The sequence below is a fragment of the Saccharospirillum sp. MSK14-1 genome (assembly GCF_003054965.1).
Classification (GTDB): domain Bacteria; phylum Pseudomonadota; class Gammaproteobacteria; order Pseudomonadales; family Natronospirillaceae; genus Saccharospirillum.
The window spans coordinates 1-57546 of the sequence record NZ_MIES01000033.1 but is presented as its reverse complement, the minus strand read 5'-3'; the positions used below and the strand labels follow the sequence as shown (position 1 = coordinate 57546).

Below are 57546 nucleotides of genomic sequence, written 5' to 3'. Positions count from 1 at the left end.
ACCATCATTGGCAGGCGCCGACTCCGCTTGCGCGAGGCCCAGGCTTGCCACCGAGAAAATCACCGTGGCGACGAACCAACGCAGTGCGGTGCTCAGACTGTGTTTTGTGCGCAACATGATGCTCTCCTCTGCCAACCGTGACCCGGTGCCGTTACTCGATGAAGTACAAGCCAGACTGGTTCGACTCAACGCCCTGGCGCGTCAGCTGACTGCGCGTAATGGCATCGATGTCGTGAACCATGTCAGCGGCACAACTGGTGTTTTGACGACCGTTGGCGCGGTTGGCCAGACAGTTGCGGAAGCCTTCGTCGATCACCATCTCGACCATGGTTTCGTAACTGCCGTCAGACATCATTTCCTGATAAATCACCCGGGCACCCATGATTTGGGTATCGACAAAGGCGCGGTAGCGATCGCTCTGCACCACCATGTCTTCCACGGTTGATGTACCGATGATCTGCGTGCCGTACACGCGTTCAGCCATGGTCCGGTAGGCATCGAGCTTGGACGCACGACGCGCAATCAGACGCTGCTGAACTTCGGTCAAACCGGCCGAGTTGGGATTGATGGCTCCGTAACCCGAAGCCCGCAAAACCATCGGCTCCATCGGAGGCAGTTTCTCGTTAATCTGGCGCACTTCGGAGACAATGGCGGCCACCTGTTCTTCCTGACTTGGCTCATCGCCACCGAACATTCCGCAGCCAGTGAGCAGCAGGGACAGGGCCGCCAGGCTGATCACCTGGCGCAGGGTATTCGCTTGCATAGGGCGCTCCATTTTAATATCGGCACGTGGCCAAACGCTGTTGTTCCCAGCTATCGGCCAGCGCGGAAATTACATTAGGAGCATTTGGGATGCGGCGATTGGAGTTCGGGGGAGGAAGCCTCGCTGTGGCTTAACTGGCGTGGCTGTCAGCGACTTGACGAATTTACCGTCTGATTATTTTGGCAGCCAATATGGCGTCATTTTATCGACACTAAACGCCGGCAAAATCGTCAGAAACCTTCTAAAACAGCGGTTTATTCAGCATTCTCGGCGCGCCCGCTTTGCAAAGTGGTTCACATCCACTATTTTTACAGTAACCCGCCAGCGGTTTTGGCCGCCACTATCAGAAATCATAGGAAGATCACTATGCAACGAAGTCTGCTTGCACTGGCCATACTGACGGCCGGCACCGCCTCTGCGACCCCTTTTACCGGCAACGACACCCGCTCCAACGCCATGGGCAACACCGGCGTCGCCTCTGCCGAATCCTTCGCCGCCAGCCAATTCAACCCGGCATTGTTGTCCGCTTATGACGATGATGTGGATTTTGGTTTGCAATTGCCGAGTTTGAGATTGGCGATTGATGATGGGTATGGGTTTATTAAAGCGGCGAATGTTACTGAGGCGTTTGAAGGTACAGATTCTGATGCCATCGTGGTTCAAATTAACGGCGATGTTGGTGCAGGTATTCCCTCACTCGATGATGCCGTTACTCAAATGACCAGTGATGCAAGTGACATTACCGACGGCACCTTCACCCAAACTGAAATTGACGCTTTCAATAGCTCGAATGCAACACTGAACAATAAAATCAATATTATCCAAACAGAAATGGATAAGTTGGACGTCGCTGTTACGGACACTAACGAGAGCCTTACTACGTTAGAAGATCGCCCAATTGCCATTCTTGGTTCAATAGGTACCGCTATTGCAATTCCCCGTTCTGGTTTAGGTTTGGCACTACACCTAAATACCGGCGCTAATATTGGTATTCGCGCTAACATCGCTGAGACAGACTTAACTCAAATATCGAATATATTCTCTGCTACTACAGGCTACACAACTGAAGCACAGGAGCTGTCTCAACTTTCGACCAATCTTTCCAACGCCGCCTCCGCGCTCAATCAAGCGCAAAGCGGAGCTGCTGATCCAAACAACCCCTGTGCAGCAGTTAACGACGGTTCCACTTTTCAAACAGCCTTCAATAATTTCTCCATTGCACAGGCAAAACTCCAAGCAGAAAACGACGGCGGCAGTGTTAATGCCACAATCTGTAATGGAGGTGGCACAACAACGACGTCAAGCCAATCCCAAACAGGCTCCACAAACTTGGCAAACTATACTGACGCCAACAACGTTTATGTTAACGGCGAACTCCAAGCCTCAGCCACAGAAGGCCTGGGTGAAGACTCCACCCTTACCGTACTTGGTGCAAACGTAATCGAATTGGGCATATCAGCCGCTCGCGAAGTCACCTACTTAGGTCAAACCTTCTCCGTCGGCGTAACACCCAAATTACAGTCCATACAAATTTTCGAAGATACCGTCGCTTTCGATGAGTTCGATACAATCGACTCCAGCACTCTGAGCCGCAATACCACCTCGGTCTTCACCGGCAACCTCGACATCGGCGTCGCTAAAAACTGGTACAACGTCATGAAAGGCGATGTCCGCGCAGGCCTGGTGGTGAAAGACATCATCCCGCAAACCTTCGAAAGCTCGGCCGGTCGTGAATTGCACATCAGCCCGAAAGCGCGCTTCGGTGTCGCCCACGACACCCGCTTCAGCACGCTGGCACTCGATTTCGACCTCACTGAAAACGAGCCGCTGGGTTACGGTGTGACCACCCGCTACATCGGTTTGGGCGGTGAACTCGATGCCTTTAACTGGATGAAAATTCGCGCCGGTTACCGCAACAACCTGAGCGTCGAAAGCAGCCACGTGATCACCACCGGCCTGGGCTTTACGCCGTTCGGTGTTGGCCTCGACATCACTGGCTGGTTCAGTCCATCGAGTGAATGGGAAGAAATTATTCAGGACGCCGGTATCGCCACTCAGTTCTCCATGAACTGGTAAGCCATCGCGCGCAAGACTCAGGGAGCCAAACGGCTCCCTTTTTTATGCCCTGTCCGCTCTGCGTTATCAGCAGTACAATCGAGCCAAACCTCAACGTGCTAAGAACCATGCAAACCTATCTGGTCGGCGGTGCCGTTCGCGATGAATTGTTGGGCCTGGCGGTGAAAGACCGCGACTGGGTCGTCGTGGGCGCGCGTCCGGAAGACCTCGAAGCCGAAGGCTATCAACGCGTCGGCGCCGACTTCCCGGTGTTTTTGCACCCCCAGTCCAAAGAGGAATACGCCCTGGCGCGCACCGAGCGCAAATCGGGCCACGGCTACACCGGCTTCGACGTTCAGTTCGATCCCAGCGTCACCCTCGAAGACGATCTGTTACGCCGCGACCTCACCATCAACGCCATCGCCAAAAGCGACACCGGTGAATTGGTCGACCCCTACGGCGGCCTCGCCGATATCGAAAACAAACAACTGCGCCACGTCTCGCCGGCCTTTCGTGAAGACCCACTGCGCGTGTTGCGCGTCGCCCGTTTTGCCGCCCGCTTTGCCAACCTGGGTTTTGAAGTGGCCACCGAAACCCGCGATCTGATGCGCACCATGGTTAACGACGGCGAACTGCAATACCTGGTGCACGAACGCGTCTGGCAGGAAATGAGCCGCGCTTTGCTCGAACCCAGCCCCGAGTGTTTTTTCCGCGAGCTGCGTGCCTGCGGTGCTTTAAAAGTAATTCTGCCGGAACTCGATGCGCTGTTCGGCGTGCCTCAAACCATGCGCTGGCATCCGGAAATCGACACCGGCATTCACACCTTAAAAGCGCTGCAAATAGCGGTGCAAATAAGCGACAGCCTCGACGTGCGTTTGGCGACCGTCTGCCACGATTTCGGCAAAGGCCTCACCGACCCAAAATACTGGCCGTCGCATCGCGGGCATGAAGAAGCCGGCGCTCAGGATATTGCCAGGGTCGCCACCGAACGCAAATGGCCAAAAAAGCCGGCACGCCTGGCCGAGCTGACCGCGCGCTACCACACCCACTGCCACAAAATCGACGAACTCAAAGCCGCCACCATCGTAAAAACACTCGAAGCCTTCGCCGCCTTTCGCCAGCCGGAAACGTTCGAGCATTTCCTGCTCGCGTGCGAAGCCGACGCCCGCGGACGATCCGGTTTGGAACAACAACCCTACCCACAGGCCGACCAATTCCGCGCCTGCCTGGCCGCCTGCCAATCGGTAAAACCCGCCGACCTGATGGCCCAGGGTTACGAAGGAGCCAAACTCGGCGAAGCCATTCACCGCGCGCGCGTCAACGCCGTTAAGGACGTACAGAAAACATGGAATTAACACTCAACTTAACACCCACCGACCCGGCACCGGTCGTCGTCATCACCGGCGCGGCCCGCCGCGTGGGCGCACAAATGGCGCGCACCTTTCATAACGCCGGTTTCCGGGTGGTGATTCACTACCGCAGTAGCCAGAGCGACGCCGAAACCCTGGCGGCCGAGCTGAATCAACAGCGCTCGAACAGCGCGCAATCATTGCATTCAACGCTCGATGACGCCGACACCATCGCCCAGTTCGCCGAAAAAGCCAGTGGCGCCTTTGGTCGAATCGACGTCCTCATCAACAGCGCCTCCGCCTTCTTCCCCACCGCCTTCGGCGACATCAAAGAAGACGACCTCGACCTGTTACTGCACACCAACCTGCGCCTACCCCTGCTGCTTACCCAGGCACTCGCGCCGGCACTGCGCCACACCAACGGCGCAGTCATCAACATGGTCGACATCCACGCCCTGCGCCCGCTCGCCAACCACCCCGCCTACACCGCCGCCAAAGCCGGATTAATCAGCGCCACAAAATCCATGGCCCTCGACTTAGCGCCCAACGTCCGCGCCAACGCCGTCGCCCCGGGCGCCATTCTGTTACCGGAAAGCCAAGGCTCGGATTATGAGAAAGAACTGACCGATCAAATTCCACTAGCGCGAATGGGCCACCCCACCGACCTCGCCCAAGCCGCACTGTTTTTAGCCACCGCGCCCTATATTACCGGGCAGGTGTTGGCGGTGGATGGTGGGCGAACGCTGAAGCAGTAAAAATTAACCTTTGTTCATCCAGCCAAAGCGGACACAAACGACCCGTCATACTTGAACCTCATCATCAGAGTCAGCAGCAACCTGATTTTAAACACTGCCCGTACAGCAGTGCGTATAATAGAATTTTAGCCGTACCACATGGTGTTCGATATTATCTCTGCACCTGACTGGACCATTTTTTCTTTCTTGCATGGTATCTTTTCCAGCGATTAGTTTTACTTCGTTTCAGCCCTAATTGACTTCCACAGGGCCTACATTAGGCCGTGTTTCAAGGCGGCGACTAAGTAATATGCACTACTAAACGGGGCATCGATATGGCCAAATTTTTTAATAGAACAGACAAAAGAGATATTGAGGAGCTCATTTTCGATATCGCTGAGCATAATAAAGAAGAGGACCACCACCGATTATATGATTTGCTGTCAGGGAGAGAACTATTTCTACCCGTTGTTCCAGAGTCCCTCCCCGCTAATTATGTACCGGGATCAAAAGTCATTGTTAATTCATCAATGCGAATACGAGTCCGGAATGTCCAGGGTCCAAATGGCGAAGTTTTTATTCCAGGTTCGACGCAAGAGGACTGTCCGATGATTCAGGACGGGTATATTGGTATGGGTTGGTTTGAGTACCTTAAAATGGCTTTAAGAACTCCTTCTGTTTCTGGGGTTTTAATTCAAGGCGAAAAATCTTGGGTGGGCCTCGACAAACTACGCATCCAGTACATTTTGCAGCACTACGATGTTTGATCAGGACTAGTATCATGGTCCATAGTGCCGACTACTTTTTCAAACCAAGTCCCCAGCCATCGCTTTCGGCACTACTGGTCATGAGTAAGAAGAGATTAGTCGGCCACCTCAGAAAGGCTAAAAATGGGTTTCTAAGCTATGAAATGAATAATTCAAAAGTTTCATTCTTTTCTATAATACCTCGCAAAACTTGTGAGGCTGTTAGGCCGTGCACTTTGGTCAATCATGTATCGATAGCGCAAGCGAAGGTACAATCACCCGCCGTTGCCGAGCGGGGCGAGTTTGCGTTGCGACCGTTGAGTGAAAAACCATGATCGAACCCCTCTTTCATCTCTTCTCATGGATAACCGGTTACGGGGTATTGCTGTTATTTTGTTGGTATATTGTTCAATTTTTCCGATTCTTTATTCGCTTTAGAAAACAGACCACACTCGACACAGCAAAACGGTCAATACCGCCTTTGGCCATGGCATTTATAGCCGTTCTCGTCGCGTCTGTCGGTTCCAATTTAATGCTGTTGCATTTACTGAAAAAAGAGATCGCTCATCAGCCCATATCCGTAATCAGCATTAACGGTCTGTACTACTCCAAATACGAACTCAAGCAAGGCGTTGAAGCGGCGTACTTATTCAAACACGAGTCGGGGCATTCTCCGGTTAGTTCCGAATATATGGTGTTTTCGTTCGATGCTTACCCCAGCATTCACTTTCGCATCAATCCGGACAATCCCGATGCGCAGATGTACTGGCTGTCCGTCGACAATATCATGGGTTACGGCCACATTGGTTTTATCCGACTATAACGGCGTTGCAACACCCCCTTTTCAGCAGGCACTCTTTATGCCCAACATCGTTCTCAAAGGATTTATCGTCGTCCCGGATACCGACCTCGACGTCGTTAAAAACGCCTTGCCAGAACACATCGAACTGACCCGGCAAGAGCCGGGGTGTTTGGTGTTTGAGGTAACGCCTCACCCCACCGACCCTAACCGGTTCGATGTGTACGAAGTTTTCAATAGCACAGCGGCATTCAACGCTCACCAGCAGCGGGTTCAGCAATCGCATTGGGGGCAGGTTACGGGTCGGGTTGAGCGGCAGTATGAAGTGACAGAACAGTCTTAGAGCGTGTTTTCAAATGGCAAAAAAAAGAGCGCTGTATCAGCGCTCTTTTCTGCAAACCCTCATTCGTCCGGGCCGAACCAAAGTGGCGCGTTTAAGCCCAAGCGCCAGTCCGTGCCATCGTCGCTGCGCCAGACTTCGTTAACCACTTTTTTGTCCTCGAAATTATAGCCCCCGACTAACCATAACTGCTCTTTTTCATCAGCAGTAAAGCTCACCAGCTCATAGCTACCAATGCCATTAAAACTGGCCACCTCCGTAATTCGGTCCCAGTTTTTGCCATTGGTTGAGGACCAGACCTCAGAGCTCTCATCACCGCCCACCAACCACAGTGTCGGTTGCCCATCGCTTTGGGTTACCAGTATTCGATTATTTACGTTCGCACTAAAACGGTCACTCGGGGTGACATCTTGCCAGGTCTTACCATCGGTGGAGAGCCAGATATCGTTAAGCCTATCGCCATCATACCCGCCAAACAGCCAGAGCTGCGGTTGCTCACTGTCACTAAAGCTCACTACCTGATGCTCGTAGCGCGGGCTGAACTCGGCTGCGTCGCTCACTTCTTCCCAATGGGTGCCGTCGGTCGACCGCCACACGTCGTTTTGGTAATTACTATCTCTCCCGCCAATCACCCAGATGGCCTCGTCAAACACAACAACCTGATGCTCACGGCGCGCGCTGAATCGCTCCTCGCCAGCCGGTTGCGGGTGTGCTTGCCAGTCAATGCCATCGCGCGATGACCAGACGTCGTTTGCATAGTCACTCGATGTGTGCCCGCCAATCACCCATAACCGGTCACCGCTGCCATCATCGAATACCACCACTTGATGATTTTGGCGTGGGCTGAAATCGGCGCTGACGGTTTTTAACGTCCAATTCAGTCCATCCGAAGAGGACCAAACATCGTTTCTGCGATCGCCATCATATCCACCGATGACCCACAATTGTTCACCTTGGCCATCATCGTAGGCGACTACTTGATAACCGCCGCGCCCCGAAAAACCAGCCTTGAGGGTATTGTGTTGCCAATCAATGCCGTTACTCGACGACCAGACATAATCGTCTTGTAGCTCGCCGGTGGTGCCACCACCCACCAACCACAGCTCATCACCGCGCCCTGCATCAAATACCAGCATCTGGTGATGAAAAAGAGAACTGAAGGCAGCTTGTGGTGTTTTTTGTGTCCAGACGGCTCCATCGGAAGACGACCAGACCCCTGCGTTGCCGTAGCCCTCTGACGTTGCCCAAAGCTGTTCGCCGTGGCCATCGTTGTATACTGCCACTTGATACCCGCCCAAAAAAGGAATCGGTAAGGCGTTGTTTTCCGGCGTTTTGTCTTCCCACGTCACGCCATCGCTGGATGTCCAGATGTCGTTTTCACCGTTGCCACCCACCAGCCACAGTGCGTTTTTAAACACCACCACTTGGTGATCCTCACGCGCTGAAATCAGATCGCCCTTGGGTGTTTGCTGTTGCCAGGTGCGGCCATCGGTCGACCTCCAAATATCGTTTGCGTTGCCACTGTCTGTGTTCCCCCCAATCACCCACAGCGCGTTATCAAACACCACCGCCTGATGGCCATCGCGTGGGCTAAACAACTCACCATCCGGCGCCACGGGCTCCCATTTAATGCCATCATCCGATGTCCAGAGGTCGTTTTGCAGCGTCTCATCATCATCCTTGCCCCCTATCAGCCACAGCGCGTTCTTAAACACCACCACCTGGTGGCCATCTCGCCCACTAAAACGCGGAGTGTTGCCCAGCTGTTGCTGCCAGCTAAGTCCATCAGACGACGCCCAGACGTCGTGAAGCCTGCCAGCATCACTGTCCCCACCAATCACCCAAAGCCGCTTCTTAAACACCACCGCCTGATGGTTCCAACGGGCCGGAAAGGCGTTAGCCGCCAAATGCGCTTTGGCAATTTGCTCACCCTGACGCACGGCGTAAAAGCCATCGGTAGTGAGTGTGGTGTGGATGTCGTTGCTGAGGGTGGTGCCATCGCGTACGCCGCCTTTGTGCATTTCGGCGCAGAGTTCGCCGGCATCAATGTCGCAGTCCGGTTCGTTCATGCGATACAGATCAGCCGGTTCGTTGCTGGCCAGCCGGATGGTCAGGTTAGCGTCGTTGACGCCAACCCAGGCTTCCAGATGATTGGCCGGTATCGGTTTGCCCGGTGTGCGGGTCAGGTTGCCGTTGCGGTCGCACCCGGCCAGCGCGGCGCAAATCAGCCCCAGCCATAACCCGGTGCGGAGCCTCAGAGGGAGTATGCTTGCCTGCATAAAACGTCATCCTTGCCGTTGTTGGTTGTTGGGAAGCGGCATGATGGCAAGCAGTGGTTTGAAAGAGCGTTTGTAAAAGCGTGGTTATTGGTGGGAAAACGAGCCTATCGTTTGAAAAACAGGCATTCGTGGTTGGATTGCACCGGTACAGAACTTGCTTCGAGCCATATCGATGAGCCACCGTTTGGAGCGAGCACAACCATGGACGTTTTCGACCCATTCACTGCCTATCTCCCCAGTTGGGTGCTCACTCTGGGTATTGTCTTGGTTAGTATCGGTGCGTTGTTATTGGTTAAGCGCCTCATCTTGGGCCACTTAATTCGCATCACCGATAAAACCCGTTACTACTTCGACAGTTTGCTACTGCGCTCCATTAAAATGCCCTTAACCCTTATTATCATCTGGGTCGGGTTGCTGCCTTTCGATCAATCGTTTTCGTCTGACTTACCCGTCCTCTTGGCCATTCAGGGCCTGGTTCAATACGTATTGCCGATCTTACTGATTTTCGCGGTGGTGATTTTTGTCGATCGTTTAGTCTCCGGGTTGATCACTCACTACAGCAAACGGTCGCGGTTATTGCTGAGCAGTCAGTCGATTGTGAAAGGAGTCAGCCGGTCTTTTATTATTGGCCTGGGTGTGCTGATTTTATTAGGCACCATGGGCATTTCCATCACGCCGATTATCGCCTCACTCGGCATTGGTTCGTTAGCCTTGGCGCTGGCGTTGCAACCGACGTTGGAAAACTTTTTTTCCGGCATGCAATTGGTGATGGATAAGCCCATACAGGTGGGTGATTACATTGAGCTGGAATCGGGTGAGCAAGGGTTTGTAGAACGCATTGGCTGGCGTTCAACCTGGATAAAAATGCTACCGAATAACTCCGTTATAATGCCCAACAGCATGTTGTCTGAATCTAAGATCATTAATTATTTTCAGCCAACCAAAGAGCTGTCGGTGCCCGTTGAAGTCAGCGTGCATTACGATTCGGATTTAGAGCAGGTTGAGCGTGTGGTGTTAGAAGTTGCAAGAGACATTCTGGTGAGCCATGAATACGGCGTTGAAAGTTACAACACCTTTGTGCTTTTCCATACCTTCTCAGATTCCAGTATTAACTTAACGGTGATGTTACGAGCGCACGAATACTTCCATCGTTTTTTTATTAAGTCGGCGTTTATCAAAGCACTTCACAAACGCTTTAAAGAAGAAGGCATTGTGATCCCTTACCCCATTCGCGCCATCAACACCGACCAGGAAGCCGCTCACTTTAGCCTCCATAACAAAGAACCATAACGCCCGCATCACACGACCGGGCTTTGCCCTCGCTACCAGCGTCGCGTTACCCAAACCACCACCGCCAGCAACACCACGCAGCCGCCATACCCCACCGCGACCGCCCAATAGGTGCTGGCCAAACCGGCCTGATGTGCAATCACCGCGCCCAGCGCAATGCCACTGATGTTGGCAAACTGCTGCACGCTTTGCGCCATGCCCAGCAATTCGCCTTGCTGTTCCTGCTTTGCCAGGCGCGATATTTGAGTGAGCAACACCGGCAGCGTGGCGCCCAGTAACGCGCCCCATAAAAAATAGCCGGCAATAAACACACTCACCCAGGGCGTACTGGCCAGCGCCGCGTTAACGCCTGCGCAGGCCAGCACCACCCACAGCAAACGCTTGAGCGTGGGCTGCCAGTCAAAGCGTTCAAAGTAGCGTGCCCACAATGCCGCGGTGCAAATAAACCCCATCGCCCACAGGCCATAGGCCAGCCCGCTGACCCAGTTGCCCACGTCGAATGTGGTTTGCACGTAACGGGCAAAGTTCGTGGTGACCATCATGCGGCTGCACAACAGCGCAGCGACTAAGAGGAATAAAACGGCGATCAGACGTCGCACTGTGCCCGGTGGCAGTTGGCGTTCTGGCGCGGCCTGTGTTTCTGAATGCGCTTCATGGCTTGGACGTGACGCAACCGCCGGTAAGGCAAATGCGATGATGACAACGCACAGCAAACACACCAACGAGCCGGAAACGTTAATCCAGAAAAAGCCTTGGGTGTCGTAAATAAAACCACCCAGCGTTGCGCCCACCAGGGAGCCCACGTTGGTCGATACCTGCAAAAATGCAAAGAAGCGGGCGCGGTTTGCAAAGGGAATCACCTGCACGCCATACGCCTGAGCGGTGGCGATGTAACCGGCACACCCGCCCTGAATAAACCGCAGCAACAGAATCAGGCCAACACTGTCGGCGTAGGCCAGGGCCATCTGGGTGATCGCCAAACCGAGCAGCGCCCGCAGCAGCATCCATTTGCGCCCCACGCGGTCGCCCAGCCGCCCCCAAAAACGGCTGGTGAGCATAATGCCCAGCATGGGCAACACGTACACACCGATGCTCGAAAACATCAGCACGTCTGGCGAGGCGGTTAGTTGATTTAAATGCACCGGCCAGAATGGCCCACTCATTTCCATGGCGGCCATGGCCGCGACCTGCACCGCAAACAACAGGGTGACGATCTTTTTTTGCTGAGGCGTCAACACGGCTGTCGACACTAGACGGTATCCGCCACAATGATATGCGGCTGACCTTCGGAGCAATGCTCAATCCTGGCGCGCACCTGATACACATCGCCCAGCAAGGCGGGTGTCAGCACCGATGGCGTGGGGCCACTGGCCACCAGAGCGCCGTTTTGAATAACAATCACCTGATCGGTAAAGCGCATTACCTGATTTAAATCGTGCATGGCGACCAGTATCAGCAAACCCGCATCGCGCGCTAAGGTTCGCACCAGCGACAACACTTTTATCTGCCGATACAGATCGAGCGCGCTGGTGGGTTCATCCAACAATAAAATTTCCGGGTTACGCACCAGCGCCTGAGCCAGGCCGACCAACTGTTGCTGGCCACCACTGAGCGCCGCCAACGAACGGTCGGCCAACTCGTCGATGCCCAGCTTTATAAGCGTGGCTTCAATGTTGGTCAGTTCCTGCTCACTGACACGCCAGGCACTGCCTTGTTTGCACGCCAGAATCATCGATTCAAAGACCGTCAATACCGGGCTTGCCGTAGTGAACTGCGGCAAATAAGCCATCGGCTCAGCGCTTTGGCTGCCGGTAACGGTTACCTCACCGTCACCGACTAATAACCCCGACATGCGTTTTAGCAAGGTCGATTTGCCCGCGCCGTTCGGGCCGATGACACCCACCACCTGGCCGCCGGAAAACGGGCCGCAATCAATCGCTTGCAGCGTCGTGAGGCGACCGTGACGCGCCGTTACCGACGCCAACGACAGCTTTACCATAGCGCCGTCCTTTTATTCAGAATCAGCATGACAAATATCGGCACACCGATCAGTGAGGTAATGACCCCGATGGGGAAAATAACGCCGGGCACCAGCACCTTGCTGACCACCGAGGCGAGCGACAACATCAGCGCCCCCACGATCATCGAGCCGGGTAAGAAAAAGCGCTGATCTTCCCCCAGAATCATCCGCGCGATGTGCGGCCCAACCAAGCCCACAAACCCAATGGTGCCGACAAAAGCCACCGGAAAAGCGGCCAACAAACTGACGCACAGCAGCGTTATTAATCGCAACCGGCCAACGTTGATGCCCAGGCTTGCGGCCTTGGCATCGCCCAGGCGCATGGTGGTTAACGCCCAGGCATTTTTATAAAAGAACATCGGCACCAGAATAACAATGGCGGTGACCACACCGAGGTTAGCCCAGGTCGCTTTGGTGAGGCTGCCCATGGTCCAAAACACCACAGCGGCGATGGCTTCTTCGGAGGCAAAAAACTGCACCAGGGCAACGAGCGAATTAAACGAAAACACCATGGCGATGCCCAGCAAGATCACCGTCTCTACCCGCCCACCGTGACGAACGCTCACCGCATGAATAAAAAAGCTGGCCAGCATGGCCATGGCAAAGGCATTAATGGGCACCAGGTATTCGGCAGCCACCGGCAAAAACCGGCTGCCAAAGGCAAAACCCAAGGCCGCACCAAAACTGGCTGCGGCCGAAATGCCCAGCGTAAAGGGCCCGGCCAGGGGGTTATTCAATACGGTTTGCATTTGCGCACCGGCGGTTGCCAAACAGGCCCCGACAACGATGGCCATCAACGCGCTGGGTAGGCGCAGGTACCAGATGATGGCGTGCAACTGACGATGCTCGGGGCTGTCGCTGAACAAGGCGCGGGCCACGGCAACCGGCGAATAACTGCTGGCACCGATCGACACATTGACCAGCAACGACAACACCAGAGCCACAACTAACGCGGCCAGAATCCAGAGCTTGGTGCGCACCTGACGGACATAGCCGTGGCGCGCAGAAACGCCGTTATTCACCCGACAGACTCACCACATAACCGGGCTGATAATCGATGGGCAAAAAGCGCTGATAAAATTCGGCGAAGGTGGCGTCCGGATCCAGATCGCTGAACAATTCCGGCTGCAACCAGGTGGCCAAATGCTGCAACGCCACAAAGTGAAACGGACTGGTGTAAAAGCCATGCCAGATGGCGTGGTAGTTATTCAGCTCGGTCGCGCGCGTGTGGCTATAGGCGGGCTTGGTTGGGTAGTACGCCAGCTTCTCGCGCGCCTGCGCAAGGTCGGCACCCGGGCCGACCGGCACCCAACGACCACCGGGAACATACGCTTCCCAATCGGCGCTGGTCACCACGACGTGCTCGGGGTTACTGGCTAACACCTGCTCTGGGTCGAGCTGGCCGAACACACCGTTAATAAACTCGCTGGCCAGGTTTGTTCCCCCGGCCATTTCCACCATGCGGCCGAAATTTTCGGTGCCGAAGGTTAAGCAGCAATCGTCGGAATAACCGCCAATGCGTTCGATAAAGACGCGTGGCCGTTCGATGTCGGCTTGCGCAATGGTGTCGGTAACGCGGTCGATTTGTTGCTGGCGAAATGCAATGATCTCGTCCGCGCGCGCTTGTTCACCCAGCAATTCACCGAAGAGTTCAAAGGTGGTCGGCACACCGGCCACCACATCGTGACGGAAATCGACGAAGATGACCGGAATGCCGAACTGATCCAGCTTATTGATGATTTCCTGTTGCGGCTCAGCACTGTCACCGGTGATGTTCACAATCACAGCATCGGGCTGAAGGGCAACGGCCTGTTCAATATCAAAACCGTCGGTGGTGAAGCGACCAAAGGTCGGCAACGACGTCAACGCCGGGTAATAGTCGGAAAACTGCTGATAATTATAGGGGTCGGAACCTGACAGGTCGTCACGCCAGCCAACCACATAGTCCGCCGCTGCATCGCCTTTCAGTGACGCCAGCAAATAAAACTGACGGCCTTCGGTGAGAATCAGTTGTTCAACCGGCAGTTCCAGTTCAATCTCTCGACCCAGAACATCGGTGACCGTTTCAGCGGCCGTGGCTGCCAGAGAAAGCAGCGCGACCGGCAGAGCCAGCAGTGTATTTTTAAGCGACATAACAGCTCCTTTCTGATGCCTGCCAGCCTGCGAGGATTGCTCCTTCAAACCACCGGCAAGCTCAGATTGATGGGATAAAAATGCAAATGAGAATATCTTTCAATTGTATTTGACTGTTATTCGCGTAGCAACCGCCGGCCAGCGTGGCGGTTCAGCATCGGCACATGTACAAAGGCCGCCCATACCCGGATGATGAGCCAACGCTGGACAGACTTGCCAAAGGAGCCGCCGCCATGCCTCACAACATCTTCACCATGCCGTTTGCCAAGGTGTATCCGCTGTATGTTCAAAAGGCCGAACGCAAAGGCCGCACCCAGGCAGAGGTCGACCAGATCATCGAGTGGCTGACCGGGTACGACGCCGCCGGTCTGCAACAGCAACTCGATCAACAAACCGATTTCACCACCTTCTTTGCCCAGGCACCGGCGATGAACCCGAACCGCACCCTAATTAAAGGCGTGGTCTGCGGTGTTCGGGTGGAGGAAATTGACGATCCGCTCATGCAGCAAATCCGCTGGCTGGATAAGCTGATCGACGAACTGGCCAAAGGTAAGGCCATGGAAAAAATACGTCGGCAAGGCTGAGGCGACCGAGATGAAACAACACACCCAACTCGCGTCCGATCTGATCGGCCGCGCCATGGAACACGGCTACCTGTTGCTCGACGAAACCGAACTCCCGGCCGAGTTTTTCAACCTGAGTACCGGCCTCGCCGGTGAGGTGATGCAGAAGTTCGTGAACTACCAACTGCCGCTGGCCATTGTGGTTCGCGCCCCGTCCGATCATGGCGACCGTTTTGCCGAGCTGGTTCATGAACACCAACGCCACCCCATGATTCGCTTTTTTGCCGATGCAGAGTCAGCCAATGTCTGGTTAGACAGCTCGCGCTGACGGTGGCTCAGCGCAGGCCAAATTGCCCTGCCCTCCAAACCCTGCTACAACAACCCCACCTCGAGTCACCGCTGTTAGCCATGCCCTTGTCTTTTGATTTTCTGGTTCAGTTCTTCGCCTTCTCGGCCGGTTTCGGCATTTTGCTGATGTATGGCTATTGGCAACATGTTCGACCGGACGCCCGCATTCGCTGGGCCATGCTGGTGCTCGTGTGCATGATGCTGAACTACTTTATGGGGCTCTATACCTACCTGCTGGAAGACTTGCTGATTACCGGCCCGGTCAGTTATCTGCATTTTGTGGTGCAAAGCCTGACGTTGTTCGGGTTGATCATGGGCGTACACGCGCTGCTGTTTCGACTGGGCGCGACACCCTCGCGGATCGGCGTGGCCATCGTCTGGGTCAGCCTGGCGTTGATGGCGGTGCTGAACCTGCTCTCCAGAACGTTGCATAACTCGTCGTTGCTGATGGTTTCCAGCGCCTGCTTCGTGGTGGCCGGGGTGTGGGTGTTTTATCAGTTCTGGGCGTTTGTGCCGGGCTCGGCGTTTGTTGCGCGCATCCGGGAGTTATCGCTGCTGGGCCTGGGGTTCCTGTTGCCCGCGTTTGTGTTGCAGTGGTTGCTGCCGCCGCAATGGATGTGGGTACACCCGGTCGATGCGCTGTCGTATTTGTATGTGATGGGCTGCGCCGGCTGGATTGCGCTGGACGGGTTATTTCGGCAAAACCAAAACACCGAAACGATGGCCGATGAACGCCTCGATTTAGCCAGTGCCCAGCATCGCTTCGATTTAACCGAACGCGAATTTCAGGTGCTGCGCTTGCTGGTTCAGGCCAAACCTTACAAGACCATTGCCGACGAATTATCGATCTCGGCGCATACGGTGAAAACCCATGCGTCGAACGTGTACCGCAAAACCGGTACCCAGCGAAAGTCGGACCTCAAACGCCGGTTTAGCCGCGAATAAGCGGCGGCCTCCCCCAAATCTCACCCCTTTCTCACCGCGATATCGCCCGTTTAGCGTCTGCCGTTTGGCGACGGTCCGGGGTTCAATAATCAGCGTCTGAGCCGCCGCTCAGAGCCGATTCATAACCCAAGGACATCGCCATGAAACTCTGGTTGAAATGCAGTTTAGCTGCGTCGATGGTTGTTGCCGCTGCCGTGATCAGCGCCTGCCAACCCGACGCCGAAAAAGCCCGGGCCGTTGAAGCGCTGATTGAAGTGCGACTGGCAGAAACCCAAATCACTGGCCTCGCCGCTGCCGTGGTTTATCAAGGGCAGGTTCTCACAGCGCGCGGTTATGGCATGGCCGATCTTGCTAACGATATTGCCGTGAACGACGACACCCGTTTTCAGATCGGTTCGACCACCAAGCTGTTTACCGCGCTTGCGGTCATGCAGCTGGTGGAACGCGGACACATCCAGCTCGACGACGACATCCGCACCTATCTGCCGCAGTTCAATCCCAAGGCGTTAAGCAGCGATGCGTTACCGGTGACGGTGCGCGACCTGCTGACTCACCACTCCGGCATTCCCAGCGCCTATCTGCGTTCGTTCGTGATGGACGATCCCGACGCCGAGCGTTTTATGCAAACGTCTGATTGGCTGTCGCAGACCTACCTTACCTGGGAACACCAGCAAGTGTTCGCCTACTGCAACGCCTGCTTTTCGTTGATGGGCGAACTGGTGGCAACGGTCAGCCAGCAACCTTTTGCAGACTACATTGAGCAGAACATCTTCACCCCACTGGCACTCAACGACAGCCTTGTTTTCGGCGTGCCCGGTGTAACCGACAACACCGCTCATGGTTACAGCGCCGGTGAGCCGGCAGAACCTTTGTTGGTGAAAGATGTTCCGGCTGGCAGCTTTTTAATGTCGGCGAACGACATGGCGAAATTTGCGCAGGCGCTGGTGCGAACCCAGCACGGTTATCCACTCAACGATTGGCTGAGCACCGACACGCTGGACGCCATGCTTGAACAGCAATTTCCCGGTTTACCGATGAACGGCGACTTTAAAATCGGCCTGGGTTTCTGGCTGAACGATCATCATGGCCGCAATCAGGTGGGCCACGGTGGCACCGTGCCGCCGTTTTACTCCGAGCTGAAAATTCTGCCTGAATCGGGCACCGCTGTATTTGTGGCCGCCAACGATAATCTGGGCAACAACGCCGTGCTGGATGAATTGGCCGCCGATATTTTTGATCTGCTGTTACCGCCGAACGACCGCACAGAAACACCCGCCATCAACACCGCCAATATCGACGACGGTGACTATAACCTCGGCGGTTTTGGTCTGGTCTCCATCGTCAGCGATGGCGACACCCGCCAACTGGCATTGCCCGGCATAGGCCGCTTTACTCTGACCCGAAACAGCCAGGGTTGGTATGCGGCGGATTTGGATATGGAACTGCGCCCATACTCGGGTTCAGCGACTGAGACACCCTTGCCGATCGCCTTTCACGGTTACCTCAACGGCTATCTGTTAGGCCCGGCAACCTCGCTGGAAACGCATGAGGCTAACGAGTCGTACCAACCCTGGCTGGGCGAGTATGAATCGGACGATCTGGTTGACGGCGTGCATTTGTATTACGACGACGAGCGCCGCAGCTATCGGATGGATGCCAGCCTGGGTGTGCTCGGCGATGGTTTGGCGGTGACGCTGAAACCGGTAAATGCTGAGCTGATGCAGGTTCAGGGTTACGGCCGCAACGTCGGTAATGTGATTCAGCTGGCGCGCGACAATGGCGAACCGGTTGTGCGTTATTCCGGTATTACATTCCACCGTTCAATAAACTAAGCCCAACACCACCGGCCCGGTCGAAAACCGGGCCTTACTGCTCGTCTTCCGCGTCGACTTCCCGCTCCGCTTCGGCGTGTTCCGCCGCCCAGACACCGGCGGCTTCTACTGCCACCGGCGAGGCCGTCGGCACCACGCCCAGATAATGTTCGCTGTCATCGACACTGACCACCGCACGCTGAGCCATGCGATTCAGGGCGTAAAGCGCAATCAATAAAAAGGTCGCACTCAACACGGGCCAGATGGCAAAAGGCCCAAAAAATTGCATGGCCCAACCCGCCAGCGGCGGACCAGCAATGGCACCGAGCCCAAAGGTAAATACCAGACCGCCGGAGGCCGCGGGCATGTCTTCGGTCGACAACGAATCGTTGGTGTACGCCAGAAACAGCGAATACAACGGTGTGGTGACACCGCCGCCAAAAAAGGCCGCGGTCATCAATAACCAGTAGACGCCGCCGGTTAACCAGCCCAGCAAACAAGAGACTGCGCCTAACAGCGACGCGCCAATGATGATTTTGCGCCGGTCGATGTGATCGGACAGCCAGCCGATGGGGTATTGCAACACCACGGACCCGGCAAACAGCATGGCCACAAAGAGTGCAATCTGAGCGGTCGACAGCCCCACCTGAGTACCAAAAACCGCGCCCATCCCCGCCTGAGTGGCATAGACGGTGCCCAACAAAAAGATACCCACAGTACTCAATGGCGAACTGGATAGGAGTTCGCGCAAGCCCATCGGTCGCGCCATCTCTATCGAGGGTGCCTGAGTGGAAGCGGACAACAAAATGGGCGCAAAGGAGATCGACACCAGAATCGACGCACCAATAAACAAGACTGAGGTGGCAGCATCACCCAGCGTCAACAAACCCTGGGCGCCAATGATGCCGAGCGTCTGGGCAATCATATAGGCCGAGAGCACCTTGCCACGGGTTTCGTTGGTGGAGGCGTCATTCAGCCAGCTTTCGGCCGTGACATAAATGCCCGACATGCAAAAGCCAATCAGCACGCGCAACAGCGACCACAACCAAGGGTCGGACAATAACGGAAAGCTGATCAGCCCGGCGGACATAAAACTGCCCAGCGCAGCAAACACCCGCACGTGCCCAACGCGGCGAATCAGCTTAGGCGTGTAACGCGCACCGGATAAAAAGCCGACGTAATAACAGGAGGTGACAATCGCCAGTTCCAGCGCGGAAAAGCCTTCGATGCCCCCGCGCAGACCGATCAGCGTGAAGTGCATGCCGTTGCCGAGCATGATCAGCAAAATACCCAGCAGCAGCGGCCAAACTCGGGTAACGACAGTAATCACACAAACCCCCAGGCCATTAAGGCGGGAACAGATGCTGCGGAGCATGGCACAGTTAAGCGCGCCATGATGCCTTTAGCACACCGCATTCATGCTTTATAACGACACGGATTCAGCCCTGGGTCAGGCGTTCCATAACCCGGCGGTAATCGGCTTTCAGCCTGGCCCAACTGGGTGGAATAGGCTGCGGCGTGAACGACCGCCCCAAACAATCGCGCAGCTTAGCAACCAGTTCAGCGGTGTCGGCTGAGGCATCGTCCGCCTGACCGTTATAGAACACGGCCTCGGGCAAACATTCCGGGTAGGCCTGGCGTTTCGGCACAATGCAGGTGGCACCGGCTTGCGCCAGTTCGAGCATCGCCAGACCCTGAAAATCGTGCAAGGCGGTGGAGACGCCGATACCGGCTCGCCCCAACCAGTCTTCGTAATCCGCTGCGCTGGCCTCGCCCCAATGAACAATGCGCTCGCCCAAGGCCGCGCGCTCTTTGGCGAATGCCTCGCCGCGACCACCGCCACTGCCAAGCATCGCCAGCCGAAATTCAACGCCCTCGCGCGCCAGCGCTAGCAAGGTATTCAATAACCGCTGTGGTTGTTTGTCCCATTCCCAACGGTGGTTCCAGACGATCAACGCCGGGTCTTTGGGTTGCGCGCGTAATGGCAAAAACCGATCGGTTAACGGCACCGGCAACACAGCCGATTGTTGTTCCAGTTTCATTAACGGATCGCCCGGCAAAGGTTCGGGTAATTTCTTTAATAATTTCCGTGCGCCGTTAAAAAATGTGTCGCGGTTAAAGCGGGTATTAAAACTGACCCAGTCGGCGCAAAACGCATTTTCCAGGCTCTTAAATTGCCACGCCGTTTGATGTGCTGCCTGCTGCTGATTCGACAGCGGATGAGCGAACTGATTCTCGTGAAAATACAACCACAGAGGCACATCACGCAGCGCCGGACACTGTGCTTTTAAGGTCACGACTTGCGTTAGGCTGGTCGCAATGATCAGGTCGTAGTGTTGCTGAAAGGCAGCGTCATCGCTCAGCGCCCACAACCAGCCGGAAGCTTCAATGCGCCAACTGAAATGGCGCGCGGGCTGGCTGCGTAACGTCCAATTGTGCTCAGGAAAGGCGGCCATCATTCCGTCACACCAGTAGCGATGACTGGCCGAATGATAGGCGCTGAGCAGCAGAATGTTCATGCGCTCAGTCGTGTCCGGAAGGTGCGTCGTCCACGCCCCAGGGCGCTAATAAATCCTGTGAAAAACCGGCGCATTTGAGAATGCGGGCGACGACAAAATCGACCATGTCGTCGAGCGTTTTGGGCTGATGATAAAAACCCGGACTGGCGGGCAAAATCACCGCACCGGCACGCTTGAGCGTGAGCATGTTTTGCAGGTGAATTTCGTTGTAGGGCGTTTCCCGCGGCACCAGAATCAGCGTGCCGTTTTCTTTCAATATTACATCTGCGCCGCGTTCGATCAGGTTGTCGCATTGGCCGGTGGCAATGGCCGCCAGCGTGCCGGTGGAGCACGGACAGACGATCATGGTATCGGGCGCGCCTGAGCCACTGGCAACCGGGCTCATCCAGTCTTCACGACCGGCAATAATCAGCTTGCCTCCGTCGCCCAGACGCGCGCGTAAATGATCGTGCAATTTGTCGTGATTGGCGGGCCAGGGTTCGCCGGTTTCCACCGCCGCCACCATGAGCGCGGCTTTGGATACCAGCAAATGCACTTCGCAATCGGCCGCCAATAAAAACCGCAACAAACGTTCGGCGTAGGGCGCGCCAGACGCGCCCGTTATCGCCAGGGTAATGCGACGGCTCATGCGCCCTCTCCGTGATAGCGAATCATGCCTTCCTGAGCGGTGCTGGCGACAAGACGACCGCTGCGATCAAAAATCTGCCCGCGCACATAACCGCGTGCGCCACTGGCGCTGGGGCTGTCGGCGACATAGAGCAGCCAGTCGTCGAGTTTGAACGGGCGATGGAACCAGATGGCGTGATCCAATGAGGCGATAGTCAGGCCGGGTTTCATCAGCGAAATACCGTGCGGCATTAATGCGGTCTCCAAAAAACCGTAGTCGCTGGTGTAAGCAAGCATCGATTGATGCACCAGCGGTTCGTCCGGCAGCGGGCCGTTGGAGCGAATCCACATATGGCGCTTGGCAATGCCCAGACGCGGCCGGAAAGGGTTTTGTGCTTCCACGATGCGGCACTCGATGGGCCGCTCGGCGGTAAACAGATCGCGCACACGCGCAGGAATTTCATCGGCGTGATCGCGATAGAGTTTGGCTTCCGGTTCCAGCCCATCCGGGCCGGGCACGTTCGGCATGGCGTCCTGATGTTCCAGTCCGTCTTCCTCTTTTTGGAAGGAGGCCGTCATCGCCAGAATGGGTTTATCAAACTGCGAGGCAATCACCCGGCGAACGCTGAACGACCGGCCATCGCGCACGGCTTCAACCTGATAATCGATGGGCTCGTTCACATCGCCAGGGCGTAAAAAATAGGAGTGCAAAGAATGCGGCATGCGCGCGCTGTCGAGCGTCTGAATGGCGGCCGATAAGCCCTGACCAATCACCTGCCCGCCAAACACTTTGGGATACCCCAAATCCTGCGACAAACCCCGATACCGTTGCTCGCCAATCGGTTCCAGCGTCAACAACTCAATCAAGCCTTCAACGACCGCTTTGGCCATCTTTGGTTCTCCTCTTACTTCTGATACTGCGTCCGCCGGACCGGCGGATCGATTCATCTGCGCCGCTCAGTATATCAACTTGGCTGGCGTCGCGCGGCGAACGCCGCCTAATCACCGACGATTCACAACTTTGCAGCAACGATGACGCGCCGAAACGTCAGACTCAGTCGCGCAGCCGCATGGGCGCGTTTGGGCACACTGTGCTGCCAGTGATGTTGCAAGGCGCCGTCCATTAACAGCAAATCGCCTTCGCCCAAGGCGACGCTGACGGTCTGGCGGTGATCGCTGTTGCGGCGCAACCGGAAGTCGCGACGAGCCCCCAAGGATAAACTGGCCACCGGCGGATTATGGCCCAGCTCCGGTTCGTTGTCGGCGTGCCAGCCCATGCGGTCATCACCGTCGCGGTACCAGTTGGCGAGCACCGCATTGAATGCCACTGCAGTGGTGTTGCAAACCGCATCGACCAGCGGTTTAACGACGTCGGGCCAGCCCTCAGCAATCAGTGTCTGGCCGCTGTAGCGATAGCGCACGCCGGTCGCGCCGAACCAGCTTTCCAGACGGGGCGTGGCGTGTTCGCGGCCATAGACGCGAACCTGACCCTGACGCCAGGTCAGTTGTTGTTGCAATTGCTGTTGCCAGAATTCGGCGTCGGCGCACCAATTCCGGTACACTTGCAGCCGTCCGCTGTCATCATCGAATAAGGTTTCACCCATCAATATGGCTACCTCCGCTGCAAGTGCTCAACAATGGCTGACCGACCAAAAACCCGATCGCGCGGCCATTGAAGACGTGATCGGAAAATTGGAAAAGCGCATCGAACAATTGTCGGAAGAAGATCCGGCGCTGGCCGGTTCGGTCGATGCGCTGGTTTTGCTGCAAGATCATCTGGAACAACTGGATGCACCGGCGGTAGACAGCAGCGCCCCACCGGCTAACCTCGACACCTCGGAACTGATTCCCGATGCCGACCCGGTGCAACTGGAAGACGATGTAAAACGCCGCACCTTCGACGAGTTAAAAAATCGCTTTAAAGATTTGTAAGCCAACACCGCTAGGGGTTGCTGTCCAGATTACGGGTTTGCATCCAATTGCGCAGCTCGGCGATGTCCCGGTTGGCTTCACGCACCACATCGCCGGCTAAAATCCGCAGTTGCGCATCGACACTGTGGTTCAGCATCACCTGACCCAGGCTGACCGTCAGCTCGTGATGCCAGATCATGGCATTGGCAAAACGGGCTTCGGCGTCCTCACCCACCTGAAATTCATCACGATCCTCCGCGAATTCATCGAGTACCGTCTGATAGGTTTCGCGAATTTGCGTGGCATCAGCGTCCGGGTTGGCTTCGTCGTAGCGACCCAGCCAGGTGTTAAAGGCTTCGATGTCATCGCGGTGTTTTTCGACAATCAGTTCAGCAACCCGACTGAGTCGTTCGTCGTCCGTTTGATCCGCAATGCGCTGCGCCATCTGCACACCGGCGCTTTGGTGCGTCACCATCAGTTGTGAAAAATCGAAATCGGCATCGCCGCTTAACTCAACGTCAAACACTGCGCTCATTAATTCAGACCGCGCTGCCTGCAATGAAGCCTCGGCTGACACCTCGGCCATCGCCGACCCTGCGCTGACCATTAACACCAACCATACCCCGATGACTCTTTTCATCACTCTCTCCTAAACCCTAACCGATGAACCCGGGCATTGTACCGGATGCGCCAGGCAGTTCCGATGCGACCGGCGCCGCAAAATGTTCGATCGAACACATAAAAGCGCAATGGAACTGTCAACGCACTGCAATAGAAGCCACCTAAGGTGGGCTGCGAATTAAACGAACGGCGCCACGGCCGCGACTCGGTTTACCCATGCTGTCGGGATTCGTTCGAACAATAACCCGCCAATGAAAGGATCTAAGACCTCATGAAGAAGACGCTTCTTGCACTGTCTGTTGCCGCTGGTATCGGTCAGGTTCAGGCCGCTACCGAAATTGAATTCTGGCACGCCATGGGCGGCGCCCTGGGTGAAAAAGTCGATGCCATGGTGGCCGACTTTAATGCCTCTCAAGACGATGTTGTTGTCAATGCCAGCTACCGCGGCAACTACAGCGAAACCATGACCGGTGCCATCGCGGCCTTCCGTTCGGGCGAACAACCCGACATCGTTCAGGTTTACGAAGTTGGTACCGCCACCATGATGGCCGCCGAAGGGGCGATCTATCCGGTGTACCAGTTAATGGAAGAGTACAGCAATGGTTTCGACCAGAGCGCTTACCTGAGCACCGTCACCGGCTACTACGCCGATGAAAACGGCAACATGTTGTCCATGCCGTTCAACTCCTCAACGCCGGTTCTGTACTACAACAAAGCAGCGTTCGACGCCGCCGGTCTGCCCGACCGTGGTCCGAAAACCTGGGAAGAAATGAACACCTTTGGTCAGGCGATTCTCGACGCCGGTTACGACTGCGGTTTCACCACGGCGTGGCAATCCTGGATTCATCTGGAAAACCTGTCGGCGCGTCATAACGTTCCGTTCGCGACCAATGACAATGGCTTTGCCGGTCTGGACACCGAAGTAGAATTCAACGGCGACGTGCAGATCGCACACATCGATCAGATGGCGCAATGGCATGACAGTGGCATCTTCAGTTATTCCGGTCGTACCAGCGAAGGTTCTTCGCGTTTCTACAGCGGTGAATGCGCCATGTACACCGAATCGTCAGCCGGTTACGCCGGTGTGCGCGCCAACACCGATTTCGAGTTCGGCGTGAGCCAGTTGCCCTACTGGGAAAGCCAGATCGACCAGCCGCAAAACACCATCATCGGTGGCGCCACCTTGTGGACACTGCGCGGCCAGGACGACGACCACTACCCGGCCGTTGCCCGTTTCTTTGAATACCTGTCACAGCCAGACGTTCAGGCCGACTGGCACCAGTTCTCCGGCTACCTGCCCATTACCTATGCGGCGGTTGAGCTGACGAAAGAACAGGGTTTTTACGCCAACAACCCCGGCACCGATGTCGCCATTAACCAGATGACGTCCGTGGCACCGACCGCCAATTCACGCGGCCTGCGTCTGGGTAATTTCCCGCAAATTCGCGGCATTATCGACGAAGCGCTGGAATCGGTCTGGAACGGTGACGCCAGCGCTGAGCGTGCGCTGAACCGCGCCGCTCGCCGCAGCAACGAACAGCTGCGTCGTTTCGAACGCGCCAACCGTTAACTCGTGGGCTCATCAGGCGATGCCCTCATCGCCTGATTTCACACACGGCCGGGCCTCCGGCCGTGTCTTTTTCGATGGGTTTCAAGCCGGGTTTCACCCATGCATGACAAGAGCGTTTTTCAACATCGACTGCTGCCGTATGTATTAGTTGCCCCGCAGTTGATCATCACCCTGGTGTTTTTTATCTGGCCAGCCGGCCAGGCGTTGTATCAATCGTTTCTAGTCGAAGACGCCTTTGGCTTCAGCACCGAATTCGTCTGGTTCGAAAACTTTATTTATTTGTTATCCGACCCCGAATACTGGACCTCCATTCGCGTTACCGCTGTGTTCAGTTTTTGGGTCGCCTTCGTCGGCATGGCGTTGGCGTTACTGCTCGCAGCCATGGCCGATAAAGTCATCCGCGGGTCGCGCTTTTACCAGACACTGTTGATCTGGCCCTACGCCGTTGCCCCGGTCGTTGCTGCCGTTTTGTGGCTGATGTTGTTCAGCCCCAGCATTGGTTTATTACCGTTCTGGCTGAGCAAAGTCGGTTATCAATGGAATCATCTGGCGAACTCCGTTGAGGCCAATATTCTGGTGATCATCGCTTCGGTGTGGAAGCAGTTCAGTTACAACTTTATTTTCTTCATCGCCGGTCTGCAGGCCATTCCACGCTCTCTCATTGAAGCGGCGGCCATCGATGGCGCGCGTCCGTTCCGGCGCTTCTGGCAGATCGTTTTTCCGTTGCTGTCACCCACTGCTTTTTTCCTGCTGGTGGTGAACGTGGTGTACGCCTTTTTTGAAACCTTCGCGGTGATTCACGCCACCACTCAAGGCGGCCCCGGCAATTCCACCAAGACGCTGGTTTATAAAGTATTCGAAGACGGCTTTATCGGTCTGGACCTGGGTTCTTCTTCCGCGCAGTCGGTGTTGCTGATGGTCATCGTCATCACCCTGACCGTGGTGCAGTTCCGATACGTTGAGAAGAAGGTGCAATACTGATGGTTGAAAACAGACCCTGGCTGACGCTGACGCGTCACATTTTATTGTGGCTTGGCATCGCGGTGATCAGCTTGCCCATCTGGGTGGCTCTGGTGGCAGCAACCCACCCGACCAGTGCCTTTGTTTCCGGTATTTTGCCGCTGTGGTTTGGTGATCAGGCGGTGACTAACCTGGTCGCCGTGTTGAGTAACGACGGCGGACTGGGTGTATCGGTATCGGCCACGCGCATGCTGTGGAACAGCTTTGTCATGGCGATGGTCATTGCCGTGGGCAAGATTGTCATCTCCATGATGTCGGCCTACGCCATTGTGTATTTCCGCTTTCCCGGTCGTCAGCTGTGCTTCTGGTTGATCTTTATTACCCTGATGTTGCCGGTCGAGGTTCGTATTCTGCCGACCTACGAAGTGGTCGCGAATTTAGGGCTGCTGAACAGCTACGCCGGTTTAACCATTCCCTTAATTGCCAGTGCAACGGCGACGTTTTTATTCCGACAGTTTTTTATGTCGGTACCCGATTCGCTGCTCGAAGCCGCCCGCATCGATGGCGCCGGACCCATCCGGTTTTTTAAAGACATTCTGCTGCCGCTGTCGGCCAATAACATCGCGGCGCTTTTCGTCATCTTATTCATCTACGGCTGGAACCAGTATTTGTGGCCGTTGCTGATCACCACCGACGAGCAGTACTACACCATTGTGATGGCCATTAAACGTCTGATGACCTCCGACAACGGTTTGATTCCTTGGAACCTCATTATGACCACCACCATTCTGGCCATGCTGCCACCGGTGATTGTCGTACTGGCGATGCAAAAATTATTTGTCAAAGGCCTGATTGAACAGGAAAAGTAAGGGGACACTGTGGCCAGCTTAACGTTGACTCATTTAAACAAGACTTACCCGAACGGTTTCACCGCCGTGCACGATTTGAACCTCGACATTAACGACGGTGAATTTCTGGTACTGGTTGGCCCATCGGGCTGTGGCAAATCGACCACCCTGCGCATGGTCGCCGGTCTGGAAACCGTCAGTTCAGGCGATTTGCACATTGGCGATCAGCGCGTCAATGATCTGGAGCCGGCCGACCGCGACATCGCCATGGTGTTTCAGAACTACGCGCTCTATCCGCACATGACGGTCTATAAAAACATGGCGTACGGTTTAAAAAACCGGGGCGAATCACGCGCCGATATTGACCGCAAAGTACGGGAAGCGGCCCAGACGCTCGACATCGAACATCTGCTGGATGCCAAGCCAGCGCGCTTGTCCGGTGGGCAGCGTCAGCGCGTGGCCATGGGTCGCGCCATCGTGCGCAACCCGCAGGTGTTTTTGTTTGATGAACCGCTGTCAAACCTCGATGCCAAACTGCGCGTGCAGATGCGCATTGAAATTAAGCGTCTGCAACAACGCTTTGGCACCACGGCCATTTATGTCACCCACGATCAGGTAGAAGCCATGACGCTGGCTGATCGACTGGTGGTGATGAACGGCGGCAAGGTTGAGCAAGTCGGCCCGCCGATTGAGCTCTACGAACAACCGGCCAGCCGTTTTGTGGCGGGTTTTATCGGTTCACCGGCGATGAACTTTTTAACCGCTCATCTGGAAAATCCGACGACGCTGGTGCTGCCCAACGGTCAGCGACTGGAACTGCCACAGGCGGTCGATCACAGCGGTGAGGTGATGCTCGGTTTTCGTCCGGAGCATCTGGAAAGCTGTTCGCCGGAGCAATCGGACTTTACACTGAGCGTTGAGATCATTGAGCCGCTGGGCGCCGACACCCTGCTGTACGGTAATTTCCCCGACACCGATACTCTGGTGCTGGCAGAGCAATCCGGCAAAGCCCGTTTTCACAGTGGCGAACGCATTCCCTTGCGTTTTGACCGCCAGCGGCTACACCTGTTCGACCCACAAACGGAGCTCAGAATTACATGATTGCCAGCCCTATCATCGGTCATCGTGGTTGCGCCCGACGCGCACCGGAAAACACCCTCGGCGCCATGACCTTCAGTCGCGACCAGGGTCTGGAGTGGGTCGAGATCGACGCCAACCTGCTCGGTGACGGCACGGCGGTGATGTTTCACGACAGCACCCTCGACCGATTGACACCGTCACAAGGCAAGCTGGCCGATCGGGACTGGGCATCGGTTAAAGACCTCGATGTCGGCAGCCATTTCAGTCCGGCTTATCAGTCGGAACGCTTGCCGAGCCTGGAAGCCGCGCTGATTCATATTCGCGACTTGGGCCTGGGACTGAACCTGGAAATTAAACACTACCCGGACTTCAGTATTGATGCCATTACTGAACGCTGCATCGAGGTGCTCGATGCGCATTGGCACGACGAGAAGCGTCTGTTAATCACCAGCTTCAATGGCGAAATTTTATCGCGTTTGCATCGCGCCCGACCGCAATGGCTGCGCGGACACCTCTGGGTGAAATTGCCCGACAACTGGCTGGAGGTGGCGCGCATTCTCGAACTGAGCAGCATCAATCTCGATCATCATCATCTGACCGAGACCCAGGCTCAGGCGATTAAAGCCGCCGGCTACGATCTGTATTGTTACACCGTCAATGACGCCGAAGCTGCCGAACGTCTGCGCCGTTGGGGTGTCGATGGGTTAATCACGGACGATCCGGCGCTCATCCAACCGGCATGAAACTGAACGACCGGCAAGCGCGCATTCTCGATTGGGTTCGTCGTGAAGAACACGTTCAGGTCGAGGCACTCGCCGCGGCCTTTCATTTAACGCCGCAAACCATCCGTCGCGACCTTACGCCGCTGTGCGAAGCGGGTTTGTTGCGCCGACGTTATGGCGGTGTGAGTTTGCCATCGTCGAGCGTAAACCTCTCGTTCAGCTCGCGTCAGGTGATAAACGCACCGGCCAAGCGCGCCATTGCCAAAGCGCTGGCTGATCGCCTGCCCGATGACGCCTCCGTGCATCTTGGTATTGGCACCACCATGGAGTTTGTCGCCCGAGCGCTCATGGGTCGTCCCTGTAAAGTGTTGACCAACAATCTGAAGGTGGCGTCGGTGTTATGCGACAGCGATAACACCGAGGTGATCGTTTCCGGCGGCCATTTACGGCACAATGATGACGACGTGGTTGGCGCGGCCACCACCGCTTTCTTCGCCGACTTTTGTGCCGACTATGGCATCATCGGTTGTGGCAGTCTGGATCCGAACCGTGGCGCCATGGATTTTGATCTGCGCGAAGCGGACGTCAGCCGAGCCATTATCGCCAACGCTCGACGCCGTGTGCTCATTGCAGATCACTCCAAATGGGAACGCCAGGCGCTGGCGCGAGTCGTCGACTTCGACCAGATCGATCTGTTTATCACCGACCAACTCAGTAACGATGTGCGCCACCGACTGCCATCGACGCTGGAACTTATTGAAACCGAGGCTCAACTGACGGCATGACCAATCTGGATTACTCGCCGCTGACGCTGCTGCTGACCGATGTCGACGACACCCTGACCACTCAAGGTCGTCTGTCTCCCGAAACCTACACTGCGCTTTGCCAACTGGCCGACGCTGGCGTTTCAGTAGTGCCCATTACCGGCGGCTGTGCCGGTTGGTGCGACATGATTCTGCGCACCTGGCCGGTGGCTGCTGTGGTCGGTGAAGGCGGCGCTTTCTATGGTTTGCGCACCGCCAACGGCTCTGTGGAATGGCATTTCTGGGATAGCGCTGAACAGCACCGCGCCGACCAGTCGGCTATATTAGAGACACTCAAAACGCTGTCGTTGTCGTTCGATGTGGCGCTGGCCAAAGACCAGCCACTGCGCTGGGTCGATGTCGCCATCGATTACCGTCAGGACGCGCACCTGACCAAGGCTCAGGCCGATCAGCTGTGCACCGCTTTTACCGCTGCCGGTTATCAGGCCAAGTGCAGTTCCATACACATCAACGTCTGGCGCGGTGACTTCAATAAAGCCGCCATGGCCAAACGCTTATTGCGTGAGGTTTTTTCACTCGATGAAGCGACGGCTCAGGAACAGGTGTTATTTATCGGTGACGCACCCAACGACGAACCCATGTTCGAAGCCTTTCCCAACAGCGTCGGCGTCGCCAACATCGTGCCGCATCTGGATGGCATGGCCCACCAGCCGAAACAGTTAACCCAGGGCAAAGCGGGCGTCGGTTTTGTGGAAATGGCCAATGCCTGGCTGAGCAATCTGAGGGATCGTCAAGGATGATGGTATTAATCGAACTGGCCGGTGCGGTCGCGTTGCTGCTGTGGGGCATTCGCATGGTGCAGACCGGCTTTGCCCGGCTGCTCGGCAATCGGCTGGAACGATTGCTGCGCCGCACCACCAGCAATCGTGGCAAGGCGTTTATTACCGGCGCATTGACCGCCTTTATGTTGCAGTCGTCTACTGCCGTAGTGTTGATGGTCGCATCCTTCAGTGCCACTGGCATGCTGACCTTAATGGCCGCCTTGGGCACCGTATTGGGCGCGGAGTTTGGTGCCAGCCTGGCCGCGGTATTACTGAACCTCGACCTCAACACCCTGGCCTTGCCGATCATTCTGGCGGGCGTTATCAGTTTCAAACTGAATTACTCGCGTGCCTGGAAACACAGCGGCCGCATTTTAATCGGTTTGGGTCTGGTCTTGCTGTCGCTCGATCTGATTGGCGACGTGACCTACCTGCTGCGTTCCAGCGATGTCTTTTTACTGATCAGCAATAAAGTGGAAAGCGACGTTGCCCTGGCGATCACCCTGATGGGTTTGTTCACCTGGATGATTCACTCCACGCTGGCGGCGGTGCTGATCATTGCCCAGTTCGTTCAGGACGGCTCCATCACCATGGACGCCGGTTTCTATCTGCTGCTCGGCGCCAACCTGGGCGGTGCTTTGCCCGCATTGGTCAGCGGCTGGTCGCTGCCTGACTCAGGCCGACAGGTGGTGCTGGGCAATCTGATTTTTCGCTTTTTTGCGGTGGCGTTAGGCCTGCTGGCGTTGATGTCCAGCGGCGATCTGATTCAGGAATTACTGCCCGAGCGAGCCTTGGGTATTGTCGTCGCACACTCGGGTTTAAACCTGTTCAATGGACTCATTCTGGTTGCGATATTACCGCTGCTGTTGCCGTTGTTTACCTCGGCGCGCAATTCGAATTCGGCGGACAATGATCTGTCGCAGCAGCAGGACCGGCCCATTTATTTGTCCATCGATGACATTCGCAATCCCGGCCGGGCGCTGGCAAACGCACGCAACGAAGCGCTGCATATTGCTGAGCTGGTTTACCGCATGCTCAACAACGCACTCGATGCGTTTGATGATCGTGATCTGGTAAAACAGATTTCTGATATGGACGACGACATCGACGCCCTGCACCGCGAAGCGTTGAATTATGTGTTGTCGATTGAGGACAGCGGTCAGCAGCAGCAACACCGTGAACTGATCAGTTTTATGACCAACCTGGAACACATCGGCGACATCATTGATGAAAGCCTGATGCACCTGGCGCGCAATAAAATTCGGGAAGGCGTTCGCTTTGACGAAGAGCAAACCAAGGTGGTGAATCACCTGCATGATCAATTGGTGGATGCGTTCCGGTTGTCACAGGCTGTCTTTACCAGTGACAGCGCTGAGCTCGCGCAGGAACTGTTGGATGTGAAGCGTCAGTATCGCAAAGACATTCTGCAAGCCCGGCAAAGTCACCTCGATGATCTGGGCGGCCACCATTCTGAAAACCTCTTGGCGACCCAGATTTTTATCGACGTCCTGCGCGATCTGCAGCGTATCTGTTCTCATCTGACCGCGGTGGCTTATCCGGTGTTACAACGGCGTCGGGATTGATGTTACAACGGCGTCGGGATTGATGTTACAACGGCGTCGGGACTGACGCCGTTTGCTGACTTTGCGTGTTCAAGCTCAGATGGAAAAACGCTCGACCAATTCATGCAAACGATCGGACAGTTCGCGCATCCGCCCGGCGCCCTGATTGGAATGCTGGCCTTTTTCCTGAGTATCACCAGCCAACTCGGTCACCCGCGACAGCTGCTCATTAATGTGTTCGGCCACCTGTGACTGCTCTTCAATCGATGCCGCCATCTGGTGAGTCATGCTGTTGATCTCGGTGACCGTAGCCGAAATTCGTTCCAATGCATCGGCCGCGTTTTCGATGCGCTTCACCGCCTCGTCCGACACCTGCCGACCTTCTTCTGACACCTGTTCTGCGCGCGAGGTCCGTTCGCTGAGTTGCGTCATGATGTCGCGAATGTCTTCAGTGGTCTGAGCCGTACGCGACGCCAGTGCGCGTACCTCATCGGCGACCACCGAAAAGCCGCGCCCGTGTTCACCCGCGCGCGCAGCTTCAATTGCCGCATTCAACGCCAGCAAATTGGTTTGTTCGGTGATGTTCTGAATTAAGACCGTTGCGTTGGTAATGGCTTCGGTCTGCGACACCACTTCTTTAATGGTTCCGTCCAGCGTCTCCATGGTTTTTGCCAACGTGCGAATGCCATCGCGCGACAGCTGCACTTCACGCGCACCCTCTTCGGCAATTTGTCGCGAACCATCGGCCTGATTGGCGGTGTCCTGAACGTTACCAGAAACCTCATGTATGTTGGTGCTCATCTGGTTCATCGCCGCGGCGATGTTGCTGGTCTCGGCCTGCAAACTGTCGATGGACACCGTGGACGATTCTGACAAACGCAACGCCTCTTCCGCCTGGCTGCGCACTTCTTTTGCCGAATCATCAATGCGGGTGAGCACGGTGCGCAACCGCGCCATCATGGCGGTAATGGCGACCTCCAGCTGACTGAGTGAACCCAGCGAATCGGAGTAGGTCAGCGCCACCGTTGCGTCCTGGAAATTGTCTTCCATCCGGTTTAGAACCCGACGCACCAAACGACTGCTGCGCAGCCGGCTATCGACCTGCAAAGCAACCATGGCGGCAATCGCGACAAAGACCGTGGTCTGTTCTCCAGCGAATACCCACGACAACAAAACCGCCGCCAGAGAAACCGCACCGACCCCATACTGAATGGCCATAAAACGAGCACGGCGCGCCAGAGAAACCGGTTTTTTACCCTGACGAATCCGCTTGTACAGCGCCGCAGCGCGTTTCACATCGTCTTCTTGAGGTTTGGTTCGAACCGACTCATAGCCGACGATTTTATCGCCTTCACGAATCGGCGTGACGTAGGCGTTGACCCAATAATGATCGCCGTTTTTACGCCGGTTTTTAACCACGCCCATCCATGGCTCACCGGCTTTCAGGTAAGACCACATATTGGCGTAGATCGCCGGGGGCATATCGGGGTGACGAACGATGTTATGGGGTTGGCCGATTAACTCTTCGCGCTTAAATCCACTGACTTCGACAAACGCCGAGTTACAATGTTCGATGTTGCCAGAGGTGTCCGTTGAAGAAATCAGCCGCTGTTCTTCAGGGAATTCATAGCGCTCTTGGGTTATGGGTTGGTTATCGCGCACTGGCGTCTCCTACTGTTCTTCTTTAACCGCTCACGGCCAATACCGGCTATGTGGTATTTACGAAGTACAGCGACACCTCTTCGTAGCCTAAAACCTAGCCGGTTGTTGTTGTTTTTCAAGCGAATGGCACGCTGAAAACCCGGTATCGGCTGAAGCGAAACATTTTGAACAGTGTTATGTATGAACGGAGTGTTCTATTGCGTGGCATCCTTGCCAAAGGAGCAACACTCAATCCCATTTAGGCGCGAAATCCGGGTCGGCAAAACGCTGGTGACGATCCAGCTGAGCAATGCGCTGCATGTCTTCGTCATTTAATTCCACCGTCATGGCATCCAGGTTCGCCTGCAAATGTTGCGCTTTGCTTGAAGCCGGAATGGGCACAACGTTGCGCTGACGCAACCAGGCCAGGGCGATCTGGGCGGGTGTTAATTGATGCTCATCAGCAATCGCCATCAAGGTAGGATCTTCCAGTACGCGACCAACCGCCAATGGCATATAACCGGTCACGGTAATGCCTCGCTGCTGACAGTGTTCAACCACCGCATGGTTTTGCAAAAACGGATGCACTTCAATCTGGTTGGTCAGCAATTCGCCCTCACCCAAGACGTCAATGGCCTCGTCAATCTGAGCGATGGTGAAATTGGACACACCAATGTGACGCGCCTTACCGGTATCTCGAACTTCCTTCAAAGCGTTGAGTGATTCGGACATCGGTACGCTTTGGTTCGGTGACGGCCAGTGGATTAATAACAGATCGACATGGTCAGTACCCAGGCGCTGCAAACTGCCGTCGATACTCGCCTGTAATGACTCGGGGGCCAGGTCGGTGTGCCAGACTTTCGTGGTTAAAAACACCTTGTCCCGACCACTATCACTGCGTGCAATGGCTTCACCCACCGCGGTTTCGTTGTCGTACATAACCGCCGTATCAATATGACGAAAGCCCAAATCCAGAGCTGTCAAAACAGCGTCGCGAGCGTGCTCACCCTTGAGTCGAAATGTGCCCATGCCGGGCATGGGTAAGGTTGAGTAAGACATCCTGTGCTCCTCGGTTTATGAATCGATATCACCAGGTTACGAGATGGGGTTGGATGACGTCAGCACAACCAGCGATCGCGGCTCAATAAACAGGCCAAAAAAAGCCCCGAACGAGTCGGGGCTTGTGCACGAAACGTCAGACTTCAGAACTCAGTAGGCCGCGTCAGGCTCGTAGAATTCATCGGCATTATCGACGGTGATCAGGTCAGCCGCCAGAATCAGTCGTGATGGCACACCGTGATACATCTCACCCAGATGCTCGCCCATCAGACCGTGCAGTGCAACGGCCATACCCGAGGCAATCATGTTCGGCGGATAGGTCACGGTACCGGAGACGATGTAGTCGCCTTCACGAATCATACCGATGACGTCTTTAGAACCACCGCCGCCAACCAGCACACGAATGTCATCGCGGCCCGCTTCACGAATGGCCTGATACACACCTTTCAAAGCGTCGTCATCACCCGCCCAAACCCCGTCGATGTTCGGGTAACGCGCGAGCATGTCTTCCATCACATTCAAGGACGTTTGTGGGTTCCATTCGCCGGACTGCGAATCGAGGATTTCCATATCCGGATGACGCGCCAGTTCATCACGGAAGGCATTCACACGCTGAGCGTTGATCGGAATGGACGGGCCTTCGATGATGACGATCTGACCTTCTTCACCCAATGCTTCGGCCATGTATTTTGCCGCTTCTTCGCCCATGCCCGGGTTGTCACCGGCCAGGAACACGTCCTGTGTCGGCTCTTCCAGTTCACGGTCAACTACGACGGTGTAAATACCTTCGTGATAGGCCTCAGCAATTACTTGCTGCAGCGTCGCCGGGTTGGTTGGCAAAATAACCAGCGCATCGATCTGACGCACCATCAAATCTTCAACATCGCCCACCTGGGCAGTACCCGAGTTCGCCGCCAGAACGGTAAACTCTACGTTGCTGTATTTCTCACTCAGTTCGTCCGCGGCTTTGTTCGCCCACCACAACAGACCGGCGGTCCAGCCGTGGTCAGCGGAAGGCACACTGACACCGATGTGAAAATCGTCTTCGCCGAGCGCGAGGAACGGCACGGTAGAAAAAGCGGCTAACACCGCCAGCTGCTTGAGCCATTTTTGTAGTTTCATGGTTGTTTCCTGTCGTTCGCTTGTTGTTGTTATTCGCCTCGTTTGCACGAAGCGCCGGTCCGACGTCGAAAGTATTTCGACGCCGTATTGCTGAAAATTATTGACTGCGTTTGTATTGCATCAGCACAGCGATCAGGATGACCGCGCCTTTCACCAAACCCTGCAAATACGGTGAGACACCCAACAAATTGAGCATGTTGTTGATGATGCCGAGAATGAGCGCACCAATAACCGTGCCCCAGATGCTGCCGCGACCGCCGGCCAGACTGGTGCCACCAATAACGACGGCGGCAATGGCGTCCAGTTCATAGAGCACACCGGCATCGGACGGGCTGATGGAATTGAGTCGTGAGCTGAGCATGATGGCCGCAAGCCCCACACAGACACCGGCAATGATAAAGCTCAGTAACACCACCGTTCTGACGCGAATGCCGGAGTAGCGCGCGACCTGTTCGTTCGAACCCACCGCACACAGATGACGTCCATAAGGGGTGTGGAACAACAACACGTGGCCAACCAGCGCCAGCGCAAAAAACGCCCAGACCGGAATCGGAATACCGAGCCAATAGCCACCACCGATATCCGGGAAGATGTCGTTGTTCGAAACCACTTCACCGGCATCGGTTAAGTACAGTGCCAGAGAGCGATAAATCGACATCGTTGCCAGCGTCGCGATAAAGGCAGCAATGCGGCCGCGGGTAACCAATAAACCATTGACCAGACCGAAGAGTGCACCCACCACTAAGGCGGCACTCATGCCAACCATTACGGCCAACACCGGATCGCCCACGGCGTTTAATACGAACAACAAAAGCACACCGACCAGAGCAACCATAGAGCCAACGGACAGGTCGATACCGCCGCCGATAATCACAAAGGTCACGCCAATGGCGATGATGCCGGTGTAAGACACCTGGCGCAGAATGTTGGTCAGGTTACGGGTATTGAGAAAGTATTCGCTGGCCAGCGACGACGCGATCAACAAAACAATCAACGCCAGCAGAGGCGCAACAATGGTCATGTCCAACGGCAGTCGTCGAACGGCATTAACCAGACGTTGGCTGAAGGTTTGAGTGGCAGTCATGAATGTACTCCGGCAGGTGTACGCTCGCGGGCACCGGCGGCGTACAGCATGATGTCTTCTTCGTTAATTTGTGCATCGGAAAGTTCAGCCGCAATGCGACCTTCACGTACCACCAGTACGCGATCACACAGGCCGATGATTTCTTCGAGTTCAGATGAGATCACCAAGACGGCGCGACCTTCGTCAGCCAGTTGGCGAATCAGCCGATAAATTTCCCGCTTGGTCCCCACATCGATTCCGCGTGTGGGTTCATCCAGCATCAAAATACTCGGTTCAATATCGAGCAATTTGGCGAGATAAACTTTCTGTTGATTGCCACCGCTTAACTGACCCACGGGCGACTTCAAACTGGCGGCACGAATGTTAAAGGCCTGCTGATAATGTTCGGCACGTTCGCGCTCACGGCGATGTGAAATCAACCCTGTCACATAACGCTGTAAACTGAGCAGAGTCATGTTTTCGATCAGATTGAAATTCATCACCAGACCACGGCCTTGTCGATCTTCCGACAAATACGCCAGGCCTTGCTGATGCGCATCGCTCGGTGAGCGGATGTCGCACGCTTTGCCATTCATGTGAATTGCACCCGCCGACCGCTGACGCAACCCCATAATGGCTTCGGCAATTTCCGTACGGCCAGAACCGACCAAACCCGACAAGCCGAGAATTTCACCGCGGCGCAAATCAAAACTGACGTCGTCGATTTGTCCAGCCACGCTGAGCCCCGCTACGCTTAACGCCACCTCTGTTTGAGGCTGGCCTTTGTCGGGATAGACTTGCGACAACTCACGGCCCACCATCTTGCGCGCCATGGCTTCTTCATCGAGATTGGCGGTGTCGCACAATTCCACCGGAGAACCGTCACGCAGGATCAGCAAACGCTGACAGAGGTTTTTAACCTCTTTGAGTTTGTGCGAAATGAACAGCACCGCAACACCGCGTTTTTGCAACGCGCGGACAACCTTAAACAGCACCTCAACTTCGCGGTCGGTCAGTACGGTGGTCGGTTCATCGAGAATCACCACGCGAGCATCGTTGACCAATACCCGGGCGACTTCGACCATTTGTTTTTCAGCCACACTTAAAGCAGCGATGGGCGCACGCGGGTCCAGATCGCAATCGAGCGACGCCAACACCCGCGCCGTTTCTTCACGCATCTGTTTATGGTTCAACCAACCTTTGCGGCGTAATTCCTGACCGAGGTAGACGTTCTCATAAACGCTCAGCGTCGGCACCAGATTGAATTCCTGCGGAATCATGGCGATGCCCAGCTGGCGGGCACGGATCGGATCGAGCCGATCGTAGCGTCGACCGTCGATTTCAATTTGACCGACGCTCGGCTGATACACACCACTGATCAATTTAAGCAGCGTGCTTTTGCCCGCCCCGTTTTCACCAAGAATGCCAAGCACTTCACCCGGGTGAATATCGAGGTTGATATCGCGCAATACCGTGACCGGACCAAAACGTTTGCCCAGACCGTGCAGTCGAATCGGCGCGTCTGTCATGACTCACCCCCGACGGCTGTCCAGGCGCCATCGGCCTGACTCGATTGCAAGGTCGCAGTGATAAATCGCAAACCTTCGACGCCGGTTTGCACATCCGGCAACCAGCCGCCATCAGACTGACCGGGAACCCCCTCAGCCAGTGCCTGATACACATTGGCAAAGCCTTCCAGATACCCTTCCGGGTGACCCGGTGGAATGCGGATACCACGCGCCGGCTCCGCACCGATCCAATCGGCACGACGGGTTATGAGTTGTTGCGGTTGATTAAGCGGTGCGAACCAGAGTTCGTTAGGGTTTTCCTGAGCCCAGGCGAGCGATGCTTTTTCGCCAATCACCCGAATGCGTAGCGCATTTTCAAAGCCCGGCGAGGTCTGGCTGGCCCACAACATTCCCTTAGCACCGCCTTCAAATCGCAACAGTGCATGGACGTTATCGTCGAGTACCCGGCCTTCAACCATGGCCGATAAATCGGCGCTGACAGACGCCAGTTTTAATCCGGAAATAAAACTGGCCAGCTGAAAAGCGTGAGTGCCAATATCACCCAAAGCCCCGGCCGACCCGGCACGTTTTGGATCGAGACGCCAGGCCGCTTGTTTGTTATCGGCATCAGGCACCTCACTGAGCCAATCCTGAACGTACTCCACCTGAACGCTGCGAATACGCCCCAGCTCGCCGTTGCGTACCCGTTCCCGTGCGTGCTGCACCAGCGGATAGCCGCAATAGTTATGCATCAACACCAGGCGTGAATTTGCGTTGCGTAAGCGCTGTTGCAAATCTTCAGCTTCCGCCAGTGTCACCGTCATCGGTTTTTCGCACACCACATCCAAACCGGCCTCGATGCAGGCGAGCGCAATGGCGTAATGGGAATGGTTTGGTGTGGTAATGGCAATGACCCGAGCGCCATCATCGCGCTCGGCTTCGGCCTTAATCAGGCTTTGGTAATCGTGGTAACAGCGCTCGTCCGCCAGCTGCAATTGCGCGGCAGTTTTGCGATTGGATTCGGCGTTGGTACTGAAAACACCGGCCACCAATTCATAGCGGTCATCAAGCCGGGTAGCGAACCGGTGCACAGCACCGATCATCGACCCCGGCCCGCCGCCAATCATGGCCAGGCGCAGGCGTGGTGAAATGGACATCTGGTTATCCCCTTAATTGTCGTTGTTTGGGGTTATTCGTTTACAGGCCGAGCAATTTTCGGTTGGTGGCCTCATCGGTTCCGGCGGCGGCGAAATCATCGAACGCCTTATCGGTTACCTGAATAATATGATCGGTCACAAAGCGCGCACCTTCGGCAGCACCCTGTTCGGGATGTTTGAGCGCACATTCCCATTCAATAACCGCCCAGCCGGCAAAATCGTACTGCGCCAGTCGCGAGAAAATGCCTTTGAAATCGACCTGGCCATCACCGAGCGACCGGAACCGGCCGGCGCGCTCTACCCAACCTTCGTAGCCACCATAAACGCCTTGCAAAGCGGTCGGATTAAATTCGGCGTCTTTAACGTGAAACATTTTCACGCGGTCTTTGAAATGATCGAGGAATGCCAGGTAGTCGAGTTGCTGCAACACAAAGTGAGACGGATCGAACAGAATGCAGCAGCGCGGATGATGATCGACCGCCGCCAAAAAGCGCTCGAAGGTCGCGCCGTCGTGCAGGTCTTCACCGGGATGAATTTCGTAGCACAGATCCACACCGGCCTCGTCGAACGCATCGAGAATCGGTTTCCAACGCTGCGCCAGCTCTGCAAAACCGGTTTCCACCAAGCCCGCTGGCCGTTGCGGCCACGGGTACAAAAACGGCCACAACAAGGCACCGGAAAAAGTAGCGTGCGCTTTCAGTCCGAGGTTTTTGCTGGCTTTGGCCGCCAACAGCAATTGTTCAACCGCCCAAGCCTGACGCTCGGCGGGTTTACCGCGCAAATGCTCCGGTGCAAAGCCGTCAAACAGCTCGTCGTAAACCGGATGGACGGCCACCAGCTGACCTTGCAGATGGGTCGAAAGCTCCGTGATTACCAGACCATGCTTGGCCAGGCGCGCCTGAACATCATGGCAATAATCCAGATCGGTGGCGGCGCGCTCCAGATCAAAAAACCGATCGTCACCGGTGGGCATCTGTACGCCTTTAAAGCCCAGGCTGGCGGCCCATTCGGCAATGCTGTCGAGGCTGTTAAAGGGCGCTTCGTCACTGATGTATTGAGCAAGAAAGAGGGCTGGACCCTGGATGGTCTTCATCGTACTTCGCCTTCATTTTTGTTTTTATGTAATGGATTACATTACAGCAAAGGCACAGCAGAGCGTCAATGCTCAATAAGAATTTTTAGAAAACCCTCTGAAATATCAGTGATATAGCAATGCCCATGATTGCCAACACCGCATCGATCGTATTTTTTACGATGGCCTGGTGCTTCCAAATTTGAAAAATGTAACGGTTTACATTAAGTTGCAGAAGGTCATCGTCCGCCTCGCTGTTGGTATAAAGCGCGCCGGATCATTCGATTCATGTCATCGTGGTATCATTTGCGCGATCCAATTTGCAGACCCAGTCCATGCCAACCATCAAAGACGTTGCCCTCGCTGCCGGCTGTTCCACCGCCACCGTCTCAAGAGCACTGGCCGCTCCGGAAAAAGTCACCGAAGCCACTCGTCAGCGTGTGGCGGCAGCCATCGCTCAGGTCGGTTATTCACCCAATGTGGCGGCGCGTAATCTGCGGCGAAGCGAATCCAAAACCATCGTGGTATTACTTCCGGATATCGCCAATCCATTTTTTTCGGAAATCATCGCCGGACTGGAGGAAGTTGCCCACCGGGCGGGTTATCAGGTGCTGCTGGGCGATTGTGAGAATGACGCCAGTCGCGCGCGCGGCTATTTCGATCTGCTGCCCACCAACCAGGCCGACGGCATCATTTTAATGACCACCGAAGTGCCCCGTTCATTAGTGCAGGATCGCCAGGCCAGCAACAATTTTCCACTGGTGATGGCGTGCGAATATTTTGATGGGCTGGCACTGCCGACGGTCTGCATCGATAACCGTCTGGCCGCTGAAAAAGCCGTTGAATATCTGCTGTCACTGGGCCATCAACGCATCGCTACCATTACCGGGCCACGCAACAATCCCATCTGTCGCGACCGCATCCTGGGTTACACGTCAGAACTGGAACGCGCCGGTTACCCAGCACCCGCCGACTGGATCGCCGAAGGCGACTTCAGTTTTCTGGCCGGTTATCAACAAGGCCGTGCCCTGCTCGACCGCCCAGAAGCCACTCGCCCGACAGCGGTGTTCTGCCACAGCGACGAGATGGCCATCGGCCTGTTAAAAGCCGCCCGCGACCTGAACGTACAGGTACCCACCGAGCTGTCGGTGATTGGCTTCGATAACATCGGTTTCAGCGAATACTGCGAACCGGAGCTGACCACCATCAGCCAGCCTCGCGACGACATCGGCCGCAGCGCCATGCGCTTGCTGTTGGATATTCTGGCGAAAAAGCAGGTGCCACTGCAGCAAACACTGACCACTCAACTGATCGTGCGAGACAGCACCGCCCGCTGCGCTCAATAGGCTGCAAGCCTCGCCTTACGGGCAATTGGTGTTAAACTTAATGACCAATTGCCGTAATCGAGATACCTGATGAAGGTGCTGTTCCGAACGGGATGCTGGCTATGCCTCTTACTGTCACCCCTGACCAAAGCAGAATCCGACCAGGCCATCATTTGGGCAGCAACTGACCTGCCCGGCGTATACCGATTGAACACAGACGCCACTCCGGCTCAGCTCGAGGGCTTTATCGGCGACTTACAGAATTACTTATTCGCCCACCTGGCCGACACCTTCCAGTTAGAACCCGTTGCCATGTTGATTCCGCGCATCGAGCGGGAACTGCGCGCACGCGATAATGTCTGCACCGGCATCTTGTTGCGCACGGCCGAGCGCGAGCAATACCTGCACTTTTCCTTACCTTATATGGTGATACCTACACCACAAATTGTGATGAGTTCCACGGGGTGGGCAAAGCTGGGGCAACCAGAGCGGCACAGCCTGGAAGATCTGGTTAATAACCCGGCGCTGGTGGGGTTAAGGGTCAACCACCGCGCTTATGGGCGCTTGATTGATCAGTACCTGGACAGCGCCACCGGCCCGATCATAAACGTCACCGGCTCCGCCAACGCCATGCGCATGCTCGCCGGCGGGAGAGCCGATTACCTGATTGAATACCCGATGGTGATTTCCGAATTACTGGGCGAGCAGGCCGACACCTTGCGCTTTGTCACCATCACACACAGTCCGCCCTTTATGAACCTGGCCATCAGCTGCTCACAAAGCGAACAGGGTGCTGCGTTTATTGCCGCGGTGAATGCGCAACTGCCTACCTTAGTGCGGGATCCCGTCTACAAAGCTCTGAATCTGGACGCGGCGCCCAGGCAACTGCAGGCCGACCTTGATGACATCTATCTGCAACAGGTGATTTCAGTGCAACGCTGATCACCCGGCATCGATCACCACATCAGGTCATCAGGAATCGGGAAGTCCTTATAGGGGTCATCTTCATCGGGCTCGACGGCCTTAGTATCGGCGATAAAAATGACCGCATCGGCAAAGCGTTCAGCCACTTTGTCGGCTACATTGCGCGGCACCACATAAAAGCGCTCGTCATCGGCGCAGATGGCCAAACGGCCTTTGGCTAACTGAGCCTGAGCGGTTTCATCCACATACAATTGTTTGATTTTATTGACCCGTGGGTCGGTAAAGCTGAAACGCACCTCGCCGCTGGCGGAAACTTCACTCTGACGCAGCATTTGCCAAGCCTGAGCACGCAAGGCTTTCGCCTGCTCAGCGTGTTGACGCTGTCGATTCAATTCACGATCACGCTCGGCTTTTTCGGCACGTTCTTTTGCCAGACGCTGCTGAGTCTCATCAGGCTCGGCCTTGCCTTTTTGCTGCTGGCGCGAGGTCTTGCGCTTTTGTTGTTCCGCCTGCTTGGCCTTTTTCTTATCGACCAGCCCTGCGTTAAGCAACTGATCAGCGAGCGATTTTGCCATGATAACTGTCCTAAGTTCGGGAACCGATATTCTAACTTTGGAAACCGGATAAGGCGAAGAACGCCGCCCAGGCGTCAAAACAACCACTTATTTACGCCCTTAATATAACAAATTTCTACAGTCGTTCGATGGCGCTTTACCCATAACAAACTACGCTTGGTGACAGGCGCGCCTTCTTGTTTGGTGCCCATCTTTCACTGTGGAGATTCACCTCGTGGACCGGATATTACGGGCAGTTCCTATCGGAACCCGACTGGCCATTGTGCTCAGTCTGATCATTGTTCTTATGGCCATTCTGGGGGCAACCAGCCTAATCCGGTTGCAGGCCATTGATCATGATTTAGTGGTCATTGATGAGCATCGCATCCCCAGCTTGCATGCGGCCAACGAACTGAACAGTCAGTTTCTGACCATGCGCGTCAACACCGCTAATTTGCTGTCCGCTGAAACGGCAGCCGATCGGCAACGGTTTAACGAAGCCTACAACCGTGCACAGGAACAATTGCTCAGCGCCGAGTCGCATTATTTAGAGGGCATACAAAGCCCGGAAGCACTCGCCGGTTTCGAAGCGACCCGGACGGAATTGCAACGCTACCAGCAACTCAGTGAGCAATTGCGCGCGCTGGTTGCCGAGGGAAATATTGCGGCTGCAACGCTCTTGTCTCGGACTCAGGTAGCCCCTGAGGCACAGAAGGTTTCCGAGAACATCGCGCAACTGGTGACCTATCAGGAAGACCAGATCCATCTGGCCGCCGAGCATGCGCATGCCACTTATCGCAGCACCCGACTGGGTATCATCGAGATCATGGCGCTGGCAACCGGCCTGGCCATCATCATCGCCTGGCTGCTGACCCGGTCGATCACCACGCCCATCCGCTCAGCGGTTCAGGTGGCCCGCAATATCGCCGACCGGAACTTAACCGGCGACATCCAGGTCAGTGGTCGCGATGAAGCCACTGAACTGCTGAATGCCCTGAGTGACATGCAAACCGGGCTGCGCGCGACCTTAAGCGAGATCGGCGAATCTTCCGACCAATTAGCAGCCGCGGCGGAGCAGCTGGCGCAGGTCACCAACGACACCAATGCGGGCTTACAGCGGCAAACCGAAGAACTGGAACTGGCCGCCTCGGCGGTCACCGAAATGAGCACGGCCATCGATGAAGTGGCCGGTAACGTCAGCAACAATTCTCAGGCTTCCAAAGAAGCCGAATCACAAAGCCAATTTGGCCTGGAACAGGTGCGCAGTACCTTAAACGCCATTGAAAAACTGTCCGCGAGTATCGAGCAAAACGCCAGCAACTCGGAACAACTGGCCAACCGGGTTAACGATGTCGCCAGTATGCTCGAAGTGATTCAAGGCATCGCAGAACAAACCAATTTACTGGCCTTGAACGCCGCCATTGAAGCAGCACGGGCGGGTGACCAAGGTCGCGGCTTTGCCGTGGTCGCCGATGAGGTGCGTGCGCTGGCACAACGGACGGCCCATTCGACCACCGAAATTGAGGCCATTATCACCGCTGTTAATGATGGCAGTCAGACCGTTAAATCGTCGCTGTCGGTGAGCCAGGAGAACGCCAAAAAAACGCTGGATGTTGGCGCTGCGGCCGGCGATGCACTGGAGCGCATTGCGCAACTGGTGGGCACGATTTCTGAGCGCGCCCTTGCCTCCGCCAGTGCAGTTGAGCAACAAGCCACGGTCGCCCGTGAGGTCGATCGCAATCTGACCAACATCAAAGATCTGTCGGCCCAGGCGGCGGTCAGTGCCGAAGAAACCCAGGCATCCAGTACCGCTCTGGCACAGCTGGCGACTGGCTTAAACGATATGGTGGCGCGTTTTAAGGTGTAACGGAAGTGGCTGCCATTAACGGCAGCCACTGCCCTGATCATCGGTTTTGTTGTTCGCGCTCCAACCAGATCTGATAAGTCTGCTCCGGCCAGTACGACTGAAACCCAGCGATCACCTGCCGGATGTCTTCCGCGTCTAACCGCCCTCGCCAAGCCGGCATGGTACCGCCCATCAGCGCGCCGCCATCAAGAATCACCCGCTGTAACACCTCATAAGGATGATGCCAGGCATGCGCACTGCCATTAAGCGGTGGCGGCGGGTACTGACCGTTGGCATTGGGGGTGCGCCAATCGAGCGTGCCGACCGCATTGCGGCCATGGCAGACCGCGCAATGTGCCGCGAAGAGTTGTCGTCCCGCCTGCGCTTCTTGCTGCGTGTACCAGCGGCCGGTTTCCGGCTGAGCGGTTAGTTCCGGCGGTTGAGCCGCGTCGATACGGGCACTTTCCGGCTCTGCGTTACAGGCGGCTAATAACGTCATCCCAAGCAGGACGACCCAGTTTGAAATAGATCTCATGGTGCACTCCGTCATAAAACCCCGGCACACCGCCGGAGTTATTCATCGTTTTCAGATAAACCGTAAGTTAGACGGAGAGAGAAGGCGGGCGTTCAAGCCGACGGTGAAAGCCGGTATCGGACGCCAAAACCCGAGGTTGATCGACAACCTGAGGCATGGGCGCCAGCCCGAGTTGAGTGGTCAATGACAGTGCTGGTGTGGCTGCCAGACACCCCGCCAGGCAATCGAGATTCACGCCATCCGGACAATGGCGTGTCATGTCCACATTGGGGCAAGGCGCTTCGCTGGCGGCCTGAGGTGTCATCGGGTGGTTAGCCGCGGGCACGACCAGACTGAGCACAAATATGCTCAGCAACACCCCCTGGCACAAACGGCGCAACATAAGCCGAAATCCACTGTTTGACACGACCGCGTTATAGTAACGAAGCAGACACTTCAGCACCACGATCAGGCTGCGGCGGAACGCTCTTCAACCCAGCGCTGCCAATCCTGGGCATAGGCCAGAATGGACGCACGCAACGACGACGGCGATTCGGTTCGTACCGGTGCACTGAACGGCCAATGGTTCACATCCTGACCGAGCATCCCCGTGCCCTGGGTGGTGCCCGTGCTGTCGGTGCTGCCAAACACAGCCTGATCACGCTCAGCGCACAGGCAGGCTAACACCGCCATGTAGACGTCGTTCGCAGCAAAGGCACCTTCAATCACGACATCGCCAGGGTTGTTCAACAAGCGCAAACAATGGTCGGTCATCAGCGCGCAGTACACCGACGCCAGTGTGGTTTTACCGGCGCCGCTAAGACGCTCAACCGGCCCCATCAACCGACCACGCAACTGACGGAAAGGACCGCCCTGGTCGCTGAAGGAAGGCAACGCAAATACCCCGGCATCGATCAACGCAGGCAACTCCTCCAGATGCGCCTGACCATCGCCCCGCAGCGTTTCCCATTCACGACCGCCCATAAAGCGAATGGTCGGGACCGCCGCGCCATAGGCGCTGACGTTGATCAGCATATCCTGCTGCTCATCGAGATTTTCCAGGGGTGCGCCTAAACCGCAGATCACCGTCCAGGTGCCACTGGACACCACTGAAAACGGCTCGGAACGCGTCAGCAAATGGGGCACCAAGGACGCGTTACTGTCGTGGATGCCGTTCAGAACCAGACATTCGGCGGGCAAACCCAGCGCGTCGGCAAGTTCCGCTTTAACCGGCCCTAAAGGCGCGCCGGTAGCGACAACGTCCGGTAACAGCGAACGCCAACCCAGTTTATCGACCAGCGATGAATAATCCCCCGCCGCCGGATTCCACAAATCGGTATGGCAACCCAAAGACGTTACTTCACCGGCTTTAATACCGGTTAACCGCCAACCCCAATATTGCGGATACAGCAGAATGTCGGTCACCCGAGCGAATTCATCCGGTTGCGTTTGCGCCAACCAATACAGCTGCCGCCCCAGGTTCAGGCCTGAGGTCAGACCCGGGCTGCCCGTTTCAGAAAATGGCGGGCGGAGCGCATCGTAGCGCTCACCAACGGCGGCATAGAGATCGCTTTCGTAGTCGGCAATGGGTAACACCAGTTCGTCACCCGCTAAGCAGGCGGCCGTGGCACCGTGGGTTGTCATACCAATCGACAACACGTAATAATCGCGCGCCAATTCAGCCAGCGCTTGCTGAAACCACTGCCAGATGCCTTCGGTATCAACGTGCGGATAAGGCCCCTCCATCAACACCGCATTCGGTCGGCGTTTTTCCACCAACACATCGCCACCGTGATGACCGGCACGCACCGCACAGACTTTGACATTGGTCTTACCGATATCCAGAACCGCCAACACCGGCTCACGCGTTTCCAATTGACTCATGGCAGGTAAAACACCTCGGTCAATGGCGTGGCTTTGGGCTCCGGCGAGTCATGGTTGGTTTCCATAATATCGGCCATATAGGTCCACCAGCGCTGCATGATCGGATGGCTTTTCAACGTCGCTTCATCGATGCCGTCATCGGTTTCAAAACAGGCAAACAGTTGCAGCGTTTGCGGATGCAAAAAGATGTGATAGTTGCGAATACCACAGTCTTTCAGGTGCGCTTCCAGTTCCGGCCAGAGTGCATCATGGCGTTTGCGATACTCTTCTTCGTAACCGGGATACAACTGCATCACAGAGGCATGAATCATGACTGTCGCTCCCGCATCGCGCGCCAGCGTCCCAGCAATACAGGAATGCTGATAACACTGATCAGCATGGCACCGATGATGATGCTCATCACGATACCTGGCACGTTCAACAGGCCCAGACCAAAGGTCACCAGGCCCATCAAGAAGACCGCAATCACCACGCCGAGAATACTGCCCGCTCCACCGAGAATACTGACGCCACCGAGCACCACCATGGTGACAATATTCAGTTCCCAGGCGAAGGCAATGGACGGCCGCGTGCTGCCCAGGCGCGACGTCAGCAATACCGACGCCAAGCCCGATAAAGCACCCACCAACACAAACAGAATCAACTTGTGTTTGTTCACCTTAATGCCGGAATAAAGCGCCGCTGTCGGGTTATTGCCGATGGCATAGGTGCGCCGACCAAAGTTGGTGTGGTGCAGCAAAACATAAAACACCAGCGCCAGCCCCAGGAACAACACAAACTCGAAAGAGAACACCCAATACACATACCCCTGTCCGAAATAAGCAAACTCAGACGGGTAATCGGTAAAGGCACCATCGCCGAGAATCACATAGGTAATACCGCGATACAGACTCATGGTACCGATGGTGACCACGATGGATGGAATGCCAAAACCGGTCACCACCAGGCCATTAAACAAACCGCAGGCAACGCCCACGGCGATGGCGATGGCCACCAATGAACCGGTACCCATGCCCGCCTCAGCGGCCAAGCCCATCGACACAGACGCCAACGCAATGATCGACGCGACTGACAAATCAATTTCACGACAGATAATCAGCATCGCCATCGGCAAAGCGATGATCGCTTTCTCGGTAAAATTGAATGTCGCATCCGATAAATTCCACGGATCGAGAAAGTAAGGCGAAGCAAAGCTGTTAAACAAAAACACCAGTGCCGCGACCAGCAACAAAAACGTTTCCCAGCGCAATAAATAATGACGCCAGTTACCGGACAAACGATTGGGAACAGCAGATTGAGTCATGGTATTTTCCATAGTCAGGCGGCCTCGACTTTTTGAGCACCGCGAGCAGTCACCGCACTGCGCAGAATGATGCGGCCTTCGCGACGTTCAGCACTGGAGTTGGCAATGACCGCGATGATGATGACGGCACCGGAGATGGCCATTTGCCAAAACGGCGACACACCAATCACGGGCAAGGCATTGTTGATCACACCCAGAAAGAGCGCGCCCAAGGCACAGCCGATCACCGTGCCGATGCCCCCCATAATGCTGATGCCACCAATCACACAGGCGGCAACCACCTGCAGCTCAAAACCGTTGGCGACATCGACATAGGCAACCGCGAAACGCGACACCCACAAATAGCCGCACAAGCCTGCCAAAGTGCCCGACACCACAAAGGCTTTGAATTGCACCTTGCCAACGTTCACACCGGTATAAAAAGCAGCAGTCGGATCACCACCGGCGGTAAAGAAGTCGCGTCCGCTGCGCCAATGACGCGAGGCAAAAAACAGCAGCGCTACAATGGCGATGGCGATCCAGCTCATCATCGGCAAGCCCAATACCACCTGACGCGGCAGATCGATAAAGGACTCACTCATCTGGTGAGCGTTAACCCAGGCACCGTCGGACAGCAAAAATACACTGCCGCGATAAATGCTCATCGTTCCCAGCGTCACCACAATGGCAGGCACGCCGACAATCCACACAAAAAAGCCATTAATAGCGCCAAGCACCGCGCCCATGACCAAAGCAAACAACATCAGCAACGGAATCGGCACACCCGGAAACGCGGCGTTAATCATGCCGACCGCCATACCCGTCAACGCCACATTGGCCGCGACCGATAAATCGATGCAGCGCGTTAAAATAACCAGCATCTGACCCATGGCCAGAATCATCAGAATGGAGGTATCGTTAAAGGTCCCGACCAAGCTGGTAAACGACAGAAAATCCGGCGTGATAAACCCGACGGCTAACACCAGAACGACAATCACCAACGCCAAAAAGCGTTCACGGTTTTTCAAGATGGCAGACATCATGCGGCCAGCCCTCCGGTTGCTGCGGCAACGACGGCTTCGGCCGTGGCGTCTTCGCGACTGAATTCACGCACCATCAAACCTTCGTGCATCACCATGATGCGATCGGCCATGCCCAGTACTTCCGGCAATTCCGAACTGACCATAATCACGGCCAGACCGTCTTCAACCAGCTCGGACATAAAACGATGCACCGCCGCCTTAGAGCCGATGTCGATGCCTTTGGTGGGTTCGTCGAGAATGATCACCTTGGGCTGCGTCGCCAGCCATTTACCAATGACCACTTTCTGTTGGTTACCACCGGACAAGTTGGCGACTTTCTGATCCCAACTGGAGGTTTTTACTTTTAAGCGTTCACCATAAGCCCGCGCCAGTTCGTATTCGCGCTGCTCGTTTAACACACCTTTGGGGTTCAACTTGCTTAACTGCGGCAATGAGATGTTTTGAAAAATTGGCAGGTCGAGAATGGCGCCCTGTTGCTGACGTTCTTCCGGCACATAAACCAAGCCATCGGCAATGGCGTCAGCCGGGGAGCGAATTTGAGTGGTCTTGCCATCGATACGCACGTCGCCCGTGGCCGCTTTCGACAAACCATAAAGCGCCTGCATGATTTCGGTACGACCGGAGCCGACCAGTCCATAAAAGCCCAGGATCTCTCCGGCGCGTACTTCAAAATTAATATCGGCGAATTCGGTGGGATGATTTAGGTTGCTGACCGTCATGACCGGCTCACCGATGCTGACCGTCTGTTTGGGGAAGGTTTCGCTGACGCTGCGCGCCACCATCATTTCCACCAACTCCGCTTCATTCACGTTGCTGATTAAACCTTCACCGACAAAATTGCCATCGCGATAGACGACATAACGATCGGCGATGGTGAAAATTTCATCGAATTTATGACTGATAAACAGAATCGCTTTGCCGGATTTTTTCAGCCGTTCAACGATGCCGTATAACTCTTCAATTTCATGATGCGACAGCGCGGCCGTCGGTTCATCGAGAATCACCACCTGCGCATCAACCGACAGGGCGCGGGCTATGGCGACCATGTGTTTCTGACCAATGCTCAAACCTTTGAGTTGCGCTTTCGGGTCCAGCGGCGCATCAATGTCGGCGAGGATCTCGCGGCTGCGCTGATGCATGGCCGGCCAGTCGAGTCGACGCAAAGGTCCGCGGGTTAAATAATTACCGGCAAAAATATTTTCCGTCACCGACAGTTCGCCGAAGAGCACGGTTTCCTGATGGATGGCAGTGATACCCAATTGCAGCGCCACTTCCGGGTCGCTGATATCAACCGGCTCGCCTTTCCAATACAGCTCTCCGCCGTCCGGTTGGTAGATACCGGTCAGGGTTTTAACCAGAGTGGATTTTCCGGCGCCATTTTCACCGACCAACGCGGTGACTTCGCCTGGGTATAGGTCGAGCTTGACGTTGTCGAGCGCTTTGACGCCAGGAAATACTTTGCTGACATCGCGCAGCGACAAGACTGCAGAGTTCGTTATCATAGTCGTTATCTTTATTGTTGAACCGACTGTATTCGGGTGCCTATTTTGGGCACCCGTTGTGCTTTGCGTGTGTAAAAATTGCCGATTAAGGCTTAGAAAATGTCCGCGAAATCGGCGACGTTGGAGGCGTCGTAAACGAACGGATCGGACATGGCAGCGTTGCCGTCATCATCCAGTTCAGCCAGGCCCATACGACCCATTTCAACGTAATCTTCACTGACATCACCCTGCACCAGATTGTAGGCAATCATGGTGGCGGCGTAGCCCAGGTCGATCGGGTTCCAGATGGCGAAGTTATGGATGGCGCCGCTTTCAACGTGGCCAGCCAGTTCCGACGGCAGACCCAAACCGGTGACGTACACTTCACCAATGCGGTCTTCATCGCTCACCGCTTGTGCCGCAGCCAGAATACCCACCGTGGTCGGCGCCACGATGACGTCCAGATTCGGATGGTTACGCATCAAAGCAACCGCTTCGCGATAGCTTTTGTCCGCCAGGTCGTCGCCGTAAACGGTGTCAACGAGTTCCAGTTGAGAAAATTCCGGCAACGCGTTTTCCATTTCCTCAATCCAGATGTTCTGGTTGGTCGAGGTCGGTGTGGCACTGAGAATCGCCATTTGACCGGCGTTAACACCTTTGGCTTCCAAGGCATCGGCGGCCAGTTTCACATTCATCCGACCAATCAATTCGTTACTGGAAGGATTGAGGTGAACGGTACGGCCTTCCGGGGCAACGCCGGAATCCCAGGAGATCACTTCAATGCCACGCTGCTGAGCACGCTTGAGAATCGGCACCAGAGCATCCTGATCGTTAGCGGAGACAGCAATGGCGTCAACGCGCTGAGCGATCAATGAACTGATCACTTCGATCTGGCCTTCGGCGGTGGTGGTGGTTGGACCGGTGTAAATGATTTCGACATTGCCGAGTTCTTCGGCGGCTTCCTGAGCGCCTTCATTGGCCGCTTCAAAGAAACCAATCCCCAGCGCTTTAACCACCAGGGCAATGCGAACATCATCTTCTGCGTGAGCGGGTGAAATCAGGGCAATAGACAAGACCGCAGCGGCGGCTGCGAAAAGTTTCTTACACATCTTGTTCTCCAATTATTGTTGTTTTACCCCGCCGCCTTTTTATTGGAACTGGGCGATCAGTCGGGGTCGGCCGTATCGGCATTTTTATTAACGATTGTCAGCTGGCAACCAGCGTCTTCAATCATCTTGCGACTTTTGGGGTCGATGCCGTCATCAGTGATGACGATATCCACGCGTGACAGCGGACAGACAATCAGATTGCTGCGATTCTCAAACTTACTGGAGTCGACCAACAAAACGCGCTTGTCGGCCTGGTCCATCAATTTCATCACCGCCTGCACAATCTGGGGATCTGCTTCCATCACCCCTTGAGGACCGACGCCCTGAGCACCGATAAACAGCATCGAAGCGTAGAAGCGACTCGATACATCATTCGGAAACGGACTCAGAATGATGTTCTGCTCGCGGTAAACACTACCGCCGGGCAACGTCACCACACACTTGCTGCGTTTCACCAACTGCTCGGCCATCACGAACGAATTGGTCAGCACCTGCAATTTGCGCGAACGCATGAACTCCGCCATGAAGTTGGTGGTCGTGCCACCACTGATGGTGACCGACGTTCCGTCTTCAAGCAGGTCCACCGCCGCTCGGGCAATGGCACGCTTAGCCTTAGCGTTAATCATCTGATTAACCGAATAAGGCCGGCCGACCAAGGCCGTATTGGCAGGCGGATGCAATGCCTCCGCACCACCACGGACTTTTTTCAGCTTTCCTTGCCGGTGCAGTTCATTGATGTCCCGCCTGACGGTGGCTTCGGAAGCGCCCAACAAATCCACCAGGTAACCCAGGGTGGCAATGGGTTTTTCTTCAACTTCCGCCAGAATGATCCGGTGGCGCTCAACTTCGTGCATCGGCTGTCCTCACTCGTCACTATATTTCACAATCGCTCACAAGCAAGCCCTTTTTGAAGTTTTTTGATTGGTATTGACAGGTTGAGGGCTCGGATTAATACTTTCTGTCAAATTCGATCAGCTGTATGCGCAGTCTGAGCTATTTTAACCAAAGATGACAGCCTGAATGGCCCTGAAAGCCGCATCACAAGCGGCTGTGCCCTTACAGAAGAAAAGCTGTCCCAATAACAACAGAGGTGCCTCGATGCCCACGCAGCCTGCCAATCAGATTCCCAATAACTGGGATGATGCCAAGGCCAAAACACTGTCAGAAGCCGAATGTTTGCAATATCGCTCAAATTTGCTCGGCGCTGACATGCGCGTTACCAACTACGGCGGTGGCAACACCTCCGCCAAGATCGTTCAACCCGACCCGCTGACCGGCGAAGACGTCCGTGTACTCTGGGTGAAAGGTTCCGGTGGTGACATCGGCAGCATGGGTCTGGACGGTTTCTCCACGCTGTATCTGGACAAGCTGGAAACACTCAAGCAGTTCTATAAAGGTGAAGCGCACGAAGATGAAATGGTCGGCTATCTGCCGCACTGCACCTTTAACCTGAACAGCCGCGCCGCCAGTATCGACACCCCACTGCACGCCTACCTGCCGCATGCGCACGTCGACCATCTGCACCCCGATGCGGTCATCGCCATCGCCGCCTCAAAAAACAGCCGCGAGCTGACTGAAGTGATTTACGGTCAGGACATCGGCTGGCTGCCGTGGCGCCGCCCGGGTTTTCAGCTGGGTCTGGAACTGGAAAAAATCGCCCGCGAACAGCCCCACCTGAAAGGCGTTTTACTGGAAGCCCACGGCCTGTTCACCTGGGGCGAAAGCGCCAAAGAGTGCTACGAAACGTCACTGGAAATGATCAACAAAGCGCAGGCCTGGCTGGATGAAAAACTGGCCGGTAAAGCGGCGTTTTCCGGCGCGCGTTTTGACAGCCTGGACGAAGCCAAACGTCGTGATGTCGCTGCCAAACTGATGCCGGTGATTCGCGGTAAAACCAGCGCCAAGCAACGTCAGATCGGTCACTTCAACGACGCCCCCGAGGTGTTGGAATTCGTCAACTCCAACGACCTGGAAGCGCTGGCGGAACTGGGCACCTCCTGTCCGGACCACTTCCTGCGCACCAAGATCAAACCGTTGGTGGTCAACTTCGACCCGACCAAAGACGACCTCGATGCCGTTATCGCCGGTCTCGACGATCAACTGGCCGACTACAACCGCGACTACGCCGCCTACTACGAGCGCTGCAAGCGCGACAACAGCCCGGCCATGCGCGATTCCAACCCGGTGGTCTATCTGGTTCCGGGTGTCGGCATGCTGACCTTTGCTAAAGACAAAGCCACCGCACGCATCGCTGGCGAATTTTACATCAACGCCATCAACGTGATGCGCGGCGCCGCCGGTGTTAGCGAATACATGGGTCTGCCCGAGCAGGAAGCCTTCGACATCGAATACTGGCTGCTCGAAGAAGCCAAACTGCAACGCATGCCCAAGCCGAAAGCTTTGGCCGGCCGCATTGCGGTGGTGACGGGCGGTGCTGGCGGTATTGGTCAGGCCACTGCGGCTCGATTAATGAACGAAGGTGCCTGCACAGTGCTGCTCGACATTGATGCCGAAGGTCTGGAAAACGCGAAAGAGGAACTGGCCAAACAATTCGGCAAAGACAATGTCTCGGTCTGCCGCATGGACGTCACCGATGAAAGCCAGGTTGAAGCGGCGCTCGCCCACGCCTGTGTGGCTTTCGGTGGTGCCGATATACTGGTATCCAACGCAGGCATTGCCTCTTCAGCACCGCTGGATGAAACCAGCCTGGATCTGTGGAATCGCAATCAGGCGATTCTGTCGACCGGTTACTTCCTGGTCACGCGCGAAACGTTCAAAGTGCTCAAGCAGCAGAACATGGGTGGCAACATCGTCTTTGTCGCCAGCAAGAACGGCCTGGTCGCATCGGCCAACGCCGCTGCTTATTGCACCGCCAAAGCCGCTGAAATTCAGCTGGCGCGCAGCGTTGCCCTGGAAGGCGCGCCGCTGGGTATTCGCGCCAACGTGGTCAACCCGGATGCGGTGCTGCGTGGTTCGAAAATCTGGACCGGCAAGTGGAAGGAAGAACGCGCCAGCGCTTACGATCTGAGCACCGATGAACTGGAAGATCACTATCGCCAGCGCAGCCTGCTCAAGCTGAACGTGCTGCCCGAAGACATCGCCGAGGCGATTTACTTCTTCGTCAGCGATGCCTCGGCCAAATCGACCGGTAACATTTTGAATGTCGATGCCGGACACGCGCCGTCCTTCACGCGCTAAACCCTTGCTATAAAAGCCACAACAAAATCACAGGTAAGCAGCATGACAACAACAATGATCTCCGCTGACCGCATTCAGACCGACAACGACCAACGTTCGGCCGACCTCAACAGCGACTACCAGGCGCTGGGCGAAAAACTCGCCCGGCGTGGCGTGCAAATCGACGCCGTTACTAAGCAAGCCCAGCAACTGGAAGTGGCTCTGCCCTCCTGGGGTGTAGGCACCGGCGGCACGCGTTTCGCGCGTTTTCCGGGCCTGGGTGAGCCGCGCAACATCTTCGAAAAACTCGACGACTGCGCCGTCATCCAGCAACTCGGTACGCTGACGCCGCGCGTTTCGCTGCACATTCCGTGGGACAAACCCACCGATGCCAGCGAACTGCGCGACTACGCCATTGAGCGTGGCCTGGGCTTCGATGCGATGAACTCCAATACCTTTCAGGATCAGGCCGATCAGCAGCATTCGTACAAGTACGGCAGCCTGACCCACAGCGATGACGCCACCCGCCAGCAGGCGATTGAGCACAACATCGAAGTGATTGAACTGGGTAAACAGCTTGGCTCGAAAGCGCTGACGGTCTGGATCGGCGATGGCTCCAACTTCCCCGGCCAACAACATTTTTCCGACAGCTTTGCGCGGTATCTCGACAGCGCTAAAAAAATCTACAGCGCATTGCCGGATGATTGGAACATGCTGATCGAACACAAGATGTTCGAGCCGGCGTTCTATTCCACCGTCATTCAAGACTGGGGTTCAAACTACCTGGCCGCCAAAGAAACCGGCGAGCGTTGCCTGTGCCTGGTCGACCTCGGTCACCACGCACCGAACGTCAACATCGAAATGATCGTCGCCCGCCTGGCGCAGTTCGGCAAACTCGGCGGCTTCCATTTCAACGACAGCAAATACGGCGATGACGATCTGGATTCTGGCTCTATCGATCCGTATCAGCTGTTCCTGGTGTTCAATGAGCTGGTCGACATTCAGCGCAAGGATAAAACTTTCGCGCCGTTCTATATGCTCGACCAGTCGCACAACGTGACCGACCCGATTGAAAGCCTGATCTACAGCGCCGGTGAAGTGCAGCGTGCGTTTGTGAAAGCCGCCCTGGTCGATCGTGAAGCCCTGGCCGAATATCAACGCACCAACGATGCGCTGATGGCCCAGGCAACACTAAAGGCGGCCTTTAACCTGGACGTCGAGCCGATTCTGCAGCAGGCGCGTAAAAACGCCGGCGGCGCCATCGACCCGATTGCCAGCTACCGCGCCAGTGGTTATCGCCAGACGTGTGCTGAGCAGCGTCCGGTGGATACCAGCCGTTCAGGCTCTGGCATCGTTTAAGCTCGTCCGACTTTTCGTCGCAATTCTTGGCCGCCTGCGGGCGGTCTTTTTTTGGGAGAGAATAATAATGAAGCCCTGCACCATTGAAGATTACCAACAACTCGCCCGCCGCCGCGTGCCGCGCATGTTTTACGACTACGCCGATTCCGGTTCCTGGACCGAATCGACCTACCGCGCCAATGAGACCGACTTTAACCAACTGAAGTTCCGTCAGCGCGTCGCTGCCGACATGACCAACCGCTCCACCGAAACCACGATGATCAGCCA

General features: G+C 55.7%; 56 protein-coding genes (1 of these 56 only partly in view). 26 read left to right on the top strand and 30 right to left on the bottom strand.

Annotation, left to right across the window (positions count from 1 at the left end; translation table 11 throughout):
* Together BGP77_RS09240 and BGP77_RS09235 are read right to left on the bottom strand one after the other, a co-directional pair.
* On the bottom strand, positions 1–117 hold the start of the coding sequence (locus tag BGP77_RS09240; RefSeq protein ID WP_108164464.1) for a flagellar assembly protein T N-terminal domain-containing protein. It extends 1146 nt beyond the left edge of the window; 117 of the gene's 1263 nt are visible here — the first part of the coding sequence; the start codon lies at positions 115–117; its stop codon lies off the left edge, out of view.
* A 34-nt stretch (positions 118–151) separates the two neighbouring features.
* Positions 152–763, bottom strand: a complete 612-nt coding sequence (locus tag BGP77_RS09235) for an LPP20 family lipoprotein (RefSeq protein ID WP_158269328.1) — start codon at positions 761–763, stop codon at positions 152–154.
* A gap of 366 nt (positions 764–1129) precedes the next feature.
* Here BGP77_RS09235 and traF point away from each other — a divergent pair, with 366 nt between their 5' ends.
* The 6 genes from traF (at position 1130) to BGP77_RS09205 (ending at position 6789) form a co-directional block, all read left to right on the top strand.
* Positions 1130–2839: a conjugal transfer protein TraF gene (gene traF, locus BGP77_RS09230; protein ID WP_108164462.1), complete on the top strand. Its 1710-nt coding sequence runs from the start codon at positions 1130–1132 to the stop codon at positions 2837–2839.
* A gap of 107 nt (positions 2840–2946) precedes the next feature.
* The gene (locus BGP77_RS09225; RefSeq protein ID WP_108164461.1) at positions 2947–4173 is read left to right on the top strand and encodes a multifunctional CCA addition/repair protein; all 1227 of its coding nucleotides are present in this window, start codon (positions 2947–2949) and stop codon (positions 4171–4173) included.
* Positions 4164–4922, top strand: coding sequence for a pteridine reductase (locus BGP77_RS09220; RefSeq protein ID WP_108164460.1), 759 nt, complete (start codon positions 4164–4166; stop codon positions 4920–4922). Before BGP77_RS09225 ends, BGP77_RS09220 begins: the two co-directional genes overlap by 10 nt.
* A gap of 314 nt (positions 4923–5236) precedes the next feature.
* Positions 5237–5668, top strand: coding sequence for an SseB family protein (locus BGP77_RS09215; protein WP_108164459.1), 432 nt, complete (start codon positions 5237–5239; stop codon positions 5666–5668).
* 511 nt (positions 5669–6179) lie between these two features.
* Positions 6180–6470, top strand: coding sequence for a hypothetical protein (locus BGP77_RS17935; protein ID WP_146171229.1), 291 nt, complete (start codon positions 6180–6182; stop codon positions 6468–6470).
* Between the two features lie 37 nt (positions 6471–6507).
* Complete coding sequence (locus BGP77_RS09205; protein WP_108164457.1) at positions 6508–6789, top strand: putative quinol monooxygenase; 282 nt, start codon at positions 6508–6510, stop codon at positions 6787–6789.
* A gap of 59 nt (positions 6790–6848) precedes the next feature.
* Here BGP77_RS09205 and BGP77_RS09200 read toward each other — a convergent pair whose 3' ends face one another.
* Complete coding sequence (locus BGP77_RS09200) at positions 6849–9065, bottom strand: kelch repeat-containing protein (RefSeq protein ID WP_108164456.1); 2217 nt, start codon at positions 9063–9065, stop codon at positions 6849–6851.
* A gap of 201 nt (positions 9066–9266) precedes the next feature.
* Between BGP77_RS09200 and BGP77_RS09195 the strand changes: the two genes are divergently transcribed.
* Positions 9267–10355 carry a mechanosensitive ion channel family protein gene (locus tag BGP77_RS09195; protein ID WP_199224245.1) on the top strand — a complete coding sequence of 363 codons (1089 nt, stop codon included), beginning with the start codon at positions 9267–9269 and terminating at the stop codon, positions 10353–10355.
* Between the two features lie 32 nt (positions 10356–10387).
* On the opposite strand, the gene BGP77_RS09190 is transcribed toward BGP77_RS09195, so the two are convergent.
* The 4 genes from BGP77_RS09190 to BGP77_RS09175 are packed head-to-tail and all read right to left on the bottom strand — an operon-like array spanning position 10388 to position 14508.
* A complete protein-coding gene (locus BGP77_RS09190; RefSeq protein WP_199224244.1) occupies positions 10388–11605 on the bottom strand; it encodes an MFS transporter in 1218 nt (405 codons plus the stop codon).
* Positions 11605–12354 (bottom strand): ABC transporter ATP-binding protein, encoded by a 750-nt coding sequence (locus tag BGP77_RS09185; protein ID WP_108164455.1) that lies wholly within the window; start codon positions 12352–12354, stop codon positions 11605–11607. The genes BGP77_RS09190 and BGP77_RS09185 overlap by 1 nt, the downstream gene beginning before the upstream one ends.
* Positions 12348–13397, bottom strand: coding sequence for an iron ABC transporter permease (locus BGP77_RS09180; protein WP_108164454.1), 1050 nt, complete (start codon positions 13395–13397; stop codon positions 12348–12350). The genes BGP77_RS09185 and BGP77_RS09180 overlap by 7 nt, the downstream gene beginning before the upstream one ends.
* Positions 13390–14508: an ABC transporter substrate-binding protein gene (locus BGP77_RS09175; protein WP_108164453.1), complete on the bottom strand. Its 1119-nt coding sequence runs from the start codon at positions 14506–14508 to the stop codon at positions 13390–13392. Before BGP77_RS09175 ends, BGP77_RS09180 begins: the two co-directional genes overlap by 8 nt.
* Before the next feature lie 233 nt (positions 14509–14741).
* Between BGP77_RS09175 and BGP77_RS09170 the strand changes: the two genes are divergently transcribed.
* The 4 genes from BGP77_RS09170 to BGP77_RS09155 all read left to right on the top strand — a co-directional run bounded on the left by BGP77_RS09170 (position 14742) and on the right by BGP77_RS09155 (position 18196).
* A complete protein-coding gene (locus tag BGP77_RS09170) occupies positions 14742–15092 on the top strand; it encodes a DUF2200 domain-containing protein (protein ID WP_108164452.1) in 351 nt (116 codons plus the stop codon).
* A 10-nt stretch (positions 15093–15102) separates the two neighbouring features.
* A complete protein-coding gene (locus BGP77_RS09165) occupies positions 15103–15399 on the top strand; it encodes a DUF4180 domain-containing protein (RefSeq protein WP_108164451.1) in 297 nt (98 codons plus the stop codon).
* An 80-nt stretch (positions 15400–15479) separates the two neighbouring features.
* Complete coding sequence (locus BGP77_RS18325; RefSeq protein ID WP_199224243.1) at positions 15480–16364, top strand: response regulator transcription factor; 885 nt, start codon at positions 15480–15482, stop codon at positions 16362–16364.
* 140 nt (positions 16365–16504) lie between these two features.
* Entirely contained in the window at positions 16505–18196 is a 1692-nt protein-coding gene (locus BGP77_RS09155; RefSeq protein WP_108164450.1) for a serine hydrolase, read from the top strand.
* 34 nt (positions 18197–18230) lie between these two features.
* Here BGP77_RS09155 and BGP77_RS09150 read toward each other — a convergent pair whose 3' ends face one another.
* From BGP77_RS09150 to BGP77_RS09130, 5 genes are all read right to left on the bottom strand, one after another.
* On the bottom strand, positions 18231–19505 hold the full coding sequence (locus BGP77_RS09150; RefSeq protein ID WP_108165922.1) for an MFS transporter: 1275 nt from the start codon (positions 19503–19505) through the stop codon (positions 18231–18233).
* Between the two features lie 109 nt (positions 19506–19614).
* On the bottom strand, positions 19615–20694 hold the full coding sequence (locus BGP77_RS09145) for a DUF3524 domain-containing protein (protein ID WP_108164449.1): 1080 nt from the start codon (positions 20692–20694) through the stop codon (positions 19615–19617).
* A gap of 4 nt (positions 20695–20698) precedes the next feature.
* Positions 20699–21322, bottom strand: coding sequence for a flavin prenyltransferase UbiX (locus BGP77_RS09140; RefSeq protein ID WP_108164448.1), 624 nt, complete (start codon positions 21320–21322; stop codon positions 20699–20701).
* Positions 21319–22191: an acyl-CoA thioesterase II gene (gene tesB / locus BGP77_RS09135; RefSeq protein ID WP_108164447.1), complete on the bottom strand. Its 873-nt coding sequence runs from the start codon at positions 22189–22191 to the stop codon at positions 21319–21321. The genes BGP77_RS09140 and tesB overlap by 4 nt, the downstream gene beginning before the upstream one ends.
* Positions 22192–22313: 122 nt before the next feature.
* Positions 22314–22904 carry an alpha-ketoglutarate-dependent dioxygenase AlkB gene (locus BGP77_RS09130; RefSeq protein ID WP_108164446.1) on the bottom strand — a complete coding sequence of 197 codons (591 nt, stop codon included), beginning with the start codon at positions 22902–22904 and terminating at the stop codon, positions 22314–22316.
* A 4-nt stretch (positions 22905–22908) separates the two neighbouring features.
* On the opposite strand from BGP77_RS09130, the gene BGP77_RS09125 reads away from it, so the two are divergent.
* Positions 22909–23232 (top strand): hypothetical protein, encoded by a 324-nt coding sequence (locus tag BGP77_RS09125; RefSeq protein WP_108164445.1) that lies wholly within the window; start codon positions 22909–22911, stop codon positions 23230–23232.
* 10 nt (positions 23233–23242) lie between these two features.
* On the opposite strand, the gene BGP77_RS09120 is transcribed toward BGP77_RS09125, so the two are convergent.
* The gene (locus BGP77_RS09120; RefSeq protein WP_108164444.1) at positions 23243–23851 is read right to left on the bottom strand and encodes a DUF305 domain-containing protein; all 609 of its coding nucleotides are present in this window, start codon (positions 23849–23851) and stop codon (positions 23243–23245) included.
* A 252-nt stretch (positions 23852–24103) separates the two neighbouring features.
* Between BGP77_RS09120 and ugpB the strand changes: the two genes are divergently transcribed.
* The 8 genes from ugpB to BGP77_RS09080 all read left to right on the top strand — a co-directional run bounded on the left by ugpB (position 24104) and on the right by BGP77_RS09080 (position 32180).
* Positions 24104–25402 (top strand): sn-glycerol-3-phosphate ABC transporter substrate-binding protein UgpB, encoded by a 1299-nt coding sequence (gene ugpB / locus BGP77_RS09115; protein WP_108164443.1) that lies wholly within the window; start codon positions 24104–24106, stop codon positions 25400–25402.
* A 99-nt stretch (positions 25403–25501) separates the two neighbouring features.
* Positions 25502–26383: a sn-glycerol-3-phosphate ABC transporter permease UgpA gene (gene ugpA, locus BGP77_RS09110; RefSeq protein WP_108164442.1), complete on the top strand. Its 882-nt coding sequence runs from the start codon at positions 25502–25504 to the stop codon at positions 26381–26383.
* Positions 26383–27231, top strand: coding sequence for a sn-glycerol-3-phosphate ABC transporter permease UgpE (ugpE, locus tag BGP77_RS09105; RefSeq protein WP_108164441.1), 849 nt, complete (start codon positions 26383–26385; stop codon positions 27229–27231). Before ugpA ends, ugpE begins: the two co-directional genes overlap by 1 nt.
* 9 nt (positions 27232–27240) lie before the next feature.
* On the top strand, positions 27241–28311 hold the full coding sequence (locus BGP77_RS09100; protein WP_108164440.1) for an ABC transporter ATP-binding protein: 1071 nt from the start codon (positions 27241–27243) through the stop codon (positions 28309–28311).
* Positions 28308–29033 carry a glycerophosphodiester phosphodiesterase family protein gene (locus tag BGP77_RS09095; protein WP_108164439.1) on the top strand — a complete coding sequence of 242 codons (726 nt, stop codon included), beginning with the start codon at positions 28308–28310 and terminating at the stop codon, positions 29031–29033. Before BGP77_RS09100 ends, BGP77_RS09095 begins: the two co-directional genes overlap by 4 nt.
* On the top strand, positions 29030–29797 hold the full coding sequence (locus BGP77_RS09090; protein WP_108164438.1) for a DeoR/GlpR family DNA-binding transcription regulator: 768 nt from the start codon (positions 29030–29032) through the stop codon (positions 29795–29797). Before BGP77_RS09095 ends, BGP77_RS09090 begins: the two co-directional genes overlap by 4 nt.
* Positions 29794–30576 carry an HAD-IIB family hydrolase gene (locus tag BGP77_RS09085; RefSeq protein ID WP_108164437.1) on the top strand — a complete coding sequence of 261 codons (783 nt, stop codon included), beginning with the start codon at positions 29794–29796 and terminating at the stop codon, positions 30574–30576. The genes BGP77_RS09090 and BGP77_RS09085 overlap by 4 nt, the downstream gene beginning before the upstream one ends.
* Positions 30573–32180, top strand: a complete 1608-nt coding sequence (locus tag BGP77_RS09080; RefSeq protein ID WP_108164436.1) for a Na/Pi cotransporter family protein — start codon at positions 30573–30575, stop codon at positions 32178–32180. Before BGP77_RS09085 ends, BGP77_RS09080 begins: the two co-directional genes overlap by 4 nt.
* A 75-nt stretch (positions 32181–32255) precedes the next feature.
* On the opposite strand, the gene BGP77_RS09075 is transcribed toward BGP77_RS09080, so the two are convergent.
* From BGP77_RS09075 to BGP77_RS09045, 7 genes are all read right to left on the bottom strand, one after another.
* On the bottom strand, positions 32256–33821 hold the full coding sequence (locus BGP77_RS09075; RefSeq protein WP_108164435.1) for a PAS domain-containing methyl-accepting chemotaxis protein: 1566 nt from the start codon (positions 33819–33821) through the stop codon (positions 32256–32258).
* A 228-nt stretch (positions 33822–34049) separates the two neighbouring features.
* On the bottom strand, positions 34050–34859 hold the full coding sequence (gene dkgB, locus BGP77_RS09070) for a 2,5-didehydrogluconate reductase DkgB (protein ID WP_108164434.1): 810 nt from the start codon (positions 34857–34859) through the stop codon (positions 34050–34052).
* A gap of 150 nt (positions 34860–35009) precedes the next feature.
* Positions 35010–35981 carry a substrate-binding domain-containing protein gene (locus tag BGP77_RS09065; RefSeq protein ID WP_108164433.1) on the bottom strand — a complete coding sequence of 324 codons (972 nt, stop codon included), beginning with the start codon at positions 35979–35981 and terminating at the stop codon, positions 35010–35012.
* A 97-nt stretch (positions 35982–36078) separates the two neighbouring features.
* Complete coding sequence (locus BGP77_RS09060; RefSeq protein ID WP_108164432.1) at positions 36079–37065, bottom strand: ABC transporter permease; 987 nt, start codon at positions 37063–37065, stop codon at positions 36079–36081.
* The gene (locus BGP77_RS09055; protein ID WP_108164431.1) at positions 37062–38573 is read right to left on the bottom strand and encodes a sugar ABC transporter ATP-binding protein; all 1512 of its coding nucleotides are present in this window, start codon (positions 38571–38573) and stop codon (positions 37062–37064) included. Before BGP77_RS09055 ends, BGP77_RS09060 begins: the two co-directional genes overlap by 4 nt.
* Positions 38570–39709, bottom strand: a complete 1140-nt coding sequence (locus BGP77_RS09050) for a Gfo/Idh/MocA family protein (protein ID WP_108164430.1) — start codon at positions 39707–39709, stop codon at positions 38570–38572. Before BGP77_RS09050 ends, BGP77_RS09055 begins: the two co-directional genes overlap by 4 nt.
* A gap of 40 nt (positions 39710–39749) precedes the next feature.
* A complete protein-coding gene (locus BGP77_RS09045) occupies positions 39750–40802 on the bottom strand; it encodes a sugar phosphate isomerase/epimerase (RefSeq protein WP_108164429.1) in 1053 nt (350 codons plus the stop codon).
* A 314-nt stretch (positions 40803–41116) separates the two neighbouring features.
* On the opposite strand from BGP77_RS09045, the gene BGP77_RS09040 reads away from it, so the two are divergent.
* The gene (locus tag BGP77_RS09040) at positions 41117–42127 is read left to right on the top strand and encodes a LacI family DNA-binding transcriptional regulator (protein WP_108164428.1); all 1011 of its coding nucleotides are present in this window, start codon (positions 41117–41119) and stop codon (positions 42125–42127) included.
* A gap of 69 nt (positions 42128–42196) precedes the next feature.
* Entirely contained in the window at positions 42197–43048 is an 852-nt protein-coding gene (locus BGP77_RS09035) for a transporter substrate-binding domain-containing protein (RefSeq protein WP_108164427.1), read from the top strand.
* A 14-nt stretch (positions 43049–43062) separates the two neighbouring features.
* Here BGP77_RS09035 and BGP77_RS09030 read toward each other — a convergent pair whose 3' ends face one another.
* Entirely contained in the window at positions 43063–43605 is a 543-nt protein-coding gene (locus tag BGP77_RS09030) for a DUF2058 domain-containing protein (protein ID WP_108164426.1), read from the bottom strand.
* A gap of 214 nt (positions 43606–43819) precedes the next feature.
* Between BGP77_RS09030 and BGP77_RS09025 the strand changes: the two genes are divergently transcribed.
* Positions 43820–45451, top strand: coding sequence for a methyl-accepting chemotaxis protein (locus BGP77_RS09025; RefSeq protein WP_158269327.1), 1632 nt, complete (start codon positions 43820–43822; stop codon positions 45449–45451).
* Between the two features lie 37 nt (positions 45452–45488).
* Here BGP77_RS09025 and BGP77_RS09020 read toward each other — a convergent pair whose 3' ends face one another.
* The 9 genes from BGP77_RS09020 to BGP77_RS08980 all read right to left on the bottom strand — a co-directional run bounded on the left by BGP77_RS09020 (position 45489) and on the right by BGP77_RS08980 (position 53597).
* Positions 45489–45965, bottom strand: a complete 477-nt coding sequence (locus BGP77_RS09020; RefSeq protein WP_108164424.1) for a cytochrome c — start codon at positions 45963–45965, stop codon at positions 45489–45491.
* Between the two features lie 67 nt (positions 45966–46032).
* Entirely contained in the window at positions 46033–46347 is a 315-nt protein-coding gene (locus tag BGP77_RS09015; protein WP_108164423.1) for a hypothetical protein, read from the bottom strand.
* A 65-nt stretch (positions 46348–46412) separates the two neighbouring features.
* Entirely contained in the window at positions 46413–47828 is a 1416-nt protein-coding gene (locus tag BGP77_RS09010; RefSeq protein WP_108164422.1) for an FGGY-family carbohydrate kinase, read from the bottom strand.
* Positions 47825–48139 (bottom strand): L-rhamnose mutarotase, encoded by a 315-nt coding sequence (gene rhaM / locus BGP77_RS09005; RefSeq protein ID WP_108164421.1) that lies wholly within the window; start codon positions 48137–48139, stop codon positions 47825–47827. Before rhaM ends, BGP77_RS09010 begins: the two co-directional genes overlap by 4 nt.
* The gene (locus tag BGP77_RS09000) at positions 48136–49131 is read right to left on the bottom strand and encodes an ABC transporter permease (protein ID WP_233252332.1); all 996 of its coding nucleotides are present in this window, start codon (positions 49129–49131) and stop codon (positions 48136–48138) included. Before BGP77_RS09000 ends, rhaM begins: the two co-directional genes overlap by 4 nt.
* 14 nt (positions 49132–49145) lie before the next feature.
* Positions 49146–50153 (bottom strand): ABC transporter permease, encoded by a 1008-nt coding sequence (locus tag BGP77_RS08995; protein WP_108164419.1) that lies wholly within the window; start codon positions 50151–50153, stop codon positions 49146–49148.
* Positions 50150–51655 carry a sugar ABC transporter ATP-binding protein gene (locus BGP77_RS08990; protein ID WP_108164418.1) on the bottom strand — a complete coding sequence of 502 codons (1506 nt, stop codon included), beginning with the start codon at positions 51653–51655 and terminating at the stop codon, positions 50150–50152. The genes BGP77_RS08995 and BGP77_RS08990 overlap by 4 nt, the downstream gene beginning before the upstream one ends.
* Positions 51656–51747: 92 nt before the next feature.
* Complete coding sequence (rhaS, locus tag BGP77_RS08985) at positions 51748–52743, bottom strand: rhamnose ABC transporter substrate-binding protein (protein ID WP_108164417.1); 996 nt, start codon at positions 52741–52743, stop codon at positions 51748–51750.
* A gap of 56 nt (positions 52744–52799) precedes the next feature.
* On the bottom strand, positions 52800–53597 hold the full coding sequence (locus tag BGP77_RS08980) for a DeoR/GlpR family DNA-binding transcription regulator (protein WP_108164416.1): 798 nt from the start codon (positions 53595–53597) through the stop codon (positions 52800–52802).
* Positions 53598–53841: 244 nt separating this feature from the next.
* Between BGP77_RS08980 and BGP77_RS08975 the strand changes: the two genes are divergently transcribed.
* The 3 genes from BGP77_RS08975 to BGP77_RS08965 all read left to right on the top strand — a co-directional run.
* The gene (locus BGP77_RS08975; RefSeq protein WP_108164415.1) at positions 53842–55941 is read left to right on the top strand and encodes a bifunctional rhamnulose-1-phosphate aldolase/short-chain dehydrogenase; all 2100 of its coding nucleotides are present in this window, start codon (positions 53842–53844) and stop codon (positions 55939–55941) included.
* A 42-nt stretch (positions 55942–55983) separates the two neighbouring features.
* Positions 55984–57279: an L-rhamnose catabolism isomerase gene (gene rhaI, locus BGP77_RS08970; protein WP_108164414.1), complete on the top strand. Its 1296-nt coding sequence runs from the start codon at positions 55984–55986 to the stop codon at positions 57277–57279.
* A 67-nt stretch (positions 57280–57346) separates the two neighbouring features.
* A partial coding sequence (locus tag BGP77_RS08965) for an alpha-hydroxy-acid oxidizing protein (protein WP_199224242.1) occupies positions 57347–57546 on the top strand: 200 nt, incomplete at its 3' end.

Excerpts from the sequence above, each read along its gene's own strand:
- BGP77_RS09235 (WP_158269328.1), bottom strand. The coding sequence starts at position 763 with ATGCAAGCGAATACCCTGCGCCAGGTGATCAGCCTGGCGGCCCTGTCC.
- traF (WP_108164462.1), top strand. The coding sequence starts at position 1,130 with ATGCAACGAAGTCTGCTTGCACTGGCCATACTGACGGCCGGCACCGCC.
- BGP77_RS09225 (WP_108164461.1), top strand. The coding sequence starts at position 2,947 with ATGCAAACCTATCTGGTCGGCGGTGCCGTTCGCGATGAATTGTTGGGC.
- BGP77_RS09220 (WP_108164460.1), top strand. The coding sequence starts at position 4,164 with ATGGAATTAACACTCAACTTAACACCCACCGACCCGGCACCGGTCGTC.
- BGP77_RS09215 (WP_108164459.1), top strand. The coding sequence starts at position 5,237 with ATGGCCAAATTTTTTAATAGAACAGACAAAAGAGATATTGAGGAGCTC.
- BGP77_RS17935 (WP_146171229.1), top strand. The coding sequence starts at position 6,180 with ATGCTGTTGCATTTACTGAAAAAAGAGATCGCTCATCAGCCCATATCC.
- BGP77_RS09205 (WP_108164457.1), top strand. The coding sequence starts at position 6,508 with ATGCCCAACATCGTTCTCAAAGGATTTATCGTCGTCCCGGATACCGAC.
- BGP77_RS09200 (WP_108164456.1), bottom strand. The coding sequence starts at position 9,065 with ATGCAGGCAAGCATACTCCCTCTGAGGCTCCGCACCGGGTTATGGCTG.
- BGP77_RS09195 (WP_199224245.1), top strand. The coding sequence starts at position 9,267 with ATGGACGTTTTCGACCCATTCACTGCCTATCTCCCCAGTTGGGTGCTC.
- BGP77_RS09185 (WP_108164455.1), bottom strand. The coding sequence starts at position 12,354 with ATGGTAAAGCTGTCGTTGGCGTCGGTAACGGCGCGTCACGGTCGCCTC.
- BGP77_RS09175 (WP_108164453.1), bottom strand. The coding sequence starts at position 14,508 with ATGTCGCTTAAAAATACACTGCTGGCTCTGCCGGTCGCGCTGCTTTCT.
- BGP77_RS09170 (WP_108164452.1), top strand. The coding sequence starts at position 14,742 with ATGCCTCACAACATCTTCACCATGCCGTTTGCCAAGGTGTATCCGCTG.
- BGP77_RS09165 (WP_108164451.1), top strand. The coding sequence starts at position 15,103 with ATGAAACAACACACCCAACTCGCGTCCGATCTGATCGGCCGCGCCATG.
- BGP77_RS18325 (WP_199224243.1), top strand. The coding sequence starts at position 15,480 with ATGCCCTTGTCTTTTGATTTTCTGGTTCAGTTCTTCGCCTTCTCGGCC.
- BGP77_RS09155 (WP_108164450.1), top strand. The coding sequence starts at position 16,505 with ATGAAACTCTGGTTGAAATGCAGTTTAGCTGCGTCGATGGTTGTTGCC.
- BGP77_RS09145 (WP_108164449.1), bottom strand. The coding sequence starts at position 20,694 with ATGAACATTCTGCTGCTCAGCGCCTATCATTCGGCCAGTCATCGCTAC.
- BGP77_RS09140 (WP_108164448.1), bottom strand. The coding sequence starts at position 21,322 with ATGAGCCGTCGCATTACCCTGGCGATAACGGGCGCGTCTGGCGCGCCC.
- tesB (WP_108164447.1), bottom strand. The coding sequence starts at position 22,191 with ATGGCCAAAGCGGTCGTTGAAGGCTTGATTGAGTTGTTGACGCTGGAA.
- BGP77_RS09130 (WP_108164446.1), bottom strand. The coding sequence starts at position 22,904 with ATGGGTGAAACCTTATTCGATGATGACAGCGGACGGCTGCAAGTGTAC.
- BGP77_RS09125 (WP_108164445.1), top strand. The coding sequence starts at position 22,909 with ATGGCTACCTCCGCTGCAAGTGCTCAACAATGGCTGACCGACCAAAAA.
- BGP77_RS09120 (WP_108164444.1), bottom strand. The coding sequence starts at position 23,851 with ATGAAAAGAGTCATCGGGGTATGGTTGGTGTTAATGGTCAGCGCAGGG.
- ugpB (WP_108164443.1), top strand. The coding sequence starts at position 24,104 with ATGAAGAAGACGCTTCTTGCACTGTCTGTTGCCGCTGGTATCGGTCAG.
- ugpA (WP_108164442.1), top strand. The coding sequence starts at position 25,502 with ATGCATGACAAGAGCGTTTTTCAACATCGACTGCTGCCGTATGTATTA.
- ugpE (WP_108164441.1), top strand. The coding sequence starts at position 26,383 with ATGGTTGAAAACAGACCCTGGCTGACGCTGACGCGTCACATTTTATTG.
- BGP77_RS09095 (WP_108164439.1), top strand. The coding sequence starts at position 28,308 with ATGATTGCCAGCCCTATCATCGGTCATCGTGGTTGCGCCCGACGCGCA.
- BGP77_RS09090 (WP_108164438.1), top strand. The coding sequence starts at position 29,030 with ATGAAACTGAACGACCGGCAAGCGCGCATTCTCGATTGGGTTCGTCGT.
- BGP77_RS09085 (WP_108164437.1), top strand. The coding sequence starts at position 29,794 with ATGACCAATCTGGATTACTCGCCGCTGACGCTGCTGCTGACCGATGTC.
- BGP77_RS09080 (WP_108164436.1), top strand. The coding sequence starts at position 30,573 with ATGATGGTATTAATCGAACTGGCCGGTGCGGTCGCGTTGCTGCTGTGG.
- dkgB (WP_108164434.1), bottom strand. The coding sequence starts at position 34,859 with ATGTCTTACTCAACCTTACCCATGCCCGGCATGGGCACATTTCGACTC.
- BGP77_RS09065 (WP_108164433.1), bottom strand. The coding sequence starts at position 35,981 with ATGAAACTACAAAAATGGCTCAAGCAGCTGGCGGTGTTAGCCGCTTTT.
- BGP77_RS09060 (WP_108164432.1), bottom strand. The coding sequence starts at position 37,065 with ATGACTGCCACTCAAACCTTCAGCCAACGTCTGGTTAATGCCGTTCGA.
- BGP77_RS09055 (WP_108164431.1), bottom strand. The coding sequence starts at position 38,573 with ATGACAGACGCGCCGATTCGACTGCACGGTCTGGGCAAACGTTTTGGT.
- BGP77_RS09050 (WP_108164430.1), bottom strand. The coding sequence starts at position 39,709 with ATGTCCATTTCACCACGCCTGCGCCTGGCCATGATTGGCGGCGGGCCG.
- BGP77_RS09045 (WP_108164429.1), bottom strand. The coding sequence starts at position 40,802 with ATGAAGACCATCCAGGGTCCAGCCCTCTTTCTTGCTCAATACATCAGT.
- BGP77_RS09040 (WP_108164428.1), top strand. The coding sequence starts at position 41,117 with ATGCCAACCATCAAAGACGTTGCCCTCGCTGCCGGCTGTTCCACCGCC.
- BGP77_RS09035 (WP_108164427.1), top strand. The coding sequence starts at position 42,197 with ATGAAGGTGCTGTTCCGAACGGGATGCTGGCTATGCCTCTTACTGTCA.
- BGP77_RS09030 (WP_108164426.1), bottom strand. The coding sequence starts at position 43,605 with ATGGCAAAATCGCTCGCTGATCAGTTGCTTAACGCAGGGCTGGTCGAT.
- BGP77_RS09020 (WP_108164424.1), bottom strand. The coding sequence starts at position 45,965 with ATGAGATCTATTTCAAACTGGGTCGTCCTGCTTGGGATGACGTTATTA.
- BGP77_RS09015 (WP_108164423.1), bottom strand. The coding sequence starts at position 46,347 with ATGTTGCGCCGTTTGTGCCAGGGGGTGTTGCTGAGCATATTTGTGCTC.
- BGP77_RS09010 (WP_108164422.1), bottom strand. The coding sequence starts at position 47,828 with ATGAGTCAATTGGAAACGCGTGAGCCGGTGTTGGCGGTTCTGGATATC.
- rhaM (WP_108164421.1), bottom strand. The coding sequence starts at position 48,139 with ATGATTCATGCCTCTGTGATGCAGTTGTATCCCGGTTACGAAGAAGAG.
- BGP77_RS09000 (WP_233252332.1), bottom strand. The coding sequence starts at position 49,131 with ATGACTCAATCTGCTGTTCCCAATCGTTTGTCCGGTAACTGGCGTCAT.
- BGP77_RS08995 (WP_108164419.1), bottom strand. The coding sequence starts at position 50,153 with ATGATGTCTGCCATCTTGAAAAACCGTGAACGCTTTTTGGCGTTGGTG.
- BGP77_RS08990 (WP_108164418.1), bottom strand. The coding sequence starts at position 51,655 with ATGATAACGAACTCTGCAGTCTTGTCGCTGCGCGATGTCAGCAAAGTA.
- rhaS (WP_108164417.1), bottom strand. The coding sequence starts at position 52,743 with ATGTGTAAGAAACTTTTCGCAGCCGCCGCTGCGGTCTTGTCTATTGCC.
- BGP77_RS08980 (WP_108164416.1), bottom strand. The coding sequence starts at position 53,597 with ATGCACGAAGTTGAGCGCCACCGGATCATTCTGGCGGAAGTTGAAGAA.
- BGP77_RS08975 (WP_108164415.1), top strand. The coding sequence starts at position 53,842 with ATGCCCACGCAGCCTGCCAATCAGATTCCCAATAACTGGGATGATGCC.
- rhaI (WP_108164414.1), top strand. The coding sequence starts at position 55,984 with ATGACAACAACAATGATCTCCGCTGACCGCATTCAGACCGACAACGAC.